A 57,671-nucleotide genomic window follows, 5' to 3' on the forward strand; every position below is an offset into this window, starting at 1 on the left:
TTAAAATGTCTCTAAAAAACATAATAACAAAAATATAGAATTTTAATTGAGATAATCTTAAAAATATATTAAAATTTTGACGATTTTAAAATTGTTAAAAAATGGAATGTATTAGAAAATGAAAATCAATAAAAAGGTGACAATTTGACATTTTAAAAGAATTGGCAGTACTTTTGCAATCCAAAAAAAAGAATAAAAATGAAGTTTAAGAATATTTTTAAAAATACAAGTAATATGACTACTGAAAATACAGAAATCGATCAAGAATTACACGAAGTGACATTAGAAAATAATGCCAATGGAGAGCAAATTGTTGTTGAGGATGAATTAAGTGTTGAAGAACAATTAACACAAGACTTAGCAAAAGAAAAAGATAAGTATTTACGATTATTTGCTGAATTTGAAAATTATAAAAGAAGAACTTCTAAAGAACGTATAGAGTTGTTTAAAACGGCTAATCAAGAAGTTTTGCTTGCAATGCTTCCTGTATTAGATGATTTCGACAGAGCTTTGGTTGAAATTAACAAATCGGATGACGAATTGTTGGCAAAGGGAGTGGAACTTATTCATGAAAAACTTAAAAGCACTTTAGTTTCTAAAGGATTAGAGCAAGTTGATGTAAAAGCTGGAGACGCTTTTGATGCTGATTTTGCTGAAGCAATCACTCAGATTCCTGCGCCAAAGATGAAGGGGAAAATTGTTGATGTTCTTGAAAAAGGATACAAATTAGGAGACAAGATTATTCGTTTTCCAAAAGTTGTAATAGGGCAGTAATAGATTCGCGATTAATCGCGTATTTATATCACGCATGGATGCGCACTGCAGTGCGTCTCAACAAAAGAAAAAATAAAAATGAAAAAAGATTTTTACGAAATATTAGGCATTTCAAAAAATGCTGATGCTGCTGAAATTAAAAAAGCATATAGAAAAAATGCTTTACAATATCATCCTGACAAAAATCCTGGAGACAAATCGGCAGAAGATAAATTCAAATTAGCTGCTGAAGCTTACGAAGTATTAAGTGATCCTCAGAAAAAGGCCAAATACGATCAATATGGGCATCAAGCTTTTGATGGTTCTGGAGGTTTTGGCGGAGGTGGTCACGGCGGTATGAATATGGATGACATTTTCAGTCAGTTTGGCGATATTTTCGGAGGCGGTTTTGGTGGTTTTGGAGGCGGTGGAGGCGGCGGAGTTCGTCGTGCTAAAGGAAGCAACCTTCGTATCAAAGTAAAATTGACATTGGAAGAAATTGCCAATGGCGTTGAGAAAAAAGTAAAAGTAAAACGTAAAGTTCAAGCACCTGGAGTTACCTATAAAACGTGTTCTACATGTAACGGTCAAGGACAAGTGATGCGCGTTACGAATACCATTTTGGGTAGAATGCAATCAGCTTCTACGTGTCCAACATGTAGTGGTTCTGGTCAAATTTTAGATAAAAAACCATCAGAAGCAGATTCACAAGGAATGATTCTTGAAGATGAAACGGTTTCTATAAAAATACCTGCGGGTGTTGTTGACGGAATGCAATTGAAAGTTTCTAATAAAGGAAACGATGCTCCGGGAAACAGTATTCCAGGAGATTTGATTGTTGCAATTGAAGAATTGGAGCATGAGTTCTTGAAACGTGAAGGAGAGAATTTGCACTACGATTTATACATCAGTTTTGCTGAAGCGGTTCTTGGAATTTCTAAAGATATCGAAGCTATAAACGGAAAAGTAAGAATCAAACTTGAAGAAGGAATTCAATCCGGTAAAATTCTAAGATTAAAAGGAAAAGGAATTCCAAGTATTAATGGCTACGGAAACGGAGATTTATTGGTACATGTAAATGTTTGGACTCCAAAAACATTGAACAAAGAACAAAAACAGTTTTTTGAAAAAAATCTTACGGACGAGAATTTTATTCCAAATCCTGAAAAATCAGACAAATCATTTTTTGAAAAAGTGAAAGACATGTTTTCATAATAAAGAGTAGCGATACAATTTTTCGATGCTTTTTAAAATATATTCCCCATCCTTGTTAAAATAAGGATGGGTTTTTTATGTAACTATTCTAAGTATTTCGGTACTAATTATTTACTTTTACACCAATTAAAAAATAAGCATGAGTAATATTCTTGAAGTGAATAAAGTTGTCAAGCAATACGGTGATTATGTGGCGCTTAACGAGGTTTCATTAATGGTTCCAAAAGGAAGTATCTACGGACTTTTAGGTCCAAATGGAGCCGGAAAAACATCACTTATCCGAATTATAAATCAAATTACATTGCCTGATAGCGGTGAAATTATTTTGGATGGTGAAAAATTGCAACCAAAACACGTTCAATATATAGGCTATTTACCCGAAGAAAGAGGATTGTATAACACGATGAAAGTGGGAGAACAATGCTTGTATTTGGCTCAAATGAAAGGGCTTTCTAAGGCTGAAGCCAAAAAACAACTCGAGTATTGGTTCGAAAGATTAGAAATTCAAGGCTGGTGGAACAAGAAAATCCAAGAGCTTTCTAAAGGAATGGCCCAAAAAATTCAGTTTGTAGTTTGCGTTTTGCATAAACCTAAACTGTTGATTTTTGATGAACCTTTTTCTGGTTTTGATCCGGTAAATGCCAATATTATCAAAGATGAAATTCTGGCATTGCGAGAAGAAGGAGCAACCATAATTTTCTCTACACACCGTATGGAAAGCGTAGAAGAATTGTGTGACCATATTGCGCTGATTCATAAATCGAATAAACTCATTGAAGGAAAACTGGACGATGTTAAAAGAAAATTTAAAACCAATAGTTTTGAAGTGGGTATTTTATCAGATAATGTAGAAGGATTGATGTATGCTATTACACAAAAATTCACTGTTGGTCCGGCTAATTTTAAATCATTGAACAACGAATTAAAACTGGAAATTCAACTAGGGAATGCCACGCCAAATGAGTTATTGAATATTCTCACACAATGCGGACAAGTAACACATTTTGTAGAAAAGATTCCAAGCGTCAATGATATTTTTATTCAAACAGTAACACAATAGACTTTCTTAGACTTCTTAGATTTCTAGAAAATCTAAAGGTTTATAATCTAACAGTCTAAAATGTCTAACCATCTAACCATCTAAAATGTCCATAGTATCATTAATTATAAAAAGGGAGTTTATAGCCAAGGTGCGCAATAAATCTTTTATTGTTATGACTTTTTTAAGTCCGTTACTGTTTGTAGCAATTGCATCATTTGTGGCGTATTTAAGTTCCATGAAAGCGGAGACAAAACGAATTGCTATTCATGACGAATCAGGTATGTTTGTAAGGGAATTTACATCGCAGAACAATAAAAATGAGGAATACAAATACCTTGATTTGTCTTTGATAGATTTAAAATTCCTCAGAGACAGTATCACAAATGAAAGCTATGAAGGATTGTTATTCATTCCAAAAGCGAGTAATGACAAGGATTTTGAGAGTAAAATCCAATTTATTTCAAACAGCAGTCCCAGTATTTCATTCATTGAAAATGTTCAGGATATAATTGCAAGTAAACTGACCAAAAATAATTTAGAAAAAGCACATTTAGATACGCTGGCAATAAAAAATGCCCAATCAAAAGTGAATATCAGCTTGACAAAATCATCTGGTGAAGAAAGTGTCAAAGGACTTAACGAAATCAAAATCGGGATTGGTGGCGCATTTGGGTATCTTATTATGATGTTTATAATCATTTACGGAAACATGGTGATGCGAAGTGTCATTGAAGAAAAAACCAGCCGAATTGTAGAAATCATAATTTCCTCAGTGAAACCATTTCAATTGATGATGGGAAAAATCATAGGAACTTCATTAGCAGGATTATTGCAATTCCTTATTTGGGCAATAATTGGACTATCATTAATGTTTGCAGCCTCCGTATTTTTTGGAGTGAATGTTGGACCAACAGCAAGAATTTCACCAGAAATGATGCAAACTGCACAGCAAGAAATGACCGGAACTGCCCAAATGTATATTAAGGAATTATGGAATTTACCCATTGCAAGTATCTTGATTGGATTTGTGATTTACTTCATTGGTGGCTATTTTCTGTACAGTTCATTTTACGCTGCAATAGGCGCCGCAGTTGATAATCAAACGGATTCTCAGCAATTTTTGTTGCCTATCATCATGCCGTTAATGTTGAGCGTTTACGTTGGATTTTTTACGGTTATCAATGATCCACATGGCACAGTTGCAGTTGTTTTTTCAATGATTCCGCTGACTTCTCCTATCGTAATGCTAATGCGAATTCCGTTTGGCGTACCTTTGTGGCAAATCGCAATATCCGTAACATTATTATTTGGAAGCTTCTTTTTTGTAGTTTGGTTTGCTGCAAAAATATACCGAATAGGAATATTAATGTATGGCAAAAAACCAACGTGGAGCGAAATGTACCGCTGGTTGAAATATTAAATAAAGCTCGGTTCAGCTTTGTTAAAACTTAATTAATTTATAGAGCTATTTCCCGCTTTCCGTTGCAATCTTTTTATTTTTAAATAAAAATAAAAAGGATTTTCACTTTAATCGGGGCTAGGGCATCAGTTTTCAGAAAACGTTGTCTGTTATTAGAAATAAAAATTTTGTGCCTTCGAGCTAAACAAAAATAAAAATATGTCAAAAATACTAATCATAGAGGACGAAGCTGCAATTCGCAGAGTACTTACAAAAATACTCTCTGAAGAAAATGACACGTATCAGGTTGAAGAAGCCGAAGATGGTGTTGCAGGTCTTGAAAAAATAAAGAATAACGATTACGACTTGGTTTTGTGTGATATCAAAATGCCAAAAATGGATGGTGTTGAGGTATTAGAAGCAGTCAAAAAAATCAAACCCGAAATTCCTATGGTAATGATTTCTGGTCATGGCGATATGGAAACGGCAATCAATACAATGCGTTTGGGAGCGTTTGATTATATTTCAAAACCACCCGATTTAAACCGATTATTGAATACGGTTCGCAATGCTTTAGACAAAAAACAACTCGTAGTTGAGAATAAAATTCTGAAGAAAAAAGTCAGCAAGAATTACGAAATGATTGGCGAAAGCGAAGCTATCAATCACATCAAAGTGATGATTGAGAAAGTAGCTCAAACTGAAGCCAGAGTGTTAATCACGGGACCTAACGGAACCGGTAAAGAATTGGTTGCTCATCAATTACACGAGAAAAGCGAACGCGCTAATTTCCCTTTAATTGAAGTAAACTGTGCTGCGATTCCATCTGAATTGATAGAAAGTGAATTATTCGGTCACGTAAAAGGAGCGTTTACTTCGGCTGTAAAAGATCGCGCAGGAAAATTTGAAGCTGCGGATAAAGGAACTATTTTTTTAGATGAAATTGGTGATATGAGTCTTTCGGCGCAAGCCAAAGTATTGCGTGCTTTACAGGAAAGTATGATCACCAGAGTGGGAGCGGACAAAGACATCAAAGTCGATGTTCGTGTGGTTGCAGCTACCAATAAAGATTTGAAAGTCGAAATTGCCGAAGGGCGTTTCCGGGAAGATTTGTACCATCGTTTGGCAGTGATTTTGATAAAAGTTCCGGCTTTGAATGAAAGACGAGATGATATCCCAATGTTGATTTCACATTTTGCAGACAAGATTGCTTCGGAGCAAGGGAATGCAGTCAAAAAATTCTCTTCAGCAGCGATTAATTTGTTGAAAGAATACGATTGGACGGGAAACATCCGTGAATTACGAAATGTAGTGGAACGTTTGATAATCCTTGGCGGAAGCGAAATTTCCGAAAATGATGTGAAGTTATTTGCGTCGAAATAAAATTAATTTAATGATTTAAAAATTTAATGATTTAAAGATTTGGTAATAGTTTTAATCTTTTAGTCTTTTAATTTTTAATCTTTCAATCATAAAAAATGAAACTAAAAAAAATAAACGAAGAGTTACAACAAGCCTTAATTGAAAACGGTTTGACTGAAGCCAATGCGATGCAAAAAGAAACATTTTCGACACTGAAAAGTGGTTCAGATTGTATTATTATTGCGCCAAAAGGAAGCGGTAAATCAACGACAATTGTGTTAAATGTAATTCAGAGATTGGCAGGCGCAACCGAAGAATCGCCAAGGGCTTTGATTATTGTTGAAGACAAAGCGAAAGTATTGGAAATGGAATCACTTTTTGAAAAATACGGAAAGAATTCTAATTTGGAAGTCTACGGTGTTCATGATAAAGGCGACATGGAATATGATAAAAATTATATTTCCAGCGGAATTGATGTGTTGATTGGGACTCCAAATAAGTTGAGTGAAATGTTTACTACGGCTGGATTTAACGTAAACCGATTGAAAATGTTTGTTTTGGATGATGCTGATCCAATCTTGAAATTGCGTCATGAGACAAAAATCATGCGTATTTCGAATAGTATTGTGAGAACCCAACGTATTATTTTTTCGGAACAATTCACGGAACGAATAGAAGTTCTTGCTGAAAAAATGTTAGAAGAACCTTATGAATTTGATTTTGATGGAGAAGATGAGGAAGAAGACGATGAAGATTTTGAAGAGGAAGAAAACTTGGAGGCTGATGCAGAAGAGGATTTTGAGGAATTAGAAGGTGATGAAGAAAACGGTACTAAATAATTAAATAAAGAGTGAAATGGGATTAATGAAAGTGTTTTCGGGAAGTGAAATTTTAGCAATGGCGTTACAAGAAAAAATTGAAGCTATTGGTGTAAATGTGGTAGTAAAAAATAATATACAATCGGCTCGATTGGGAGGATTTGGAAATTCAGATTTAGCGGTTGAATTGTTTATTCAGGAAACAGAGTTTGCAAAAGTAAACCCTGTTATTGAAGAATTCAGAATGAGTATTTAATTCATTTACAATAAAAGCAATAGAATGAAATATAAAATGTTGGTTTTGGACATGGATGATACTTTGTTGAACGACAATCATACCATTTCAAACGAAAATAAAGTGATGTTATCTAAGGCAAGAGAATTGGGTGTTCATATCGTTTTGGCTTCCGGAAGACCAACTCCAGCGATGATTGCTTACGCTAAAGAATTACAATTGGATAATTCCTATATGATATCGTATAATGGTGCTGTTATTACAGATTTGAAGGAAGATAAAATCATTTTTGAACAAACGTTAACCCAAGAACAAATCCATGAATTGTATGATTACAGTTTGAAAAGTGAGACACACATTATTACTTATGTTGATGGGAAAATTGTTAGTGAAACGGATTCTGAATATATTGAAATCGAAAAAAATATCACAGGTTTGGAACACAATAAAGTAATTAGTTTTAAAGAAGAAGTGCAATCTTCAGCTGTGAAATGTATTTTATTGGAAGAGCCAAGTTATTTAAAAGAAGTAGAGAAAGATTTGAAAGCAGCTATGCCGCATCTTAGTGTGAGCATGTCAAAACCTTTTTTTCTTGAAGTAGCGCAAAATGGAATTGATAAAGGTGCCAGTATCAAATTTTTAGCCGAAAAATTAAATATTCTTCAAAGTGAAATTATTGCTGTAGGAAATGCAGGGAATGATTTAACCATGATTGAATATGCTGGATTGGGCGTTTGGGTTGATAATGTAGATCCTGAATTGAGAGATAAAGGAGATTTTATCGTAGCGTCAAATAATAATCATGGCGTGGCCGAAGTGGTGAGACGATTTATTTTGAATTAATTTTTTTTAAACTATAATTTAAACCATTAAGAGATTAAGGTAGTTAAGGAGCAGTTCTTAATTCACTTAATCTCTTAATGGTTTTCCTTTTTTATAAGAAATCCAGTTGCATATACTTGTGTTATTTATAATAAGTAAGTTAATAGTCGATACGATTATACGCAATAGCAAAACGATTTATTATAGCCGATTTATAACTTTTACAAAAATCAATGTATACTCGTATTCTTTTCAGGACATCTGTGCGGGGATTCTTCAAACTTTTTGTCCTTTTCCCAAAACCTCGGATTTGTAAATCGTACTCATAAATAAATAACTAAACTTAATGATTTCGTGGCATACTTGTGTCTTTTTATAATAATGATGAGGTGCATTTAGTTTTTAGTTCAAATTAAGATGAAATTCTAAATTATTTTTAAAAATCAAGGTAAAAAGACCACTAAATGTGGTCTTTTTTATTGAAATGCATTTAAACGCTATTGCAAGTATTTATTTATTATATGATAATTAATAATTGTTAAAAAAAAACAAAACAAAAAGTCGATAATCAAGAATTTAGATCGATTATCGCTACTGATGCTTTTTTTTATTGGATTAATTTTGACTTAATATTAACAGTAACACTTTTTTATTAGTACAATTTTAACTTTTAAGATATGAAATGTATAGCGTATTGACATAAAATTAAATAGACCGTAATGATTTAGTTTAGTCTTTTTTTGAATTGATGTTCGATATAATACCAATAAATAATGATAATTAATTTTTTAAAAAATTGTAAAAACAATCCTTTAATCCTAAAAACATCCTATGTCAAAACCACGAAAAAAACCACCCCAACCCATCGCTAGTTTTAATTTACTATAAATACTAGCAAACAAATCAACAAAATGGTGTAATCCGAAAAACCATAATAGAGTAGGATAAAAATAATTTTAATATTATGAAAATTTTTAAATTAAAACACATTGCAGTGGTATTGATAGCAGGACTTTTAGTGTCGTGTACAGCAACAGATACTATGCCAGAAGTTGAACAAAATGCTACTATTGAAACTGATGGTTTACCTATAGAAAATGGAACGCATTATGTAATTAATGGCTCTGTTACAAACGATATTAATGCAGTGAAGATAGCTGCTAAAGATGCTTGGAATATCCATTATGATTATTCTAAAAATAAAATAGTTATTTCAACAACCCCTTCAGAATTTGAAAAGTATAAAAAAATTGATCTTGAATTTGCTTCAAGATTAAATGAAAGTACAATTGAAAAATCAAGTGCTAGAGTTGCAGCTACTGAACTTATACCTGCTTTACCGAGTCATTCTGGCAGACTTGTTTTTTACTACGAGTACGGTGTAGGAACGAATTTTGATCAAGTGTTTCACTTTGCTCGTCGTGATGTTCCTGATACAAGTGTAGCTTTTGAGTCTATGAGACACGTCAAAGGAGTACAGGTACCTGATGGTTCTTTCTCTTTTAATGTTGTACTTACTGGTATGTTTTCGTATCCAACAACTTCTACAAATACTTATCAAATACATGTTATTAATCACAGTTCAACAAGTAAAACTTTTACTGCTTACGCTGGCAAAAATTATAGCGGTGAATCAAAATCTGTAACGGTTGCCAAATATTCTGATAAGCGTCTTTATGCGGGGACTTTTAAATTTCAAAATGGTACAAACGTGGCTGATTCCTTCAAATAAACTAAATTAAAAAATATTATATTATGAAAAATATTAAATTGTTATTAGGTGTGCTATTTTTATTTGTATTCCAAGCAAGTGCTGCTACAGTAAATTATGGTAACAAAGAGCTTATTGCTCACATGTCAGTTGATGAAGATGTTATTTCTTTGTTCGAAAATTCATCAAGAACGGTTATTATAAATTATTTTGCATCGCAAGGTTCTGTAAAATTAACCGATGAACAACAAATTAAAATAAATGCACTTAAATTACAAAACGAACAATACCGATTGAATATAAATCAAAAATATCCTGCTTATGCAGGTATGAATATTGAAGAGCAACAAAAAATTATGTATACAATTGGAGCTAATGGTTTAGCAGCTGCATCAGGAGCAAGAGTAATGACTTGTACATCAGGATTTTTGTATGGGGCTGCCAAATGTACAGGTGATGTGGGATCGCTTCTTGTAAGTTCATGGAAAACACTTAAAGCTGCTGGATGTTTTGTAGCAGCAGTATCTGGCGCAGCAGTTGAAGAAATTGCAAGTGAGGGTATGGCTACTGGTATTGTAGCCGCTGAGGCAGCTCCTGTACTAGAGGGTTGTTGGAGTATGGCTGGATTTGATTTTTTAACACAACTACTTGTAACTGGAGCTTGTTATACTGGTGCGGTAGCTGCTTTGTTAGTGTGTATTTAAATTAGTATCTCTAGATAATCAAATTTTAAATTTGTGATGTAAATAATTAAATTAATAAACAGTTAAAGCCGTCTCAGTTTAGAGACGGTTTTGCGCTATTAAAATAATCGTATTTTTGTATTTTGGGTTTAAAATTACTTCAATGAGACAACTGTTTTTTTTATTGGTACTGTTCAATTTTACTGTTTTCTCACAAAACGAGTATCAAAAAAGTGAAGACAGCTTGTATTTTTTAATTAATAATGAATTTAATGATAAAGATAAAATAAATCATTATGTAGCACTTTGTAGTATTTATAAAAATAGTAATAGTACTAAGCTCAACACTTGTAATGAAAAGCTATTAGAAATTTTAAAAAAAGCTAATGCGACTAAAGAGTTTGGTCATTATTATAGTAATATAGCCGATTTGCTTAAAAAGTCAGATTATCAGCAGGCCGTTATTTATGCAGAAAAAGCAAATAAATTGTTTTATGATTATAAGGATTGGGACAATTATATTTTAAACAGTGTAGATTATGCCATTATTCTTTGTAAAAATAATTTAATAGATAAATCAGAAATACTTTTACAAAATACACTGAGTATAGCTTTAAGAAAAAAAAGCAAGCATATTGCTGTTGTTTATTATGGTTTTTGCGACTTGTACAATGGTATAAGTGATTATATCAAAGCTTTGAAATATGCAAAAAAAGCATTAGTACTAGAAAAAAACAGTCTGAATAAAGCGAAAATATATTATATCATAAGTCGTATTTATACTTCAACAAAAAATTATAAAAGAGCATTAGAATACAATGATCTGGCAATTAAAAATTTTAAAGCCAATTCTATTTATAAAATAAACAAAGCAAAAATTTTATATTGTATGCAACGTTATAATGAAGCACTTGTAATAGCGCTTGATTATGAAAAAAGCAGCGATAAAACATTCGATTTACTTAATATTTCTTTTTTATCTAATTGCTATTATAAAATGAAAAACTATTATCTAGCAAATAAATACATAGATAAAAGATTAAAATTAGGATTTAAAACGAGAATTAACGAGCTAGAATGTAAAAAGGATAAAGCTAAAATTTGCTTAGCACTTAATGATATACAAACGGCAGAAAAATATATAAATGAATCATTGAATTTTTTAAAAGAAGATGATTATTTTGAGCTAAAAATAGAAATTTATGAGATTAAAGTAGGAGTAGAAGAAAAGTTAGGAGACTTTGAAAAAGCTTTGTTTTTCAATAAAAAAATAGGTAAAATAAACCAAATAAATAATACTAATTTCAATAACAATAAACTACATCAACTGGAGATAGATCTTGATGTTACCGAAAAAGATAATAAAATAAAAAATTTACAAATTGCACAACTTAAGAAACAAGTAGAAATTAACACAAAAACGGATTACATAATTTATATTTCCATCGCCTTATTTATAGCATTAGTATTTGTGCTTGCCTATATTAAAAACTACAATACCATAAAATTAAAAAACCAAATCATAGAAGATGAAAAATCGTTAGTTAAAAAATCATTACTAGAAAAAGAAACCTTACTCAAAGAGATACACCACCGTGTCAAGAACAATATGCAACTCGTGATTAGTTTGCTTAAAATACAAGTACGAGACAGTAAGGAATTATCAATAGAAAACTTTATTGAAGTAAGCGAAAACAGGATACTTTCTATGGCCTTAATTCATGAATACTTGTATGAATCAGAAAATATAAACTATGTAAATTTTGAAGAATATGTAAACAGACTGAGCAGTTCTATTAGAGGTTCTTTTTCAAATCAAAGCAATATAAAACTAGAAACTCAAATAAATAATTCTCATTTTAATATAGAAACTGCTATTCCGCTTGGGCTAATTATAAATGAGCTTGTTATTAATGCTTTTAAACATGCATTCATAGGTAAAGACCAAGGGATAATAAAAATTATATTATTTAAAGAACAAGATTTACATCATTTAGAAATTACTGATAATGGTATAGGTATAGATGCTATTGCCGAAAACGGACAGAGTATAGGTTTAAAAATTGTTAAGTTGCTCGTTTCACAAATCAACGGCCAAATGCAAATTAAAAAGGATTCTGGTACCCAATTCACCATACAATTTAAAACTATAAAAAATACAAATGAATAATAAAATACTAATTGTAGAAGATGAGCTACTTATCGCGCTAGATATGCAAGGCACGCTAGAAAAGTTAGGATTTGAAGTAATCATCGATGTAACATCTGTAGAACAAGCGATCTTATACATAGAAGAGCACCAACCCATGCTTGTTTTGATTGATATTAATTTGAACAAAAACAAAGACGGTACTCATTTAGGACAATACTTGTTACAAAAGGATACCATGCCCTATATTTATATAACATCGTATGCAGATAAAAGTACTTTAGACCAAGTAAATGCTACTAGACCAAACGGTTATATTGTAAAACCTTTTAAGGATGATGATTTAAAAGCCACAGTTTCGGTGGTTTTAAATAATTATTATCATAAAAAAATAGATGCACTTCGCAATAACGAAAACGAAAACGATCCTGTACCACTAAGAATAAGAAAAGTTGTAGATTACATTAACAATCATTTAGACAAGAAAATTGAAATCCACGAACTGGCAACTTTAACAGAGTGGAAGATGGATCATTTTATACGGCTATTTTCAAAATATCTAAAAACAACGCCCTATCAATACATACTTTCTAGAAAAATAAATAAAGCAAAATCATTACTTGAAGATACTGTGGTTCCAATCAATGAAATTGTATTTGAGTTGGGTTTTGAAAGTAATAGTAATTTTTATCAAGCTTTTAAAAAAATTACCAATGATACACCAGAAAATTACAGAAGAAAGCAACAACTCAAGAGTACGAATTAGAACTGCAAGCTGGATATGACAAAATCGTGTGGGATTCATGTAATTTTTAAAGACGCTAAAATTGTTATTGAACTTAGACAAGAAGTAGATTAAACTCTATTGTAAAAGATTTTATCATTAATAGATATTAGTTCGTAAATTTGCATTCTCCATTTTTTGACAACGATTTCATTAATGGAGACGATCTTATGAAAAATAGAAAAAAAGTTGCCTTTTATACGCTGGGTTGTAAACTGAATTTTTCAGAAACATCAACCATTGCGAGGAATCTTCAAGACGAAGGATTTGACCGCGTTGATTTTGAAGAAGTTGCTGATATGTACGTAATTAATACGTGTTCCGTTACTGAAAATGCAGATAAGCAGTTCAAGCAAGTGGTTCGAAAAGCAATGAAATTGAATGACAAAGCCTTTGTTGCGGCCGTGGGTTGTTATGCGCAATTGAAGCCGGAAGAATTAGCAAGCGTTGATGGAGTTGATTTAGTTCTTGGTGCAACTGAAAAATTTAAATTGGCAGATTATATCAATGATTTGTCTAAAAATGATTTTGGCGAAGTACATTCGTGTGAAATTGCCGAAGCTGATTTTTATGTGGGAAGTTACTCAATAGGTGACAGAACCCGCGCGTTCTTGAAAGTACAAGATGGTTGTGATTACAAATGTACGTATTGCACAATTCCATTAGCAAGAGGAATTTCGAGAAGTGATGAACTGGAAAATGTACTGAAAAACGCTTCAGAAATTTCGAAACAAAATATCAAGGAAATTGTTCTTACTGGTGTAAATATTGGCGATTACGGAAAAGGAGAATTTGGAAATAAAAAACACGAGCATACCTTCTTAGAATTAGTTCAGGAATTAGACAAAGTAGAAGGAATCGAAAGATTACGAATTTCGTCTATTGAACCCAATTTATTGAAAAATGAAACGATAGAATTTGTATCTAAAAGTAGAACTTTTGTTCCGCATTTTCACATTCCGCTGCAATCAGGGAGCAATGTCATTCTAAAGTTGATGAAACGCCGTTACCAACGCGAAGTCTATACCGAAAGAGTAAATAAAATTCGCGAAGTGATTCCGCATGCTTGTATTGGCGTTGATGTGATTGTTGGTTTTCCTGGTGAAACAGATGAACATTTTCTGGAAACCTACCATTTCTTGAATGAAATGAATATTTCGTATTTACACGTGTTCACATATTCAGAACGAGATAACACCGAAGCCGCTGCAATGGAAGGAGTTGTTCCTTCTAATGTTCGAGCAAAACGTAGCAAAATGTTAAGAGGATTATCAGTGAAAAAACGTCGTGCTTTTTACGAAAGCCAATTGGGTAGTAATAGAACTGTTTTGTTCGAAAGTGAAAATAAAGAAGGATACATTCACGGATTTACTGAAAATTATGTGAAAGTGAAAACACCCTGGAATCCAGAATTAGTCAATACGTTGCATGATATTAATTTGACGAAAATTGATGAAGACGGAAGTGTACGAATGGATTTTATTACGGCTTTGGTGTAATTTTTTTAAACATATAAGTCATATAAGCAAAAGATTAAAAACCATTAAGGGATTAAGTTCATTAAGCTTTACGCTTAATTTTCTTAATCCCTTAATGGTTTAAAAACTTATATGACTTATAAGTTTGAAAATTTCTACGGATTCGTAGACCAAATACTACTGTTTTTGATGAAAACGCGTCGGTTTAGTTTCAGCTGTGCGATGATTAATTCGGCCATGTCTTCTGCCTGCATTACGGTTTCTGGATTGCCGTCAGTCAATTTTAATTCTTTGGCCATGTCAGTCGCAACAGTGCTTGGCGTTAATGCCGTCACGCGAATATTATGTTTACGAACTTCCTGCATCAATGATTCCGTTAATCCTAAAACAGCAAATTTTGAAGCACTGTAAGCACTCGTTAACGCATTTCCGCTTAATCCGGCTGTTGAAGAAATGTTGATGATATCACCTGTTTGTCTTTCGATCATATTTGGCAAAACAGCACGGGTTACATAATACGTTCCCATTAAGTTTACCTGAATGATGCGTTCCCAATCGGTCGGTTCTAATTCTAAGAATTTTCCAAAAGCAGCTATTCCGGCATTATTGATTAAAATATCAATGGTTCCAAATTCAGCCAGTGCTTTGTCTACGGCAGCGTTTACTGAATTGATATCAGCAACATCAGCGGTTATTGCCAGTGCTTTTACTCTCAAAGAACGCACTTTTGCCGCTACACTGTCTATCTCTTCTTGCGTACGTGCTACTAAAATTACATTTACACCTTCTTTGGCTAATGCCAAAGCGATTGCTTTTCCAATTCCTTTTCCTGCGCCGGTGATTAGGGCATTTTTATTTTTTAAATCTGTCATTTTGTATATTATTTGAGCCAATAAAGGCTTAGTTTACTGTAAAAGTAGTACGTTTTGCAGTTGAAATCTATTTTGATTTTCTATTTAATTTAAATTTAACGTTCTGTTATTTTGACTGAAATGTAAATTATTTTTTGTCTAAAGTCAATTTGTAAATATCTGTTTCCAAGATTTCTGTGTCCTTGTCTTCACAAAGTAGGAACTCGATTTTTTCTTTTGAATTGGCGTATAAAGTTAATCCTTCGAATTTATGGGTGCTGCTAATTTTTTGAGTGAAATCAATCTTCATGGTTTTCAGGTTGATGCTCCCTATAAGACTTCCTAAAACTTCGCCATCATCATACGTAGATTCGGTATCTTCGGCTGTAGCCAAAAAATAAATGCTGTTATCGACTAAAATAGCATCCGTAAAACTACTGCGCACTCCTTTTATTTTAGGGAGTTTGTAGTCGTTTGAAAGAATACTGAAATCATTGGAAAGGTTTTTTCCTTCGATGGTGAAAAGGACATTTTTATCGGAACTTCCGTTCCCGCGATTCAACAAAAACCAACTTACACCATTAAAGATGGCGCCTTCGAGGTTGAAATCTTCGGATTTTATTGCTCCAAAATTTTGCATGACTGCATACAAATCGGTGAGGTCATTTGTGGCGATTATCTTTTTATCAGTGAAATTGACTTGTATCATTCGGTTCCTTTTCTCGGTGGAACCGGAGCCAAAAACATACAAGCTGTCCCCAAAATGGGTTATGGCTTCAAAATCAGCTTTGTCTTTTTTGAGCGTGTTTTCGGTGGGGTTTTCCAATAACGGATGGCGTTTTAAATCTTTGGAACCCATGTGATATTCGTAAAGAAAACCGCTGTTGTCACCAATAATCAATAGGGAATTGTCTTTGTAAATAAGTCCTGATGCGGAACCAATGCCGATGATTTGAAATAATAATTCGAGTGTGAATTTTTCCATTGTATTTGATTTGTAAACGAGTGCCTAGCCCAGATAGTAGTGAAAATCCTTTCTAGTCCTGAACTTGTTTCAGGATTCTGAAACAAGTTCAGGACTAGAAAGATTGCAACGAATAGCTGGAAAATGCTCCTGAAATTCATCAGGATTAATCCTCATTATTTGTTATATTTGAGTTTACAAAGATAAAATATTTCTTATGAAGTCTATAAACCCCGACGATTTTAAAGTAATTGGCAAAATTGATTTGTCCAGTATTCCTACCAACCTATTTAATGGTCATAGCGATGATGAAAAGGAAGAAAAATTAGATAAAGTGCAAGTGAAATTGAGCGAAATACAGGATGTGATGTATGCGCACAATCGCTATGGCGTTTTAATTTGTCTGCAAGGAATGGATACCTCGGGCAAGGATAGTTTGATTCGGGAAGTTTTTCAGGAGTTTAATTCCCGTGGTGTTGTGGTCCACAGTTTTAAAACGCCTAATGCAAGTGAGCTCGAACACGATTATTTGTGGAGACATTATTTGGTTTTGCCTGAAAAAGGAAAGTTTACGGTTTTTAACCGATCGCATTATGAAAATGTTTTGGTCACAAGAGTGCATCCTGAATATATTATGAATGAAAATTTGCCTGGAATTGAAACTGTAGCTGATATTACGCCTCAGTTCTGGGAAAATAGGATGGAGCAAATCAATAATTTTGAGAAGCACATTACCCAAAACGGGACTATTATGATGAAATTCTATTTGCACATGAGCAAAGAGGAGCAAAGACAGCGCTTGTTACGCCGACTGGAAGAACGAGAACACAATTGGAAATTCTCGACAGGCGATTTGAAAGAAAGGGATCGTTGGGATGATTATATGCATTATTACGAGGAAGCAATTAGCAAAACAAGTTCAGAATATGCACCTTGGTATGTCATTCCTGCTGATGACAAGGAAATGGCCAGATATATTGTTGGCAAAATTATTTGGGAAGAAATGCAAAAACACACGGATATTAAAGAGCCTGAAATGGATGAGAAAGTTAGGGAGAATATCCAAATGTATAAAGACATGTTGAAGAAATAAGATTAGATTAAATTGCTATTGCATTCTGTGTTAAGCTATATTTATTCTGTAATTACTAAAAAGTTAGTACGTTAATTAATTGTTTTTTTGAATTGAAAACCAACTAAATTGTTGGTTTTTTCTTAATATTCTATTCATTCAGGGTTAAAATTCACAGTATTACTTTGCTGAAAATTTAAACAATCAATCAAAATGAAAAGAATTATTTTACCAATGTTATTTTTAGTATCATTAATCTCATGTGAGAATGATTCTAAATCTTCGAATGAAACAACGAGTGTTGTTTTAGCGAATCAATCTGCGACTCCGGTGTTATTGAAAAAGCAAACGGGCTTTGAAAACCTTGAGCTTTTTTCATTGATTGCTTCTGATGATGTTTTGGCAGGAAGTCCGAATTTTGTTTTTGGAGGTTCTGCGGATGGATCAGGATTATTGAAAAATGCTGATGGTACTTTTACTTTTTTGGTAAATCACGAAGACAATTTTGCGGTATCAAGAGTAACTTTTGACAAAACATTCAAACCTACAAAAGGAGAATATTTATTGAATTCTAATGGTGGAACTTGGAGGTTATGTGGCGCTACAATGGCTACGGTTGCTGAACACGGTTTTGGCCCATTGTATTTGACTTGTGGAGAATCTGGTGAAGAATCGCGTACTCATGCCATAAATCCTTTTGGAGATGTTGCATCTGCTTCGGTTTCAAAAGAATTACCTGCTTTAGGAAGAATAAGTGCTGAAAATGCTTTACCATTAAAAGCGTCTGCATTTGCAGGAAAAACGGTAGTTGTCATTGGAGATGATGATTCAGGAACGTATGGCGGTCAAGTGTTTATGTATGTTTCAAACACTGTTGGTGATTTAGCGAATGGTTCTTTGTACATGATGAAAAGAACGGATGATAATCAGAGAGAGAAAGATATGGTTGTCAATCAAACGTACGGTGTTTCTTTTGTAAAAATTGAGAACCATACTACAATGACAGGAGCGGCTATAAATGCCTCTGTGAATACATTGAAAGGAATCAAATTTGGAAGAGTAGAGGATTTGGATTATAAAAAAGGTACAGATGCCGGAGCAAGAGAAATCTATTTTAATGTTACAGGACAAAATACAACCGGATCCAATGCGGATGCTTCAAGAACGAAATATGGTAGAGTTTACAAATTGAATTTGGATGCAAGTAATCCTTTGGTTGGTACTCTTGAAGTAATTCTTGATGGCGATGATCGTACCGGAATTGCTGGGAAATTTCAAAATCCAGATAATATCTGTGTGACAAAAAACTACGTTTATGTTCAGGAAGATGCAAATGGATATGGTGATGAAACGCATGACGCTTACATCTATCAATACAACATGGCGACAAAACAATTGAAAGTGGTTGTTGAGTTAGACCACCGTCGTTCGGCTACTGATGCCACTAAATATAATGTAGGCGGAACAAGTAAATTTGGAGATTGGGAATACGGAGCCATGATTGATGTTTCAGAACAATTGGGGATTGATGATACCTTTTTATTAAGTGTTCAGCCTCATACTTGGAGAGGGACAAAATACAAAGGAGTAGATGGAGGAACAAATCGTCCAAATGAAGATCAGGCAAGTCAAATCGTTTTAATCAAAGGATTAGCACGATAATTAACCCAATCATATAGATACAATTATCCACGGTTTCTTATTAGGAATCGTGGTTTTTGTTTTTACAATTTTTTAAAGTTACTCGCATTTATCATGAAAAACAGTTTCATTTTATTGGTTCTAATTTTATTGGTCTCTTGCCAAAATGCTATTCCTAAGCATGAAATGGTAAATAATATATTCAAATCAGATATTCTAAAAGTAATTGATGAAGTATCTAAATTGGAAAATTTAATACAACTGAATACTTCAACAGTGCAGCTCCAGAAACAATTTCTAAAGGCACACAGCAGTTATAAACAATTGGAAACGATCAGTGAATATTATTTTCCTGCTGTCTCTAAAGCTATAAATGGTCCAGCCTTGGCAGAATTTGAAGAAAATGATGGAAAGACTTTGCCTCCCGAAGGATTTCAAGTGATTGAAGAATTTATTTTTCCAACTTATAATCCAAAGTCAAAAGCGGAGTTGTTGAAAGAAATGGGTATTTTATCGGCAAATTTAAAGCGTTTGGACAAAGTGTCACAAACAAATGAATTCACAGATTCCCACGTTTTTGATGCCATGCGTTTGGAAGTTTTTAGAATCATAACCTTGGGAATAACCGGATTTGATTCCCAAATTGCTCAAAAATCTATTCCGGAAGCAGCATCAGTATTAGAAAGCATCGAGAAATATTATAAAATCTATGCGGATAATTCAACCGACGAATCTTTTCAGAAGGTTTTAAAAACGATTAAAAAAGGTAAGGAATATTTAAAAATGAATACCGATTTTAATGCATTTGACCGCGCTTTTTTTATTCGAGAGATCGCCAATCCGTTAAGTATCGGTTTGCATAAAACGCAAGTCAGCTTGAAAATTCCTTTTATAAAAGAAACAAGAGGACTGAAAACAACTGCACAGACACTTTTTGATAAAAACGCTTTTGATGCCGAAGCTTTCTCTGCATTTCCAGATTATGAAACAACGCCTGAAAAAATAGAATTGGGGAAATTATTGTTTAATGATCCTGTTTTATCAGGAGATAATTCTCGTTCGTGTGCTTCCTGTCACCATTCAGATAAAGCATTTACGGATGGTTTGGAGAAATCAATTTCATTAGACGGTAGGTCTTTGGTAAAAAGAAATACTCCTACGCTTACTCATATTGCATTTCAGCGTACTTTCTTTTATGACTCCAGAGTCAATTATCTGGAGGACCAAGCTGTAGCGGTAATTACAAATGAAAATGAAATGCATGGTTCTTTTGCAAAATCAGTAGTTGCTTTGAAAAAAGAAGTAAGTTATGTTGCCAAGTTCGAAAAGGCATTTCCTAAAACCGAAATAGATGAATTTGGGATAAAGAACGCATTGGCATCCTATATAAGATCATTGAGTACTTATGATTCAAAGTTTGATGGATTTATGCGGGGAGAGGAAAAATTTGATTTAGATGAAATTGCAGGTTTTAATTTATATACCGGAAAAGCAAAATGTGCTACTTGTCATTTTATTCCATTAACAAACGGGACTGTACCTCCAAGTTTTATAAAATCAGAAAGTGAAGTATTAGGCGTTCCTGATAAGCATAAAAAATTAGATGCTGATTTGGGAAAATTTGAATTAACGAAAGCTGAAATTCATCGAAATTCTTTCAAAACACCTACGATAAGAAATGTAGAATTGACGGCACCTTACATGCACAATGGTGTTTTTAAAACACTGGAAGAAGTAATTGATTTTTACAATGACGGCGGTGGAAACGGATTGGGGTTTAATTTACAAAATCAAACGTTACCAGAAGACAAATTGAATCTTACAGAATTAGAAAAAAAACAGCTTATCGCCTTTATGAAAACATTGACGGATAAAAAGTACTATTGATAGTAAACAAAAAATGCGCTGAATTTCAGCGCATTTTTTTAACTAATTCAAAACAGTTTTATAGTTCAAAACCATAAGCTAAACGAACACCTACTTGTCCAACTCCTCTACCAAGAGAACCGTTACTGTTTAAACGATCAAAATGATTGTAGTGTGTATAGTTCAAAGAAATATCTATGTATTTAGTAGCATAACCTATACTTGGAGATAACAATAAAGAAGTTTTATCTCTGGTATTTTCTACATTACTTGTTGCAAATGCTGCACCAGCTTCTCCCATTACGTAAAATTGGTCATTCCATACGAAAGCTTTAAAACCTGCTTTAGCTGGGATGATACCTAAATCTTTTCCTTCTGTTTGACCAGGAAACCCATCAGCTTTGCTCACAAATAAATTAGTGTAACCTGTAGTCAACGTCAAAGAGTATCTTTTTGATAAATCATATTGTCCTCTTACATCTGCACCAAGTGATAATTTGTAAGGATCATTAACTGAATATCCTGCATTTGCACCAACACCTAAACGGAATCCTTGGTCGTAATTTGTTGCTTCATTTGTTGTTTCTTGCGCTTCTACATTGGTAGCAAACATCATTGCTATTGCTAATACAAATCCTGTTTTAATTTTTCCTGCGATTTTCATAATTGTAATATTTATTATTAATTTTTTTGTCATTTTGATTTTTAATTGGTACAAAACAACGGTGCAAATGTATAGCTCGAAATCGCTTGAAATGTTATAGAATTACTTGGTTTTGTTATAGAATTACTTCTTTTAGATGTAATGTTTTAAAAAAGGTTGTTATATATTCAATTGTATCGATACAATTCAAAGCTTCTAATTATATTTGCTCAAAAAAAGACAAAAAGTGAATTTATCTCAGTACTTCAAAGAGTTTTCTTATAATATTAAATTAGCGTATCCCGTAATTTTGGGAATGTTGGGACATACATTAATAGGAATTGTTGATAATTTCATGGTAGGTAAGTTAGGTTCTACTGAGTTGGCAGCGGTTTCGTTGGGCAACAGTTTTATATTCATAGCTTTATCATTAGGGATAGGGTTTTCTACGGCAATTACGCCATTAGTTGCTGAGGCTGATGCTGAAAAAGACGATCAAAAAATCCGCACTACTTTTCACCACGGATTGCTTTTATGTACGGTTTTAGGAGTTGCATTATTTATTCTGACAGTGCTCTCTAAACAAATTATGTATTTGATGCACCAACCCAAAGAAGTGGCTGATATGGCCGCTCCATATATTGACTGGGTGGCGTTTTCATTGATTCCAGTGATTATGTATCAGGGTTACAAACAATTTGCAGATGGTTTAGCCAAAACAAAATATTCGATGTATGCTATTTTTATGGCAAATGTCGTACATATCTTCTTTAATTATGTACTGATTTACGGAATTTGGATTTTTCCAAAATTAGGGATTCTGGGTGCTGCATTGGGAACGGTATTGTCCAGAATAATGATGGTGGTTTTTATGCATTACCTAATGAAACGAAATTCGGCTTTAAAAAAATATTTTAAGAATTTCAGTTTCAAAGAAATCCGAAAATCAATTCTGAAAAAAATCATCAATCTTGGTTTGCCTTCAGCTATGCAGATGTTGTTTGAAGTAACGTTGTTTACCGCTGCTATTTGGCTTTCAGGTTCTCTGGGGAAAAATAGTCAGGCTGCCAATCAGATTGCACTTATTCTGGCATCCTCAACTTTTATGGTAGCTATGGGATTAAGTGTTACCGCAATGATCCGAGTTAGTCACACAAAAGGAATGAACGATTATAAAAACTTGATTGTCGTGGCAAGATCTATTTTTCTTTTGGCAATTATATTAGAAACGATCTTTGCGATAATATTTGTGGCATTTCATAATTTTTTACCGCATCTATTCTTGAATATGAGCGATTCGACTCAAATGTTGGATAACGAAGAAATCATCCTAATCACTTCAAAATTGCTATTGATTGCGGCCATTTTCCAAATTTCTGATGGAATTCAAGTGGTTGTTTTGGGAGCATTACGTGGTTTGCAAGATGTGAAAATCCCTATGTATATTACCTTTGTGGCGTATTGGGTTATTGGTTTTCCTATTTCCTATTATTTAGGAAAATACACAGAACTCAAAGCTGTTGGAATTTGGATCGGACTTTTAGCGGGATTAACAGCTGCCGCTTTATTTTTGTATATTCGCTTTGCGAGATTGACAAGAAATTTGGTGATGCAAAACGAGAATAAATAAAATAATAAATTACTTAAATATTAAATTCATGGAATTACCAAAATTTTTACTAGGCGACAATACTGATTTTCCCGAAGATATTTTCATCATACACCTTGATTACCCAAGATTTATCATTAATCTTAAAGATGATGAGGTAGAATTTATGGAAGAAGCTGAAGATCTTGACGAGGCAGAATTAAATGCTGAAATGGAAGGATTAATAGTTCTTGCTAATGAGTTTTATGATAGAGAAATCAAACTTTACGAAGAGTAACTAATATTTTGTTTTACTTAACTGATATTCAAATGAAAAATGTATTTATGTATTCTATGTTTATTATAGGCACAATGTTCTTAATAGGTGGTGTTTATAATTTTTTACCTTTTGAAATTAAACCAGTTGAAAAGTTTGGAGACGCTTACAAATATGGACATGCTGTGGGTTATGTCATAGGTAAGTTTTTAAATATTGTCATTGGTGTAACAATGATTAAATATGGTTACGAAACCTATTTAGAAAGAAAGATCATAAAATAATATTTTAGTCTTTTTTAAAATACGTTTCCAATAATTTTTGAGCGGCTGCAAAGGGTGAAATTTCATCATTTTGCACCGCTTTTTTAGTTGATTCCAAAGATTTTTGAATTTCTGGATTGTTGTAAAAATTAGTTTTCAATTGTTCGTTTATGGTTTCCAACATCCAATATTGGTTTTGTTCTTTTCGTTTTTCAAAGAAATAATTATTCCCTTTTGTCAACTCTAGGAATTTTTGAATGGTTTCCCAAACATCGGATATTCCTTCATGGGTTATGGCGCTGCAGGCTGCGGTTGTGGGTGTCCAACCTGATTTTTTGGCAGGAAAAAGATGCAATGCTCTATTAAATTCCAGTTTGGCAAGATTGGCTCTTTTGATATTATCTCCATCGGCTTTGTTGATGACAATAGCATCTGCCATTTCCATGATTCCGCGTTTGATACCTTGTAATTCATCGCCGGCACCAGAAATTTTTAATAAAAGAAAAAAATCAACCATACTGTGAACGGCAGTTTCACTTTGACCTACGCCAACCGTTTCTATAATGATGGTATCAAAACCGGCTGCCTCACAAAGCGTTATGGTTTCGCGGGTTTTTCGAGCCACACCACCTAATGTTTCTCCTGAAGCGGATGGACGTATAAAAGCATTTTTATCTTTGACCAATTCTTCCATTCGGGTTTTATCACCCAAAATGCTTCCATGCGATATGGTACTACTGGGATCAACGGCAAGTACCGCTACTTTTTTTCCTAAACCAGTCAGGTATTTTCCAAAAGCTTCAATAAAGGTGCTTTTTCCAACGCCTGGAACGCCGGTAATTCCTATTCTTACAGATTTATTGGCATAAGGTAAGCAGGCATTTATTACTTCGTTGGCTTTCGCCAAATGATTGACATTCGTGCTTTCTACTAAAGTAATCGCGCGGCTCAGCGCAGTAATATTTTCGTCTAAAATTCCTTCAACGAGTTCTTTTGCCGAAGGTTGTATTTTTCTAAATTTCTGAATATGCCCAACAGCAACTGAGCTGATAATTTCAGGAGCAGAAATTCCGGGTTTTTCGTTTAAGGCGCTTGGATGGTGTTTTTTATTTGGCAAAACTATTTTTTAGAATAGTAAAAATAATAAAAACTATCTTGAATAGACAGTCATTCTCTTAAAATGTCATTTCATTTTGATGGCTCTTTTTTTGCGGAGGATATTTCACAAATTTTATTTTTTTGAAATCATTTTATTTCTCATTAGTCAATATCTTTGCGGTATTATGACCAACTTCATCCTAATCTTTGTTTTCCTATTCCTTGGAATTATTTTCCAAAATATAAAGGGGTTTCCCGTAAGTATTTATAAGTTGTTAAATAAGATTGTTATTTACATCTGTCTTCCTGCTTTGGCTTTATATTATATTCCAAAAATAAAATGGAGTACTGAATTATTGTTTCCAATTGGAGTTGCCTGGATTGGGTTTATTGTTTCCTATTTATTTTTTAGTTTTTTGGGAAGCAAATTCGGTTGGTCTAAAAAACTTATTGGTTGTTTAATTTTAACGGCAGGTTTAGGAAATACTTCCTTTTTGGGTTTCCCAATAATTGAAGCATTATATGGGGAAGAAGGTTTGAAAACGGCTATTTTAGTCGATCAACCTGGTTCTTTTGTGGTTCTTTCTACCTTAGGAATTCTAGTGGCAACTTTATATTCCAGTGGTAATCCAAATGGTTTTCAAATTGCAAAGAAGATTCTCTTTTTTCCGCCATTTATAACTTTTTTGATTGCCTGTTTGATGAATGTTTTTAATGTCGATTTCCATGAATATTTGCAGCTTTTATTCCAAAAATTGGGAAGTGGAGTAACGCCTTTGGCTTTACTTTCTGTTGGTTTGCAACTACGTTTTGAACGAAAAAGCCAGCATTGGAAATTCTTAGGACTGGGACTTTTGTATAAATTAATACTGACTCCGGCTCTCATTTACGTGTTGTATGTCGTAATTTTGCAACAGCATTCTAAAGTTATTCAAGTTGCTATAATGGAGTCGGCTATGGCGCCTATGATAACGGCTTGCATTTTAGCGTCTACACACGGTTTAAAACCCCGTCTAAGTAGTATGATGATTGGTTTTGGTATCCCATTGTCGTTTGTCACCTTGTTATTTTGGTATTTTGTGGTTCAGTATGTTTAAATTTTAAAGACCGAATCTGAACCTATAATTAGTAATATAGTTTTATTTAAAAATATGAATTCATCTCTTGATACTGTTTCTAAAACAGAAACAACTCCTATTGCGCAGCAAACTGTTTATTCCATTCTATTTTCAATCGCATTTGCCCATTTATTGAATGATTTATTGCAAGCGGTAATTCCGGCAGCATATCCTATTTTGAAGGAAAATTTTAATTTAACGTTTACACAAATCGGATTAATCACCTTGGCTTATCAATTGGCAGCTTCTATATTGCAGCCTTTGGTAGGTTTGTATACGGATAAAAGACCAAAGCCTTTTTCTCAAATTTTCGGAATGCTTTTTACTTTATCAGGAATTGTATGTTTGTCGTATGCTTCCAGTTTTGAAATGATTATTATTTCGGTAGTTTTGGTTGGAATTGGTTCTTCCATTTTTCATCCTGAAGCTTCCCGAATCTCCTTTTTGGCATCTGGCGGAAAGCGTGGTTTGGCACAATCCATTTTTCAGTTGGGAGGGAATGCCGGAACAGCAATTGGACCATTGTTGGTCGCCTTAATAGTAGTTCCAAATTCACAATATTATATCATTTGGTTTGTAGTTGTTGCCATCATCGGATTGATTGTTTTGAGTAGAATTGCACTTTGGTACCAAAACCATTTAAGTTTAAGAAGTGCAAAGAAAACGGTTATCGATTTGCCTAATTTATCCCAAAAAAAGATAGTAATCTCAGTGGGAATTTTGCTGGTTTTGATATTTTCAAAATTCTTTTACATGGCTAGTATGTCCAGTTATTTTACCTTTTATTTAATCGAAAAATTTGAACTATCGGTTCAGGAAGCGCAATTTCATTTGGTTTTATTCTTGGCTTCTTGTGCCATTGGAACGTTAATTGGCGGACCGTTAGGTGATAAATTCGGAAGAAAATATGTGATTTGGTTTTCTGTCTTGGGAGCAGCGCCTTTCACATTATTGTTGCCGTATGTTGATTTATTTTGGACAGGCGTTTTGTCGGTTGTAATTGGAATCATAATCTCCTCTGCATTTCCGGCAATCTTGGTTTATGCGCAAGAATTATTGCCTAAAAAGCTCGGAATGGTTTCTGGCCTTTTCTATGGTTTTGCCTTTGGAATGGGCGGTTTAGGTTCTGCTTTGTTGGGAAATCTTGCCGATCACACCAGCATAACGTACGTCTATTATCTTTGTGCCTATCTGCCTTTGATTGGGATTATAGCGCTGTTTTTACCCAATTTAAAGAAAAAATAGCACTTCTTTTTAGGAGCTGTTTCCTGCTTTGCACTGTATTCCCGATTTAGAAAAACTACGGCCGAAAAAGCCTTGTTTTTCTAAATCGGGAGATGCCGTTGCGATCAGGGCTAGGGCATTTGGTTTTCTCATTGCATTTTTTGGAAGTATTTCTTTCTGTTTTTCATAAACATTAGTACAATTTTAAGATTAGTTTTCTTCTTTATTGCTTTTATTTCAATACCTTACAGTGTTACTAATCAATAAATTAAATTACTATGGCAACATTACGATTAGGCGATATTGCTCCTGATTTTGAAGCAGAAACGTCACAAGGAAAAATAAAATTTCATGAATGGTTAGGAGATTCTTGGGGAGTTCTATTCTCCCATCCGGCTGATTTCACACCTGTTTGTACCACTGAGCTAGGAACAGTTGCAAATTATTATCCTGAATTTGAAAAACGAAATGTAAAAGTAATCGCATTGAGTGTTGACGGAGTAGATTCGCACATGGAATGGATCAAAGACATCAATGAAACTCAAAATACAACAGTAAACTTCCCGATAATTGCCGATGAAGACAAGCATATTGCTGAATTATATGATATGATTCATCCCAATGCGAGTGAGAGTTTCACCGTTCGTTCTGTTTTTATAATTGGACCAGACAAGAAAATAAAATTAACATTGACGTATCCAGCATCAACCGGTAGAAATTTTGATGAATTATTGCGTGTAATTGATAGTTTACAATTGACATCTAAATATAGCGTAGCAACACCTGCCAACTGGAAAGATGGGGATAAAGTGGTAATCTCGACCTCGGTTAAGGATGAAGATATTGCTGCTAAATTTCCAAAAGGCTACGAAAGAATAAAACCTTATTTAAGAATGACACCGCAGCCTAATAAATAGTAATTTTCAGTATATTTTTTAAATAGAAAAGCAGAATGAATTTATTTTTCATTCTGCTTTTCTATTTTGTAAAAAGTATATTTTTTACTTTTTATTGGTAATTAATAACCCGGAAATAATGATTCCCATGCTTATGATTTGGGTGAGCAAAATGGCCTGATTAAGAAAAAAATACGCCAGAATCCCACTGAATACAGGAATCAAATAATAAATTAAGGCAGTTTTTGACGTCCCAATTAATCGAATAGCCTCGTTCCATAAATAAAATGAAATTAAGGAAGCACAAATTCCAACGTATGTGATTACCAAGACTGTTTTAGTGTCAAAAATCACTTTTTTATAATAGATGTCTTCATATATATAAAAAGGGAACAGTAAAATTGTACCAATTACAAAAACACTGAACAAAAATACTTTTGGGCTTAGTTCATCTGGTTTTTTGCGAACTAATATGGTGTAATAAGCAAAAAAGAAGCAAGCCACTAGCATTAATAAATCCCCAATAGTAAAGTTGATATGGAGTAATACTTCTAATGAACCTTTGGAAATAAGAACTAAAACTCCTGTGATTATGGTTATAATTCCGACTATTTTTATATTGGACACTTTCTCTTTAAAAATAATTCTAGAGAGTACAACAATAAATAACGGAATCGAAATGGCGATTAACGATAAATTGACTGCACTTGTTGTTTTTCCTGCAAAGTAAATCAGCGTATTAAAAATTGTGATGCCTAATACTGCTGTAAGCGTAAGATACCGAATGTGTTTCTTTACAATTTTTAAATTTTCAATAGTGCTTTTTATAGCAAACGGAGCCAAAACGATACAAGCAACTGTCCAGCGCCAAAAAGCCAATCCAATAGGAGGGATGTGTCCTTTTATGCCACTGGCAATTACCATATTTACGGACCATAGCAAGGTAGCAAATAAGGCAAACAAAACTCCTTTAGTAGTATTGCTCATTAAACCAAATTATGAATTTTTGCGTATTGTAACAACATAATCGTCTTTGCATCTTGCATTTTACCGGATTCAATCATAGCATACGCTTCGTCAAAAGACATTTCCATCACATCTATATTTTCTTCTTCATGTGCTACGCCTCCGCCATCGCTTACTTTCATAGATTCATCGTATTCACCAACAAATAAATATAAAATTTCAGTTACAGCACCTGGAGACATATAGGTTTCCATTACCTTTTTGACTTTAGAAATTCGATATCCTGTTTCTTCTTCGGTTTCTCTAATGATGCATTGCTCCGGATTATCTTGGTCTAAAAGTCCTGCACAAACCTCAATCATCATTCCTGTTTCATTTCCGTTAAGATAGGTTGGCAAGCGAAACTGACGTGTTAAAATAACTGTTTTTTGCTTTGTATTATAAAGTAAAATGGCAGCTCCGTTTCCTCTATCATAAACTTCTCTTTTTTGGGTAATCCAAGAGTCGTCTTTTTTTTGATAGTCAAAAGTTACTTTGTTTAAAATATACCAATTGTCTGATAGCAATTCGGTTTTTTGTATTTTAATAATTGGGTTTTTCATTCGCTTGGATTGGATTTTTAACTAAAAAAAACGTCCCGATTTATCGGGACGTTTGGTAATCTTATTTTAGAATAGTTTGCTTTCTGTCTGGACCTACAGAAACTATTTTGATAGGAACTTCCACTTCTTTTTCAATGAATGCAATATATTCTTTCAACTCTGTCGGTAATTCATCATAGGTTGTCATACCAGTCAAATCTTGTTTCCATCCTTTGAAATCCTGGTATACTGGAGTTACATTTTCTGGTTCGATGTTATAAGGGAAGTGAGAAATTTTCTCTCCTTTATAATTGTATTCCGTACATACTTTTAACGTTTCAAACCCTGAAAGCACATCGCCTTTCATCATCATCAGTTGCGTTACGCCATTAACCTGAACAGCATATTTAAGTGCTACTAAGTCTAACCAGCCACAACGTCTTTGTCTTCCGGTTACAGATCCAAATTCGTTTCCTACACGTGCCATAGTTGCACCATCTTCGTCAAAAAGTTCCGTTGGGAACGGACCACTTCCTACGCGTGTCACGTAAGCTTTGAAAATTCCGTATACTTCCTTGATTTTATTTGGAGCAATCCCTAAACCGGTACAAGCACCAGCAGCAGTAGTATTTGATGAAGTTACAAATGGATACGTTCCAAAATCAACATCCAATAATGAACCTTGAGCACCTTCACATAATATTGATTTACCTGCTTTTTGAGCTTGATGTAAATATTCTTCACTATCAATAAAATCTAATTTTTTTAGTTCTTCGATAGCTTCAAAAAATTCTTTTTCTAATTCTTCTAAATTGTATTGGATAGCAACATCGTAGAATTTTATCATTGCTTCATGCTTGTCAGCCAAAGCTCTGTAACGATCTGCAAAATCTTCTAATTCAATATCACCTACACGAAGTCCGTTTCTTCCGGTTTTGTCCATATATGTTGGACCAATTCCTTTTAATGTAGAACCAATTTTTGCTTTCCCTTTAGAAGCTTCAGAAGCGGCGTCTAATAAACGGTGCGTTGGTAAAATTAAATGCGCTTTTCTTGAAATGATTAATTTGCTTTTGATGTCTAAATTAAATTTTTCAAGACCTTCGATTTCTTTTTGAAAAACTACAGGATCAATTACAACTCCATTTCCAATAATGTTTACAGCAGTTTTATGAAAAATACCGGAAGGAATAGTTCTAAGAACATGTTTTATTCCGTCAAATTCCAAAGTATGCCCTGCGTTTGGACCTCCTTGAAAACGAGCAATAATGTCATAATTTGAAGTTAAAACATCAACAATTTTTCCTTTTCCTTCATCTCCCCATTGTAATCCTAGTAATAAATCTACCGTCATTCTGAATGTTATTTGTAGTTAGTTTTTATATTTATGAACGATTTTCTTCGTCCAAGTTGTTCTTTTGTTTCTTTGTTCCATACAGATACAACGAGTGGTTGGTAATCTCTATATCGAATATTTCTTCAATTGTTTTCTTGATACTTTGAATTCTTGGATCGCAAAACTCAATTACTTCACCAGTATCCGTCATGATAATATGATCGTGTTGTTTGTCAAAGTATGATTTTTCGTAATGTGCTTGATTTTGTCCAAATTGGTGTTTGCGCACTAAAGCACAGTCCAATAATAATTCAATCGTATTGTAAAGGGTGGCCCGACTCACGCGATAGTTTTTGTTTTTCATTTTGATATAGAGGTTTTCTACATCAAAATGTTCTTCGCTATCGTAAATTTCCTGAAGGATAGCATAACGTTCAGGGGTTTTGCGATGTCCTTTTTTTTCAAGGTACATTGTAAAAACATTTTTTACAATTTCTTGGTTTTTGTTGTTGTCTGTGGAAATGAGTGTCATATGCTGGCAAAGATAATTTTTTTAGTTTAAAGTTTAAAGTTTCCGGTTTGTTTAGTTTCAAGTTTATTCCGTTTGCGTTTAAAAATCCGAAAGACGGACTTCAATAAACAATACCACTTTTCTATGTTTTATACTCTCGTGTTACCTTATCGATTCCATCAATCTTTTTGATGTTATTAATCATCTTTTTCAAAATCGTATTGTTTTGAACAATTACGGCTACCTGACCGTGAAAAATTCCTGCATCAGTACTCAAAGAAATACTCTGTATATTCACATGCATGTTATTCGAAATCACTTTTGTCAATTGGTTGGTAAGTCCAAGAACATCCATACCGGTGATGTTTATAATGGCTTTGAACTCTTCTTGCGATGAATCAATCCATTTTGCTGACATAATTCGGTATGCATAATTCGATTGCATGCCAATTGCGTTTGGACAATCTTTTTTATGCACTTTTATTCCTTCATTGATTGTTACAAATCCAAAAACGTCATCTCCGGGAATTGGGTTGCAGCAAGGCGATAATTTATAATCCAGCTTGTCGTGTTCTTTTCCAAAAACGAGCATGTCATAATTACTGCTTATGACTGGTTTGTGAATATCCTCATCCGAGGTGTTGCTTGGCGAGCGTTTCATTTTATTTTTGAAAAAATTAATGAAAGTATTGCTCTTTTGCGCAGCGTAATCCTTGAGCTGTTGGTTTTCAATAGCACCAATTCCGACTCTATAGAATAAATCCAGGCTTGTTTTTAGTTTAAAAAAGTTAACTAATTCATTAATTACTTGTTCGCTTAAAGTAATCTTTAAATGTTTTAATTTTCTGGTGAGCAGTTCTTTTCCTTCTTCTCCAATTTTCTTGGTGTTTTCGTTTAGAACGTTTTTAATTTTTGTTTTAGCTCTCGAAGTCGTCACATAATCCAGCCAGTTGATGGTTGGTTTTTGATGTTGTGAAGTAATAACTTCTATTTGATCCCCACTTTTCAATTCGAAATTCAAAGGGACTAATTTCCCATTGACACGCGTTCCTCTGGTTCGGATTCCTATTTCGGAGTGAATGCTAAACGCAAAATCCAATGAAGTGGCTCCTTTAGGCAATGATTTTATCTCTCCTTTTGGAGTAAAAACAAAAATTTCTTTAGAATATAAATTCATTTTGAAATCTTCAACAAAATCTACTGCATTTGTTTCGGAATTTTCTAAAGCTTCTTTTAGTAAATTTAACCATACATCCAGACCACTTTCTTCGGTAGCCCCGTTCTTGTATTTGTAATGTGCGGCATATCCTTTTTCGGCAATTTCATCCATACGCTCGCTTCGAACTTGTACTTCAACCCATCGTCCTTTTGGTCCCATTACTGTAATGTGCAAGGCTTCGTACCCGGTAGATTTTGGCGAAGAAATCCAATCGCGCAAACGACTTGGACTCGGTCTGTAATGATCCGTTACTATTGAATATATTTTCCAAGCAACGAATTTCTCTTCATGTGGAGTCGCTTTGTATACGATACGCAACGCAAACTTATCATACACTTCATCAAAACTTACGTTTTGTGCCTGCATTTTTCTGCGAATAGAATAAATAGATTTTGGACGTCCTTTTATAATATATTCAACTCCTTCGGCATCTAAAGAGGCTTTCAGGACATTAGAAATATCTTCGATATAAGCATCTTGCTCTTCTTTAGTTTCTTTTATTTTACTGACAATATCATTGTAAACAGCAGGTTCCGTGTATTTTAAACCTAAGTCTTCCAGTTTAGTTTTTATGTTATACAAGCCCAATCTATGCGCTAATGGGGCATAAATGTACAGGGTTTCCGATGCGATTTTGGTTTGTTTGTCTTCCTGCATCGAATCCATGGTTTGCATGTTGTGCAAACGATCGGCTAGTTTAATCAGAATTACGCGTACATCATCGTTCAACGTCAATATCATTTTACGGAAATTCTCTGCTTGCATGGAAACATTCAGATCTTTTTGTACCAATGATATTTTTGTTAATCCTTCAACGATTTGAGCCACTTTTGGATTAAACAAACGTTCGATATCCTGAACAGTAGTGGGTGTATCTTCTACAACATCGTGCAGTAAGGCAGCAGCAATGGAAGTAGCACCCAAACCTATTTCTGAAGCAACAATTTTTGCGACAGCAATGGGATGAAAAATATAGGCTTCGCCGGATTTTCGTCGTTGTTCTTTATGTGCTTCTACGGAAACGTCAAATGCTTTTCGGATGAGTTTTTTATCTTCATCACTTAACGTTTGGTAGCTAATACGAAGTAATTCTTTGTATTCTTGAGCAATTGCTTTATTTTCTTTTTCAATATCAATTTCTGTCATAACGGCATGGTTCATTTTCTAAAAATAGAAATTAGTTGGGAGATGTGCAAGTAAAAAAGGGTTTCGTGGTGCAAATAACAAATGTGACATTCAACTTGATTATTGCACTTTACTAAAATCTAAGTCCTGAAAATCATAACTAAAATCAGTTAGCTCAGAAATAGGCTTCATCGTTAATCGCACGGCTTTTCCAGAGGCATCACATTCAAAAAATAAATGGGCATCAGCATGAAAATAGGCATTGTCCCATTTTACCACATAATTAGTGTCTTTGTAGAAAAAAACTTCACCAGTAAGTTGTGGAGAACGTTTTGAAGCAAAATACAAGCGTCCTTTTTTTTCTGAAAGAACTACTTCTCCAAACCAATTATCTTTGTATGTTCCTATAAAACTTTTGAAATCAATTTTAATTTTGTCCTTTTTGTTCTTGGCTACGGTTGCCCAAACTTCGTCTGTTACTTTGTCAGCAGAGGCTTCGTTTTCTTTTAAACTCGCACTATAGTTAGTCACATAATCCTCGGATTGGATTCCTAAATAACTGTCTTTTATAGTATTGGTAATTGCTCTGAAGGCAGCTCCGGATTGCTGATTGGTCAATACAATAATTCCCAGATTCAGTTCTGGTATAAGAGTCACTTGCGTAACAATTCCTTCTAATCCGCCAGTGTGCGTTACTTGTTTGTATCCTTTTACATCACTCAGGAACCAGCCCAATCCATAACCACTGAAATGAGTATTGTAAGGAGATCTTGTGGCCGCAGGAATTATGGTTTGTAATTGCCACATTTCTGCATGCTCTTTTTTAGAAAATAATTGCTTGTTATCAGCTCCATATTGCCCGTTCTTCATTTGCATTATTGTCCATTTACTCAAATCACTTACACTGGAGTAAATGCCGGCTGCCGCATCAAAAAGTTGGTTTTGGTAACGTTTGATTACTTTTAGTTTACCGTCAATAGGAACGTGAGGTGCAATAATGTTTGTAGTGTCTTTTAAACGTAAAAAAGAAGCAGCGCTATGATTCATTTCCAAAGGTTTCATCATGCGTTCTTCTACAAAATCGCACCAGCTCAAACTGCTTGCTTCGCGAATAACTTCTCCGGCAACAATGTACAGTAAATTGTCATAATCGTATTGCGTTCTAAATGCCGAAACCGGTTTTAAATATTGTAAATTTTGAATGATATCTTGTGCTGTAAAATTACTTCCGTCAGGCCAAATCATTAAATCTCCAGCGCCAAGGCCCAATCCACTTCTGTGCGTCAATAAATCCCGAATCGTAAATTCATTCGTTACATAGTCATTATACATCTTGAAATTAGGAAGGTATTTGATGACTTTATCGTCCCATTTTACTTTTCCTTCATCCACTAACATTGCCAAAGCGGCGCTTGTAAACGCTTTACTATTAGATGCAATTCCAAAAAGCGTATTCGCATCCACTTTTTTATTAGTCAAAATAGATTTCACACCATATCCTTTAGTATGAATAATCTTTCCGTCTTTGACTATTGCCACTGCAATTCCAGGAACATTGAAAGTTTTTAAAGTTCGACCGACTAATTCATCCACCTGCGTCGAGCTGATTTGTGCGAAAGAAAGTGTGCTTGAAATTAATGCTATTACAACGAATAAATTATTTTTCATATTTTTTTGTTTTTAAATCTGCTATCAAAAATCGTTAATCTGCAATCTTAAATCTAAAACCCTCTTTGTCTTTTGGCTTCAAAAATCAAGATGGCTGCGGCAACCGAGACATTCATAGAATCGATTTCACCTTGCATTGGAATAATAATATTTTGGGTCGCTTCTTTTCTCCATTCTTCCGTCAATCCTGTGGCTTCCGTTCCTACGACTAATGCCGTTGGAGTCGTGTAATCCTGCGTGTGATAGGAAGTGGAGTTTTGTAAAGTCGCACAATAAAAATTAATGTTTCTTTCTTTCAAAAAAGCAATAATTTCTGATGTTGTTCCGGTCGCGATTTGGATGGTAAATAAACAGCCCACGCTGGAACGCACAATATTTGGATTGTATAAATCGCTTTTTGGATTGGCAATAATCACCGCATCCAGATTAGCAGCATCGGCGGTACGAAGCAAAGCGCCGATATTTCCAGGTTTTTCGGGAGCTTCGGCAACCAGAATCAAAGGGTTTTCGGATAATTTCAAATCGGATAATTGCATCGATTTAGTTTTGGCTACAGCCAAAATTCCTTCGGTGGTATCACGATACGCCAGTTTTTGATACACTTCTTTGTTGATTTCAATCAGTTCCGCATTTTTGGATAATGCTCTGGCATCCGTTTCGGAACAAATTTCAGGTAAAAACAATAGTGTTTCCATTTCGTAACCGCCTTTTATGGCAATCGAAATTTCGCGTTTTCCTTCCATTAAAAAAGTACCGGACTGTTTGCGTGCCTTCGCTTTTTCCTGCAATTGCACTAAAGATTTGATATATGGGTTTTGTATCGAAGTGATTTGTTTCAAGAGTTTCAACTATTTAATTAGTAGCAACAAAGATACATAGAGAAAATCCAGTTTTCTAATCGGATTTGAATATTTATTTGGATGCATAAGTTTCATTAATTGTAGTTGTTTCAAGCTGATTTCACGAGTATTTTCTCTATTTTTGTCAAAATCCCAATCCAAATGTTTCATTTATTAGACATCATCGGTACGATGGCTTTTGCCATGTCAGGCGCATTGACAGCTATGAGTAAAAAACTCGATCCTTTTGGGGTTTTTATCATTGCATTTGTGACTGCGGTTGGCGGCGGAACCTTACGAGACATAATGATTGGGCGAACTCCGGTAGGATGGATGCTGGATTTAAAATACGTTTATGTGATCATCATCGGGTTTGTTTTGGCAATCCTTTTTCGAAAAAAATTCGACAGATTACGAACTTCCTTATTTTTATTTGACACGATTGGCCTGGGTGTTTTTACATTGATTGGTCTTGAAAAAGGAATCAATATTGGACTTCATCCTGTAATTTGTATTGCTTTAGGAACCATGACAGCCTGTTTTGGAGGTGTTATCCGAGATATTTTGTGTACTGAAATTCCCGTTATTTTCAGAAGAGAAATTTATGCTACTATTTGTATTTTGGGCGGGATTGTATTTTTCCTGCTTCGAAAACTGAATTTAGAGAATGATATTCTGTATTTGACTACTTCAATTGTTATTATATCAGTTCGTTTAATGGCCGTGAAATTCAAATGGTATTTGCCTACTTTAGAACATAAATAAAAATTGATTACTTTCACGGAGTCTAAAATTTAACGGTGAAAAATTATTCTGTCAAACTATATCGGGAAAGTGATTATGCAAATTGGAATGCCTTTATTGGTCAGGCCAAAAATGCTACTTTTTTATTTCACCGAGATTTTATGGAATACCACAAAGATCGATTCGAGGATTTTTCGTTGGTGGTTTTTGAGGATGAAAAACTAATTGCTGTTTTGCCGGCAAATAGATTTGGAGACATCGTTTATTCGCATCAAGGTTTAACGTATGGCGGATTGGTTTATTCATCTAAATTGAATGGAGAAAAAGTAGAAGATATTTTGGATTCTATTTTGTCTTTTTTTAAAGAAAATGAGGTGCAATCGTTCTTTTTTAAATCCATTCCGCTGTTTTACACTTCAAAAGGCAATTCTGAAATGGAATTTTTCATGCTTAAAAAAGGAGCGTTTTTGGATAAAAAAGAAATGAATTTGGGTATCAATTTAGCCATGCCTTTGACAATTTCGAAAAGTAAATTAAAGCATTTCAGGAAAATTGAAGAACTCGATTTAGAAATGGTCGAAGAACAGCATTTGGAATCGTTTTGGGAATTGGTTTTGGAGCCAAGATTATTGGAGAGATACAATGCTACGCCCGTACATAATTTACAAGAAATTACTAAACTAAAGGAAAAATTTCCGAATAATATCAAACAGTTTTCAGTATATTTTGAGGACGTTATTATTGCAGGTATTACACTTTTCGAAACAGAAACAGTTGTTAAATCGCAATATGGAGCTACCACTAAAAAAGGGGAAGAATTACGCGCATTGGATTTTTTATTTATCAATTTAATAGAAAAATTCAAGAGCGAAGGAAAACTTTTTTTTGATATGGGAATCGTAAATGAGGACAACGAAAAAGGATATCATGCCGGACTTTTGAAACAAAAAGAAGAATTAGGATGCTCTGTTTACAGTCAGGATTTTTATAAAATGAACTTTATATGATACCATTTCTTGATTTAAAAAAGATAAACCAACCGTATGAAACTGCTTTTCAAGAAAAATTGAAATTAGTTTTAGATAATGGTTGGTATGTTTTAGGGAATGAAGTCAAGGAATTCGAAACCAGTTTTGCCAACTATTGCGGTACCAAATATTGTGTAGGCGTTGGAAATGGTTTTGACGCTTTAGTTTTGATTTTCAAAGGTTATATTCAGTTAGGGAAATTGCAAAAAGGCGACGAAGTTATTGTACCTGCGAACACTTATATTGCGAGTATTCTGGCTATTTTACAAGCAGATTTAATTCCTGTTTTGGTCGAGCCAAAATTGGAAACCTACAATATCAATCCCGAATCAATTGTAGAAAAAATTACTTCAAAAACCAAAGCAATTCTGGTCGTTCACCTTTATGGACAATTGGCTGAAATGGATAGGATAAATGAAATTGCTATGGCAAATAATTTACTGATTGTTGAAGATGCGGCTCAGGCTCACGGTGCAATCAGAAATCAAGAATCAGTAATCAGCAATCAAAAATCAAGCGTAGCTTACAGTTTTTATCCGGGAAAAAATTTAGGCGCATTAGGTGATGCCGGTGCGGTTACCACAAATGATTTAGAATTAGCCAAAGTGATTCAATCGCTTCGGAATTATGGTTCGGAAACCAAATATTACAATGATTATGTTGGTGTAAATTCAAGATTAGACGAACTGCAAGCGGCTTTCTTAAATGTGAAATTACCGTTTTTAGATGCTGAAAATGAAAAGCGAAGAGCAATTGCCAAACGGTATTTATCTGAAATTAAAAATGACAAAATAGCGCTCCCATTTTGGGATTTGTCAAATAATCACGTTTTTCATTTGTTTGTCATTAGAACGCAGAATAGAACGAACTTGCAAGAATATTTACAGCAAAATGGGATTCAAACGGTAATACATTATCCGGTTCCGCCGCATAATCAAAAAGCATTATCTGACTGGAATCATTTGTCGTTTCCAATTACTGAAAAAATTCATAATCAAGTACTGAGTTTGCCCATAAGTCCAGTTTTGACAGATGATGAAGTGGACTTTGTAATTAAAATAGTAAACCAATGTATATTTTAATTAAATCATTTAATCGGCCGTATTATTTAGATCGATGCCTTCAAAGCATTTATGCAAATGTATTGGATACAACTATTTCGATTAAAGTTTTAGACGACGGAACACCTTCTCGATATTTAGAAAAAATTCAATTGAAATTTCCGAAAATTGAAATATTGAAATCTGAATTTTATGATGAAAAATCCAATAGCATTAAAAATAATCAAGATTTAGAAAACACGAAAATTCCAATTGCTTTATGGTTAAATACAGCAAAAAAAGCAACCGATTATTTTTTATTATTAGAAGACGATACTTGGTTTACCAGAAAAATTAATTTGGAAGAAACACAAAAAATTTTAATTGAGGAGAATGTGTTTTCCCTAAAATTATTTTGGCTCAATAATCCAAAATTGATTCATGGAACTACAATAAAAAATAAGGGTAGTGTAACAATTTTTAATCCGAATGTTTTTACCAAAAATCCGTTTTTGTATAGGCTTATTTTTGGTATGACACGATTTAATATTAGAAAAACAATGGGGTTTTTAAAATTATATTCGAAAGATAAAGCATTACATTACTATTCAATTTATGGTGTAGCGGGCGCTATTTTTAATAAAAAGTATTTTTTGAGTTTGTGGGGTACTCACAACAATCAAGTGGATGAAAATTTGCAATTGAAAAATGCTGTTAAATTTTGGTATAGAAACCCTAAGATTCAATTTGCGCGAATGAATGAAGAATTTGTTGCAACTGGATTTTTATCTTCGGCATCAAATAAAAATTTTGATGCAGGTGAATTTGATATTTTTACTTTTAATAAAATTTTAAATGAGGCATGGTTTTCTAATAAATTGGATGTCATGGATAATTTTCCAAACGATTTCAACGTATCAAAAATCAATGCTATTTTATTCGACGAAAACAATCCAAAAGCCACAACAGAAGATTGGGAAAAATGGGTTTTTCTTTTCAAGAACCAATTCCAGAACATTGGTTGTAATATTTAAAATACAATAGGAATAGAGGCAAATCAATCACATAAAACAATTTTAAAAGCAACGGGAGTTTTTGGCTTTTCACAAGTATTGAGAATTCTTGTGGGATTGGTTAGTTCTAAATTTGTTGCTTTATTTTTAGGTACAACAGGAGTTGGAATCGTAGGGCTTTTGCAAAACACGCTCTCTATTATTACCTCTGTAACGGGATTTGGGATTAACATTAGTGGTGTGCGAATGGTAGCTTTAGCACATTCTGAAAAAGATCAAGAACAATTTTCAAAATCAATTGTAGTTCTCCAAAGATGGTCTATTGTGACTGGAATTTTAGGTGTTTTACTAACTTTTGTACTTGCAAAACCATTAAGTATTTGGACTTTTGGCTCAGTCGATTATGTAAATTGGTTTTTCATCTTATCCATCAATTTTATTTTTTCAAGTTTAGCAGTCCATAAAATGGTGATTTTGCAAGGTACTCGTTCAATGAAGGCAATTGCTGTTTCAACGGTTATTTATGCTGTTTTAGCAACGTGCGTTACTATTCCTATTTATTACTTTTTTAGAATGGATGGAATTGTTCCCGTCTTGGTTTTGACAGCTGTTTTGAATTATTTAGTCAATTGGTTTTTTTCAAGAAAGATTGAAATAATTCCTGTTCAGGTCAGTGCAAAAGAAACTATTTCGTGTGGATTAGAAATGATTCAATTGGGTTTTTTACTTTCTATTAATGTGATTTTTGGGCAAATCATGTCGTATTTGCTGAAGTTGTATTTTAATTTTCAGAATACTTCAGAGTCAATTTTAGGGTTGTATGTAGTAGCTTCTACGTTGTTAATTACTTATGTAGGAATGATTTTTAGCGCCATGTCCACTGATTTTTATCCGAGGCTGACAATCGTTCAAAAAGAAAATCCGCAAGTAAAAGAAATGGTAAATGATCAAATTGAAGTTGCATTATTATTAATTACACCATTAATTTTAGGATTTTATTTTTTAGCACCGGTTGTTATCAGACTGCTCTATTCAAAGGATTTTCTTGATGTGGTTTTAATTCTAAAATTTGCTTTATTAGCAATAATTGTTAAAGCAATTATTTGGCCGCTTGCTTTTATAATTTTAGCTAAAGGAGAAAAAAAACTTTATTTTAAACAAGAACTTTTAGGGGATGCGATGAATATTATCTTTACTATTTTGTTGTATGAATATCTAGGTTTAGTCGGAATTGGTTTAGCAATGTTATTTAATTACGCGGTTTACGGGTTCTACGTCTATAATGTGGTCAAAAATAAATTCCAATTTAATTTTCGGAAAAATACGTTAGGAATTATAGTGAAATCGACAGTTTTAGGAAGCTTGGCAGCAATAACCGTTCTTTTTATTGATTACCCAAATGCGTATTGGATTCTGTTAATTTTGTGTTTGATGTCTATTTGTTTCTCTTATATAGAATTTAATAAAAGAATTAATATCAAAGAATATGTACTAAAGTTTACAAATAAATTGAAGAAATGAGACAAGTCAATTTTCCGGCATTGACAGGGATTCGGGTTCTTGCAGCTTATATGGTTTACCTACATCATTTTAATCCTTTTAAAGCAGAGGTATTTGGTGCTAGTGTGCATTATTTCTTTGATGGTTTTCACGTCGGAGTGACTTTGTTTTTTGTGTTGAGCGGATTTTTAATTACACATCGGTATTATGACAGTGTTGATTTTGATTTCAAATCGTATTTACAAAAGCGGTTGGCTCGAATATACCCTATGTATTTTATTTTGACTTCATTGACATTTATTTTAGGGTATTATTTTTTTAAAAGTTATGGCGGTTTAGGAAGTTATTTTTTGAACATTACGTTCTTAAGAGGTTTTTTTGATGATTTGAAATTTAGTGGAATTGCTCAAGGATGGACGTTAACAGTAGAAGAATCCTTTTATTTTCTAGCGCCCTTGTTTTTTATAGGTATAAAAAAATGCAAATGGATGGTAGTTGTGGTTCCATTCTGTTTTATTTTATTGGGTGCTTTATTAGTTGAAATCTTTGAAAATTTCGCCTTTTATGGTTTTATGAATAACATGAATTTTATGTTAGGATATACTTTCTTTGGCCGGATATTTGAATTTTTTGTAGGTATAACATTAGGGCTACTTTTAAAAAAGAATTCAAATTATAACTTTAAATTTTTTACGGTTGTAGGTGTTTTGGGAATTGTATTTTCCATTTATTTTTTGTCGATTTTGGAGAATCATCCTGATTCCGAGCTGCTTTTTATTCAAAAAAGTATAGTTAATAGTGTACTATTTCCTGTTTTTGGAATAATGCCTCTTTTTTACGGACTAATTAAGGAAAAGACAATATTTTCGAAAGTATTAGGCAGTAATTTTTTTATCTTGTTAGGCAAAAGTTCTTATGTTTTTTATCTGATTCACATTGGGTTTTTTAGAACTTTTTTAAATACAATTTCTACTAATTATTTTTTCATTTTTATATCTTTAAATATAATTGCGATTGCACTTTATTTTTATGTAGAAAAGCCGTTGAATAGTTATTTTAGAAGAATTTAAATTTTTATCGAAAGTGATTAAACTAACTACAGAATCAAGATAAGCGAATAAGAAACGTTTACTTTTTTGTTTTCAATCTAACTTTTAACTCTAAAAAAATATATTTCATTAACAAACGAAAATCCCTTGTTTTATAAGCAATTGTCATTTCATAATGAATTCTTTTCAACATCGCTGTAAATTCTTCTTTTGTGCGATTTAGAATAAAAGCTTTGTTCAAAATTAAGTAAGTAGAAAAATTAAATCGACGGGTTCTTTTGTTGTTTTTCTTGGTCAGCAAAGTGTACATCGAATCAGGTAGCACTCTTTTTTGAATCAATATTTCATCAATGTAATCAAAATTATAAATTCGCGCTGCTCGAATCCAGAAGTCGTAATCTTCATAAGCCAGGTTTTCGTCGTAACCGTTTAGCGTTTCAAAAACTTCTCTTTTGACTAAAGAACTGATAGAGCAAAGATTATTGTTGCCATTTAATAAGCCAATATAAATGTCGCCTGTGGGCTGTGATTGTATTCTTTTTCGATTGGTATCGGTTTTAAAATAATCGTTGATGAAACTGCCTTCTTCACTTATTAACTCGGCATTTCCATAAATAAAACCTACATTTTTATGAGAAGTTTCTTTAAAACCTTTTAGTTGATTCGCAATACAATCTAATTTTAAAACATCATCGGCAGCTAAATCAATAATATACTCACCCTTAGCTAATTTTAAACATTTATTAAAGGTTTTGGTGTTGCCCTGATTTTTTTTATTCACTATCAACGGAATTTCAGGATGTTGTTTTAGCCAGTTTTCAATCACTTTTACCGAATTATCTGTACTAAAATCGTCTGCAATAAGGAGTTCTACATTAGCATAGGTTTGATTTAATACCGATTCCAATGCCTCTATCACAAAATTAGCATGATTATAACACAAACAAATAACGGTAACTAACGGACTGTTGCGCATGAATTTGAGATAAGAGTTTTATATTTGTTACGAAAATAATACTTCAGTAGTGGCAAAGCAAGGCAAAAGGACTAAAATAGCTCTCGTGGGATATAAATTGGCCAATGGCGGATTAGAGCGTATATTTAGCAATGTTTCAGAGTTGCTTCATCACTCGAATTGTTACGTTCACCTGATTGTTTTAGAAGATAAAATTGAATACCCGTATCACGGGACTTTAATTAATTTAGGCCATTATTCTAAATTCAAAAAATATTTCAAACTAAAACAGCATTTAAAAATAAATCAATTTGATTATATAATTGATTTTCGCTATCGAATTAATCCTTGGATGGAGCTGCTATTTATCCATTATATGTATGTAGGTTTCAAATTTATTTACACGATTCACAGCAGTAAATTAGACGTTTATCTGACACCTGTAAATTGGATTGGCCAACAAATGTTGAATAAAGCCTATAAGATTGTCGCTGTATCAAATGCATTAAACGAAAAAATAAAGGCGAAGTATCATTATGAAAAAGCTGTTGTAATTACTAATTCAATTTCTGTAAAAGCGATTGAAATGGAGTGTGTCGATTCTAAACTTTCCTTTAAATATTGTATTGCTGTTGGACGATTAGTGAAGCTGAAACAATTTGACAAACTAATTGAGACCTATAGTAAATCAAATTTGCCTAACAGAGAAATTCATTTAGTAATTTTGGGTGAAGGGGAAGAGAAAGAGCATTTGGAAAAACAAATTGAATATTTGCAGATGACCGGTTTTATTCACTTATTAGGTTTTAAAGATACTGCACTTTGTTATATTAGGGAAGCTCAATTTTTAGTGCTATCCAGCAAATATGAAGGTTTTTCGATGGTAATTTTGGAAGCGTTATCCTCTGGAATTCCTGTTATTTCTTTTGATTGTGAAACAGGACCAAGTGAATTAGTACAAAATGAATACAACGGTTTGTTAGTCGAAAACCAAAATTTTGAAGCACTTCAAGAAGCATTTGAAAGAATGGTAGATGACAGCCAACTTTATTATTTATGCAAAGAAAATGCAAAAGCATCCGTGAATTCCTTTTCTAATGAAAACAGTATTGAAAAATGGTTAAATTTATTGAATCATAATATAATTTAAAATGGATATAGAGCGAATTTTAATTCCAAAAATTGAAGACAATCGAGGAAATTTATCGGTGATTGAAAATGATGTTCTGCCTTTTGAATTTAAAAGAGTATACTATTTATATGATGTTCCAGCTGGTGCTGAGCGTGGTGGGCATTCTCATATAGAACAAAAAGAGTTTCTCATAGCTTTAAGTGGAAGCTTTGATGTGGTTTTGAATGATGGCCAAGAACAGCAAATAATAACCCTTAACAAACCTTTTGAAGGGTTGTTAATTAACCAAGGAATTTGGCGTGAACTTAATAATTTTTCTTCGGGGAGTGTTTGTTTAGTCATTGCTTCTGCCGTTTTTGATGAAGGCGATTATATCCGTAAATTTGAAGATTTTTTAGCTTTAAAAAATAATTAGCGATACACGGAAAAGTAGATTCCATTCTTGTATAATTTTTTCTTAAATCTTAGTAATGGAATTTGAATCCATCGCGGCAAATGGAATACAATCCAATTTTTTACTGTTATGTTTTTTTTGGCGATGCTTTTGTAATATTCATTTGCTTTCTTTAAGTCTCCACTAATTTTAAATTTTAATGCATAATCCATACGGTTAACATCAATAAATGCTTTAAGGCTAGGATTGTTTTTTTCGTTTTCTTGAAATTGGGAAAAATCAATCAAATTTTTATCTCTAATGTTTGTTTTTGAAAGGCTGTTGCTATCTATTGTATTATATTCTACAGTAACCAGATTTGTAATAGCAACAGGAAAAAAGAGTGCAATCTTTATCCATAAATCTAAGTCCTGTCCGCTTGAAATATTAGGGTTGAAAAGTCCTGTTTTGTTTAAAACGGACTTTGGGATTGCTAGTACGGAGGTTAATGCAATCCTGCTTATTAAGCTAGAATAAAAGAAATCAGGAACAATACCTGAAAAATTTTCAGCTATTTTTAAAAAATTGTTTGTAATATGTTTATCTTTGGACACTTTCGAAATGTATCTTGAGGCATAGAGTCCGGCTTCGGGAAATTTATAAATTAATTTATTTAAAACTTCAAGATGATTGGGAAACCACAAATCATCAGCATCTAATAAAGCAATATAAACTCCCTTTGATTGTTGTATTCCATAATTTCGTGCAACAGAAACTCCTTCGTTTTTTTTTGAGAAATATTTAATTCGGGTATCATTAAATTTTAAAACAATTTCTTCACTTTTATCTGTAGAACCATCATTTACTATAATAATTTCAAAGTTTGTAAAGGATTGCTCAAGGACGCTACCTAGAGTGGCTTCTATGAATTTTTCCTTGTTGAATAATGGAATTATTACTGAAAAGTAAATCATGTCAGTATGGTTTTTATTTGCAAATGAAGCCCACTCTAAAAACATTAAAGATAAATAGACTAGGATTTTTTCCTTTAAGATTTTTTAATAATAAGTTTTCAAAAAGTGGAAATAGTTTTGAAATTAGCAAACTTAATTTTGTTCTTTTTAAAAAATGATATAATTGAATCAGTCTTACAAATTCAATGTCAATTTTTTCTTCTTCGTATAACGAAATCAAATTTTCTAATGCCTCCTTAGTTTTATTCAGATAAATCGAATTTGTATCAATATCTCCATGTTCAACAGGATTTTCAATATGATTTATTTTAGATTTTAAAAGACTTAATTGATACGAAAGTTGGGTATCATCATGACCGTATTTCTTTCTGTCTTTATCAAATTTTACTTTGTTGAAACAGTCTTTTTTAATTAGGGTATTATTAAAAAGTAACGATTGATACGGTTTTTTCTTTCGGTTTTCGGCAGATTTGTCTTCAATAAATTTTCCGTATTTCCAACGTAGTTTTTGATTGTCGAAAGGGCATTTTTCAGGATGCAACCTACCGCCATAAACAACATCAAAATCATGAAGATTGTCAATGTTTTTTTTTATAAAATTGTCATGAATAATAATGGAGTCCCCGTCGATAAAAAGCAAATAATCAAATTTTGCTTGCTCAGCTAGGGAATTTCTGTTTTCACGATGCGCTAGATTTTTTTTTAACGAGACAAAACTACAATTTGATAATGCATTTACATTCTCATTAAATGCATTCAAACTTGATTGTGAAGCATCGTCTTGGCACAAAATTTCAAACGCTATTCCGCAATCTATACATTGCTTTTGCAGCTCCAAAACTAGCGGATAAACATTGTAATTATAAACCGGAATTAGTATCGAAAGCATTACGCGTTTCGCTGCTGAATCACTTCAAAGATTTTTGCATCTTCACATTTCAATGTTTTCGAAGGGAATTTCATTAGCAACGCATAATCGTGCGTCGCCATAATGATGGTTTTTCCGTTGGCATTGATTTTCTTTAAGACTTCCAACACTTCGGCGCTCGTTTGTGGATCTAAGTTTCCTGTAGGTTCATCCGCAAGGATTAATTCCGGATCGTTCAGCAAAGCGCGAGCGATGGCCACACGTTGTTGTTCTCCTCCAGAAAGTTGATGAGGCATTTTTTTGCCAAAATCTCTCATTCCCACTTTATTCAAAACTTCGTCAATCTTGTTTTGCATTTCTACGTTGTCTGTCCAGCCAGTTGCTTTCAGTACAAACAACATATTGTCATTTACAGTACGGTCCGGAAGCAATTTGAAATCTTGGAAAACGATACCAATCTTTCTTCTCAAAAACGGAATGTCATCTTCTTTTAAAGTGGCTAAATCAAAATCTACTATATGACCTTCTCCTTCCGTTAAAGGTAAATCAGCATATAAAGTTTTCATTAAACTGCTTTTTCCAGAGCCTGTTTTTCCAATGATGTAAAGGAATTCACCATGTTTTACCTCTAAGTTTACCTCTGTTAATATAGATTTTCCTTCTTGATAAATAGTTACATTTTTTAAAGACAGTACGGATTGTGACATAATTTGCATTTGTTTATTGGGTAAAAGTAATAAGATAACGGTTCTATTCAAAATAAATTCTGTTGTATTAGACAGAATTACAAAAATTACAAATAATATTAAAAAGTTAGGATGTTTGATTTGATTGATATTGCAATAAAGAAGGTTGAAATCTAAACTGTAAAAAAATTATTCATAATAAAAGCCAATTGTGATTCGTTATAGAGGACAGAATATAATATATTTGAATTATTAAAATAAAATCACAATGCGTAAACTTTCCTGGAGCTACTTCTTATCCATTTTTATTATAACGGCCAGTATTTCGGCACAAAAATCTACCATTTACACGCACGATTCAAAAGATTTCAATAAAGCGGTTTCTTTATTTAAAGACGCGCAATATGCTTCGGCACAGCTTATTTTTAATAAAGTAAAGGAAACTGCCGCAACTGAAGAATTGAAATCAGATTGTGCGTATTATGCCGCGAATTGTGCCATTCGAACCAATCAATCCAATGCGGATGAGTTGATGGAGCAGTTTGTTTCGGATTATCCAACGAGCGTAAAACAAAACCAAGCGTACATCGAAGTGGCACATTATCATTTTAACCAAGGGAATTATCCGCAAGCGTTGCAATGGTTTGATAAAGTAGACGAAAGCAGCTTAAGCAGAAACGATCAAGATAAATTCAATTTCCAGAAAGGCTACAGTTTTTTTAATGCCAAAAACAAAAAAGAAGCTACAGTGTATTTGAATAAAGTGGTAAACTCAGCTGAATATGGTTCGCAAGCCAAATATTATTTAGGTTTTATGGCGTATGAAGGCGACGATTACAAGCAAGCTACAAAGTATTTTGATGAAGTTTCGGGCGAAGAAAAGTACAAAGAAAAGCTTTCGTATTATCAGGCTGATATGAATTTTAAACTCGGGAATTTCCAAAAAGCAATTGATTTAGGTCAGAAAGCAATGGCTAAATCAACTCCTTTGGAAAAATCAGAACTGAATAAAATCATTGGCGAAAGCTACTTCAATTTAAAACAATATGATAAAGCAATTCCATTTTTAGTAGATTATAAAGGAAAAAAAGGGAAATGGAATAATACGGATTTTTATCAATTAGGATATGCGTATTACAAACAAAAAGACTACGAAAACGCGATTTCTCAGTTCAATAAAATCATTGGCGGGAAAGATTTTGTAGCACAAAACGCCTATTATCATTTAGGTGAAAGTTACCTGAATACCGATAAAAAGCAACAGGCTTTGAATGCGTTCAAAAATGCTTCGGAAATGGATTTTGATGAAGCCATTCAAGAAGATGCGAGCTTGAATTATGCAAAATTAAGTTATGAATTAGGGAATTCGTACCAAAGTGTACCAGCAGTTTTACAAGCTTTTTTGAAAAAATATCCAGATAATGCAAGCCGTTCTGAGGTGGAGAAATTACTGATAGATTCTTATATTTCTTCTAAAAACTACAAAGAAGCCTTAGTTTTATTGGAAAAAAACAAATCACCAGAAAATAAATTAGCGTACCAAAAAGTGCTTTTTTATAGAGGTTTGGAACTATACACGGATGGAAATTATCCTGAAGCATTAAAAATGTTTACGAAATCACTAAGCGAACAAAAAGATGCTGTTTTTACGGCTCGTGCTACTTTCTGGAAAGGCGAAACAGAATATGTTTTGAATGATTTCAAAGACGCTTTATTAAGTTTCAAGCAGTTCATTGGTGCAAACCAAGCAGCGGCAACACCGGAATTTAAAAACAGTAATTATAATATTGCATACACGTATTTCAAATTGAAAGAATACGATCAAGCAGGAGATTATTTCCAAAAACAAATTGAAAAGGCACCTAGTGATAAAGTACGTTTGAATGATTCGTATTTGCGTTTAGCAGATTGTCGTTTTGTAACTTCAAAATATGGTGCGGCAATGGAGGCCTACACGAAAGTAATCGAATCTAAAAGTGTTGATGCAGATTATGCGTATTTCCAAAAAGCTATTTCCTACGGATTTCTAGCTAAAAACGATAAGAAAATTGACGAACTAAACGCTTTTTTACAATTGTATCCAAAATCAGAATATAGAGACGATGCACTTTTTGAATTGGCAAATACATACGTAGCTGAGAATAAAAATGACCTTGCCATAAAAACATACGACCGATTGAATACAGAATTTAAAAAAGGTTCTTTCACTTCCAGAGCTATTTTGCGTCAGGGATTGGTTTATTATAACACCGATAAAGATGATCAAGCATTGTTGAAGTTTAAAAAAGTAGCGGCGGATTTTCCTAGAACTCCGGAGGCTTTAGAAGCGGTTGCGACTGCTCGATTGATTTATGTGGACAATGGCAGAGTAGATGAATATGCAACTTGGGTTCGTACATTAGATTTTGTTGCCGTAACGGATGCAGAATTGGATAATGACACCTATGAAGCTGCTGAAAAACAATTTCAACAAAATAACGCCAAGCAGGCAATAGCAGGATTTAGTGGTTATGTAAGCCAGTTTCCTCGTGGGATTCATGCTCTAAAAGCTAATTATTATCTGGCTCAATTGTATTATGCTGAAGGGTCTGAGAGCAAATCTATTCCTAATTATGAGTATGTAGTTGCACAATCCAGAAGTGAATTTACAGAACAATCTTTGTCAAGATTGGCTCAAATTTTCCTTAAAAACAAAGAAGATCAAAAAGCAATTCTAATTTTGACCCGTTTAGAAAACGAAGCTGATACTTCTCAGAACAAAACATTTGCACAATCGAATTTGATGAAATTGTATTACGATAAGAAAGATTATCCGAATTCAGGTATGTATGCCGAGAAGGTTTTGATGAATCCAAAAACAGATGATAATGTAAAAAGTGATGCACAAATTATCATTGCACGTGCAGCAATTGAAACGGGTGATGAAGCGAAAGCGAAAGTAGCCTACGCAAAATTATTGACGATTGCTAAAGGAGAATTAGCAGCCGAAGCCTTGTATTATGATGCTTATTTTAAAAATAAAGAAGGAAAATTTGAGGTGTCAAATGTTGCGGTTCAAAAATTAGCAAAGAATTATTCCAGCTATAAATATTTTGGAGCCAAAGGATTAGTGGTAATGGCCAAAAACTTTTACGGACTAAAAGATAGTTATCAGGCAACGTATATTCTAGAAAATGTAATTCAAAATTTCACTGATTTTCCGGATGTCGTTTCAGATGCACAAACAGAGTTGAACGCTATTAAAGCCGAAGAATCCAAAACTAACTCATCGATAACAAAATAAAAATCAAGGTTTGAAAGTTGGAAAACAGCTTAAATCAAGCGTAAATTTTTAAATAATCGAAAGCTAAATACAAAGAGAATGAATCTACCTTTTTATATAGTTGATGTTTTTACTGAAAAAAAATATGCAGGCAATCAATTGGCTGTTTTTTTAGAGGCTGAAGCCTTAAGTGACGAACAGATGCAAAAAATTGCCCGTGAAATCAACTTTGCGGAAAGTACTTTTATTACCAAGGTTGATGTTGAAAATAACTCGGCAACAATCAGAATTTTTACACCTGAGCACGAAATGAAGTTTGCTGGTCATCCCATTATTGGAACTTCTTGGGTTTTGATGAATAAAATATTTGTAAATCAACCGCGAAATATAACTTTAAACGTCCCAATAGGTGAAATTCCCGTTAATCAATCGGGTGATTTGGTATGGTTGCAGGCGGCTCAACCACAATTTTTGGATACTTTTTCAGCACAAGATTTTTCGAACTTCAGCAATTTAAGCAGTGCTGATTTTGATGATGCATTTCCCATTCAGGAAGTAACCACAGGAAGCGCGTTTGTAATTGTTCCTGTCAAAAATAAAAAAGTTTTAGAGAATTTGATTTTGGATAAAACTAAAATGAACGAATGGTTGCAGGCAAACTGTAAAACAAGTCATAGAGCGTTGTATTTCTTTTTTTTAGAAGATACGAAATTAAGCAGTAGAATGCTTTGTATAGAAAATAATCAACTTGTTGAAGATGTGGCAACGGGAAGTGCCAGCACTTGTTTGCAGGCTTTTCTTCTAAAATATAATGCGCCAGAAATTCAAATAATTAATCATCAGGGAGAATTTATAAACAGACCTTCTCAAATTTATTTTGACGGAAAATTAGAGAATAATCATTTTGATATAAATATTGGTGGCAAATCGCAATTCATTGCAAAAGGCGAATGGGAAGTTTAAGCATAAGGCTCGGGAGCAAGAATTAGAAATTAAGAAGTAAAAAATTAAAACATGACATTTAAACAATCAAACATACAATCATTCACAAATAAGGTAACAACGTTTTCGGCTCCTTTCCTTTCGGGGAGAGTTGGGTTGGGGATTTTATTCTTCTTTGTATTCCAATTTTCGTTTGCACAAAAGAAAGAGCAAATAGGAACCGAAACGGTTAATGTAGTAAAACCATATACGCCAAAAATTTCGGACGCGTTCAAAGTTAAAGAAATTCCGGAATTGGATGACGAAGGAAATACTAAAAAAGAAAGTATTAAATATTCTATTTTTTCTTTTCCGGTAGCATCAACATTTACCCCTTCTAAAGGAAAAGCTGAAGGTGTAGAAAAAGAAAAACAAGCACATTTGTTTAAAAATTACGCGACTTTTGGTGTTGGTAATTACGGAACCTTTATTGGAGAGTTATTCGTAAATCATGATATTAATAACACAGATTATGTTGGTGGAATGTTTCGTCATCATTCGTCTGAAGGCGGAATTCAAAATGTAGCATTAGAAAATCGGTTTTATGATACTTCGTTAGACTTAATGTATGGTTCTAATCAAAAAGACGTGTCTTGGAATTTGGATTTAGGATATCAAAACCAGATTTATAATTGGTATGGATTGCCGTCGGAATTTGGAAATACTTTATCAGCTCAGGATCAAGTGATGTTGATTAATGGAATTGATCCGCAGCAAACGTACAGAACGATATCTCTGGGCGGAAATGTAGCTTTCAGCGAAAGTATTTTGAACAAAACAAGTCTTAAATACAGCCATTTTTCAGATGCTTCAGGATCTTCAGAAAATCGATTCTATGCAAAACCAACTGTTGAATTTGACGTGATGGAAAGTGCAGTGAAAACGGATTTAACGGTAGATTATGTGGGAGGAAGTTTCGATAAAAATTATTTAAATACAAATACGGAAGCCATGAAATACGGATTTACAAACTTCGGAATCTCACCAAGTTTTGTAATGCAGGAAGACGATTGGACATTAAATATTGGTGCCGCTGTATTTTATAGCATGGACAATCAAAACAACAATAATTCATTTTATGTCTATCCAAAATTCAATGCTTCGTATAAAGTGGTTGGTGATTTGATGATTTTCTATGCGGGTGCCGAAGGAAATTTAAAACAAAATTCATATCAGGATTTTGTAGAAGAAAATCCATTTTTATCTCCAACATTGACCATAACTCCAACAGATCAGCAGTATGATATTTTTGCTGGATTAAAAGGGAAATTGACCAATAATGTGAGTTATAATGTAAAAGCTTCTTATGTGAATGAAAGAAATAAAGCCTTGTTTAGAAGCAATGATTACAATGAGAATGTAGGTAATGAAGATTATGCTTTTGGAAATTCCTTTCAAATGGTGTACGATGATATGAAAACATTAAGTTTTTATGGAGAACTTAAAGCTGATTTTTCTGAGGATGTAACTTTTGGAATCAACGGAACTTTTAGCAGTTTCACTAATGATTTTCAGCAAGAAGCATGGAATATGCCAGCAATAAAAATAAATTCAAATCTTGATTTTAATATTACAGAGAAATGGTTCGCTGGAACAAATGTGTTTTACGTAGGGGAGCGAAAAGATTTTCAGATGAATACGGCCTTTTCGGCAAATGCAGCTCCTGTATCTTTGAAATCATATTTTGATGTCAATGCAAATTTAGGCTACAAATACAGCGACCGATTGACCGCTTTTGCAAGAGCTAATAATATCACTAATAATGCCTATCAAAAATGGTTGAATTATCCAGTTCAAGGTTTTCAGGTAATTTTAGGAGCAAACTATAAATTTGATTTTTAAATCCCCACCCCAGCCCTCCCCAAAGGAGAGGGAGCCGAAACGGAAAACAATCTTCGCTTTTTTTATTATAAAAATTTGAAACACTGATAGGGTTTTGAACCCAGTCAGGCTAGTAATTCTAATTATGACTTTCAAACAAAAAATACATACCCATTATTTACAATTAGTTCAGGATCGAATCGATGTTTTCAAAGACATGATTGTAGCACTTACTGAAGATTCTAAGAACGATGCCAAAGGTTCTGCCGGCGACAAACACGAAACCGCTTTGTCGATGATGCATATTGAGCAGGAAAAACTCAATCGTAAATTGAGAGAAGTATTGGATCAAAAAACAGTTTTAGATAAAATTGACGCTACTACAATTGCTGAGACTATTATTGTTGGGAGCTTGGTAAAAGCGAACGGAATCTATTTGTATCTGAGTGTGGCGCTTCCAAAAATTAATGTAGAAGGAATTAATATTATCGCATTATCACCACAATCACCTTTGGGAAATAAACTCATGGGAAATCAAGAAGGTTTTACTTTTGAGATCAATGGTACGAAGTATTTGGTGGAGACTATTGAATAAAATCCGTTATAATCCACCCCGAAACTTCGGGAGTTGCAGCCGTCTCATCTGTGTCGCATTTTACAATTCTCAACTTCGATTCCTTTTTTATTCTCTTTTAGTTACATTTTAAATACAAATGCTGTTTTTTGGTTATTATTTATAACTAAAAATGGCATTTGTGTTTTTCAATTAGAACTATAACTCCATCTTTGCCTTATCAAAATAAACAAAACATTAAAAATATATAGTTATGTGTGGAATAGTATGTGCCTTTGATTTAAAACAAAAAGCGGAAGTTTTAAGACCGCAAGTATTAGAAATGTCTAAAATTATTCGTCATCGTGGACCGGATTGGAGTGGTATCTTTAGTAATGAAAAAGCGATTATGTCTCATGAACGTTTGGCAATTGTTGATCCTGCTTCAGGGAAACAACCTTTATTCAGTGAAGACAAACAATTGATTTTAGCGGCAAATGGTGAAATTTATAACCACAGAGAATTGCGTAAACAATTTGAAGGAAAATACAACTTTCAAACCGAAAGTGATTGTGAAGTGATTTTAGCACTTTATAAAGAAAAAGGACCTCATTTTATTGACGAAATGAACGGTATTTTTGGATTTGCCATTTATGATGTAGAAAAAGACGAGTATTTTGTTGCTCGTGATCACATGGGAATTATTCCATTATACATAGGTTGGGATGAGCATGGAACTTTTTATGTGGCTTCGGAATTGAAAGCATTAGAAGGCTATTGTACAAAAATCCAATTGTTTCCTCCAGGACATTATATGACCAGCAAAGACGGCGAATTTGTACAATGGTATAAAAGAGAATGGACAGATTACGATGCCGTAAAAGACAACGTAACCAGCATTGACGAAATTAAAGTGGCTTTAGAAGCTGCGGTTCATAGACAATTGATGAGTGATGTACCTTATGGTGTTTTGCTTTCTGGAGGATTAGATTCTTCTATTACTTCGGCTGTGGCCAAAAAATATGCGCAAAAACGCATTGAATCGGGAGATGTTGCCGATGCTTGGTATCCACAATTACATTCATTTTCTGTAGGATTAGAAGGTTCTCCAGATTTAGCAGCAGCTCAAATAGTTGCGGATCATATCGGAACCATTCACCACGAAATTAAATTCACTATCCAAGAAGGTTTGGATGCGGTTAAGGATGTGATTTACAACTTAGAAACGTATGATGTGACTACGATTAGAGCATCAACACCTATGTGGTTAATGGCGAGAGTTATCAAATCAATGGGTATCAAAATGGTATTGTCAGGTGAAGGAGCAGATGAACTTTTTGGAGGATATTTATACTTTCACAAAGCGCCAAACGCAAGAGAATTCCACGAAGAGAACGTACGTAAATTAGGTAAATTGCACATGTATGACTGTTTGCGTGCGAACAAAAGTTTAGCAGCATGGGGAATTGAAGGACGTGTTCCGTTTTTAGATAAAGAATTTATGGATGTGGCGATGCGAGTTAATCCACAAGATAAAATGATCAATGCAGAACATCCAATGGAAAAATGGGTAGTTCGTAAAGCTTTTGAAGATATGTTGCCGCCAAGCGTAGCTTGGAGACAAAAAGAGCAATTTAGTGATGGTGTAGGATACGGTTGGATTGATACATTGAAAGAAGTCGTAGCGGTTGAAATTTCGGATGAACAATTAGCAAATGCTAAATACAAGTTCCCTCTGCAAACGCCAACTTCAAAAGAGGAATATTATTACCGTTCTATTTTTCATGAGCATTTTCCAAGTGATGCCGCTGCTTTGTGTGTTCCGCAAGAAGCAAGCGTTGCCTGTAGTACAAAGATTGCATTGGAATGGGATGAGGCATTCAAGAACATGAATGACCCATCCGGAAGAGCAGTAGCTAGCGTGCATGATGATGCGTATGCAAAAGCATAAACACAATTAAGTAAAATTTTACAAATAGACAGACGCTCTCCTTTTCGAGAGCGTTTTTTTTATGGAAATAATCAGAATGGTCAAGTTAAGAATTCAAAAATTTCTTTTAATTCCGTTTGTTTAAAATAATTCGGTACAGTTTTTTTATATTAGCATAACTAAAATGTTTATTATGAGATCTATTGCTTTATTTCTTGCTTTGTTTTTGTTGGTTTCCTGTGATCAAAAAAGTAAAGTTACCGTTGATACTATTATTACCGATGCTACTATTTACTCGGTAGATAACTCTTTTGGAACGGCTTCGGCTATGGCGATCAATAAGGGAAAAATTGTCGCTATTGGTACTAATAGTGAAATTTCAAAACAATATGAATCCAAAAATACAATAGATGCGAAAGGAAAATTTATTTACCCGGGCTTGATTGACGCGCATTGCCATTTCTATAGCTATGGTTTAAGCTTGCAAGAAGCTGATTTACGCGGTACCAAAAGTATGGACGAAATAATAACTCGTTTAAAGGCTTTTCAAAAAGATAAAAATCCAACGTTTATTGTAGGTAACGGATGGGATCAAAACGACTGGAAAGTCAAAAAGTATCCTACAAAAGCTGATTTAGACGCTGCATTTCCTGATATTCCTGTAGTTTTAAACAGAGTTGACGGGCATGCAATTATCGTTAATAGTAAAGCCTTAAAATTAGCAGGAATCACGAAAGATACGAAAGCAGATGGTGGTCAGATTGAAATTGCTAATGGAGAACCAACAGGAATTTTAGTAGATAATCCGATGGAATTGGTGTTTAAAATAATTCCCAAACCAACGCGTAAAGTACAAATAGCCGCTTTATTGGATGCCGAAAAAGTGATGTTTGATTATGGATTGACAACCGTAAATGATGCAGGATTAGATCCGGATATTATTCATTTGATGGATAGTTTGCAAAAAGCAAAAGTGATGAAGCTTAATGTGTATGCAATGATTACGGCAAATCAGAAAAATATTGATTTATATCTAAAAAAAGGAATTTATAAAACGGATAATCTAAATGTTCGATCCTTTAAAATGTACGGTGATGGCGCTTTAGGTTCTCGTGGTGCTTGTATGCACAAACCGTATTCTGACAAGCCAGGCCAATATGGCGCTTTGTTGGCACCAATTTCTGGATTAAAAGATGTAGCCAAACAAATTGCGGCTTCAAAGTTTCAGTTGAATACTCATGCTATTGGGGATTCCGCAAATACAGTGATTTTGAAAATTTACGGAGATGTTTTGGCTGGAACCAAAGACAGAAGATGGAAAATTGAGCACGCACAAGTTTTGCGTGAAAAAGATTTTGATTATTTCAAATTTGGAATTATTCCTTCGGTTCAACCTACGCATGCCACATCTGATATGTATTGGGCAGAAGACAGATTGGGGAAAGAAAGACTTAAAAATGCCTATGCTTATAAAAAATTACTTCAAAAAGCAGGGATGGTGGCTTTAGGAACTGATTTTCCCGTAGAGGAAGTCAACCCCATGCTGACTTTTCATGCTGCTGTAA

The 57,671-nt window shown here is 33.5% G+C and carries 51 protein-coding genes (1 of these 51 running past the window's edge); 36 read left to right on the plus strand and 15 right to left on the minus strand.

What is annotated here, in order from left to right; genetic code table 11:
- Positions 1-198: 198 nt before the first annotated feature.
- From BC952_RS05660 to mtaB, 13 genes are all read left to right on the plus strand, one after another.
- Positions 199-774 carry a nucleotide exchange factor GrpE gene (locus BC952_RS05660; protein WP_121364604.1) on the plus strand — a complete coding sequence of 192 codons (576 nt, stop codon included), beginning with the start codon at positions 199-201 and terminating at the stop codon, positions 772-774.
- A gap of 78 nt (positions 775-852) precedes the next feature.
- Positions 853-1,968, plus strand: coding sequence for a molecular chaperone DnaJ (gene dnaJ, locus BC952_RS05665; RefSeq protein ID WP_091164593.1), 1,116 nt, complete (start codon positions 853-855; stop codon positions 1,966-1,968).
- Between the two features lie 139 nt (positions 1,969-2,107).
- The gene (locus BC952_RS05670; RefSeq protein ID WP_121364605.1) at positions 2,108-3,028 is read left to right on the plus strand and encodes an ABC transporter ATP-binding protein; all 921 of its coding nucleotides are present in this window, start codon (positions 2,108-2,110) and stop codon (positions 3,026-3,028) included.
- Between the two features lie 85 nt (positions 3,029-3,113).
- Positions 3,114-4,430, plus strand: coding sequence for an ABC transporter permease (locus tag BC952_RS05675; protein WP_121364606.1), 1,317 nt, complete (start codon positions 3,114-3,116; stop codon positions 4,428-4,430).
- Between the two features lie 198 nt (positions 4,431-4,628).
- Positions 4,629-5,792, plus strand: coding sequence for a sigma-54-dependent transcriptional regulator (locus BC952_RS05680; RefSeq protein ID WP_113665305.1), 1,164 nt, complete (start codon positions 4,629-4,631; stop codon positions 5,790-5,792).
- A gap of 95 nt (positions 5,793-5,887) precedes the next feature.
- A complete protein-coding gene (locus BC952_RS05685; protein WP_121364607.1) occupies positions 5,888-6,610 on the plus strand; it encodes a DEAD/DEAH box helicase in 723 nt (240 codons plus the stop codon).
- Between the two features lie 16 nt (positions 6,611-6,626).
- Positions 6,627-6,845: a DUF2007 domain-containing protein gene (locus BC952_RS05690; RefSeq protein WP_121364608.1), complete on the plus strand. Its 219-nt coding sequence runs from the start codon at positions 6,627-6,629 to the stop codon at positions 6,843-6,845.
- Positions 6,846-6,869: 24 nt separating this feature from the next.
- Positions 6,870-7,667 carry a Cof-type HAD-IIB family hydrolase gene (locus BC952_RS05695; RefSeq protein ID WP_121364609.1) on the plus strand — a complete coding sequence of 266 codons (798 nt, stop codon included), beginning with the start codon at positions 6,870-6,872 and terminating at the stop codon, positions 7,665-7,667.
- 943 nt (positions 7,668-8,610) lie between these two features.
- Entirely contained in the window at positions 8,611-9,378 is a 768-nt protein-coding gene (locus BC952_RS05700; protein WP_121364610.1) for a hypothetical protein, read from the plus strand.
- Positions 9,379-9,401: 23 nt separating this feature from the next.
- A complete protein-coding gene (locus BC952_RS05705; protein WP_121364611.1) occupies positions 9,402-10,061 on the plus strand; it encodes a hypothetical protein in 660 nt (219 codons plus the stop codon).
- A 142-nt stretch (positions 10,062-10,203) separates the two neighbouring features.
- Positions 10,204-12,210: a tetratricopeptide repeat-containing sensor histidine kinase gene (locus tag BC952_RS05710; RefSeq protein WP_121364612.1), complete on the plus strand. Its 2,007-nt coding sequence runs from the start codon at positions 10,204-10,206 to the stop codon at positions 12,208-12,210.
- A complete protein-coding gene (locus BC952_RS05715; protein ID WP_121364613.1) occupies positions 12,203-12,955 on the plus strand; it encodes a response regulator transcription factor in 753 nt (250 codons plus the stop codon). Before BC952_RS05710 ends, BC952_RS05715 begins: the two co-directional genes overlap by 8 nt.
- Before the next feature lie 188 nt (positions 12,956-13,143).
- Positions 13,144-14,472, plus strand: coding sequence for a tRNA (N(6)-L-threonylcarbamoyladenosine(37)-C(2))-methylthiotransferase MtaB (mtaB, locus tag BC952_RS05720; RefSeq protein WP_121364966.1), 1,329 nt, complete (start codon positions 13,144-13,146; stop codon positions 14,470-14,472).
- 134 nt (positions 14,473-14,606) lie between these two features.
- Here mtaB and BC952_RS05725 read toward each other — a convergent pair whose 3' ends face one another.
- Both BC952_RS05725 and BC952_RS05730 read right to left on the minus strand, forming a co-directional pair.
- Positions 14,607-15,323 carry a 3-ketoacyl-ACP reductase gene (locus tag BC952_RS05725; RefSeq protein WP_121364614.1) on the minus strand — a complete coding sequence of 239 codons (717 nt, stop codon included), beginning with the start codon at positions 15,321-15,323 and terminating at the stop codon, positions 14,607-14,609.
- Between the two features lie 127 nt (positions 15,324-15,450).
- Positions 15,451-16,287: a DUF6929 family protein gene (locus BC952_RS05730; RefSeq protein ID WP_121364615.1), complete on the minus strand. Its 837-nt coding sequence runs from the start codon at positions 16,285-16,287 to the stop codon at positions 15,451-15,453.
- A gap of 196 nt (positions 16,288-16,483) precedes the next feature.
- On the opposite strand from BC952_RS05730, the gene BC952_RS05735 reads away from it, so the two are divergent.
- The 3 genes from BC952_RS05735 (at position 16,484) to BC952_RS05745 (ending at position 20,866) form a co-directional block, all read left to right on the plus strand.
- Positions 16,484-17,359, plus strand: a complete 876-nt coding sequence (locus tag BC952_RS05735; protein WP_121364616.1) for a PPK2 family polyphosphate kinase — start codon at positions 16,484-16,486, stop codon at positions 17,357-17,359.
- 192 nt (positions 17,360-17,551) lie between these two features.
- Positions 17,552-19,000, plus strand: coding sequence for a PhoX family protein (locus BC952_RS05740; protein WP_121364617.1), 1,449 nt, complete (start codon positions 17,552-17,554; stop codon positions 18,998-19,000).
- A gap of 93 nt (positions 19,001-19,093) precedes the next feature.
- Positions 19,094-20,866, plus strand: a complete 1,773-nt coding sequence (locus BC952_RS05745) for a cytochrome-c peroxidase (RefSeq protein ID WP_121364618.1) — start codon at positions 19,094-19,096, stop codon at positions 20,864-20,866.
- A gap of 58 nt (positions 20,867-20,924) precedes the next feature.
- Here the strand turns inward: BC952_RS05745 and BC952_RS05750 are convergent, their stop codons facing one another.
- Positions 20,925-21,509 (minus strand): hypothetical protein, encoded by a 585-nt coding sequence (locus BC952_RS05750; RefSeq protein ID WP_121364967.1) that lies wholly within the window; start codon positions 21,507-21,509, stop codon positions 20,925-20,927.
- Between the two features lie 226 nt (positions 21,510-21,735).
- On the opposite strand from BC952_RS05750, the gene BC952_RS05755 reads away from it, so the two are divergent.
- Genes BC952_RS05755 through BC952_RS05765 form a run of 3 tightly spaced genes read left to right on the plus strand, consistent with a single transcriptional unit; the run spans position 21,736 to position 23,637 of the window.
- The gene (locus tag BC952_RS05755; RefSeq protein WP_121364968.1) at positions 21,736-23,118 is read left to right on the plus strand and encodes an MATE family efflux transporter; all 1,383 of its coding nucleotides are present in this window, start codon (positions 21,736-21,738) and stop codon (positions 23,116-23,118) included.
- A 28-nt stretch (positions 23,119-23,146) separates the two neighbouring features.
- The gene (locus BC952_RS05760; RefSeq protein ID WP_091204000.1) at positions 23,147-23,374 is read left to right on the plus strand and encodes a hypothetical protein; all 228 of its coding nucleotides are present in this window, start codon (positions 23,147-23,149) and stop codon (positions 23,372-23,374) included.
- Positions 23,375-23,406: 32 nt separating this feature from the next.
- Entirely contained in the window at positions 23,407-23,637 is a 231-nt protein-coding gene (locus tag BC952_RS05765) for a hypothetical protein (protein ID WP_121364619.1), read from the plus strand.
- Positions 23,638-23,641: 4 nt separating this feature from the next.
- Here BC952_RS05765 and meaB read toward each other — a convergent pair whose 3' ends face one another.
- Positions 23,642-24,733, minus strand: a complete 1,092-nt coding sequence (gene meaB, locus BC952_RS05770) for a methylmalonyl Co-A mutase-associated GTPase MeaB (RefSeq protein WP_425269339.1) — start codon at positions 24,731-24,733, stop codon at positions 23,642-23,644.
- A 166-nt stretch (positions 24,734-24,899) separates the two neighbouring features.
- Between meaB and BC952_RS05775 the strand changes: the two genes are divergently transcribed.
- The 3 genes from BC952_RS05775 (at position 24,900) to BC952_RS05785 (ending at position 27,973) form a co-directional block, all read left to right on the plus strand.
- Entirely contained in the window at positions 24,900-25,811 is a 912-nt protein-coding gene (locus tag BC952_RS05775) for an AEC family transporter (RefSeq protein WP_121364621.1), read from the plus strand.
- Positions 25,812-25,865: 54 nt separating this feature from the next.
- Positions 25,866-27,077: an MFS transporter gene (locus BC952_RS05780; protein WP_121364622.1), complete on the plus strand. Its 1,212-nt coding sequence runs from the start codon at positions 25,866-25,868 to the stop codon at positions 27,075-27,077.
- Between the two features lie 257 nt (positions 27,078-27,334).
- On the plus strand, positions 27,335-27,973 hold the full coding sequence (locus BC952_RS05785) for a peroxiredoxin (RefSeq protein WP_121364623.1): 639 nt from the start codon (positions 27,335-27,337) through the stop codon (positions 27,971-27,973).
- Between the two features lie 84 nt (positions 27,974-28,057).
- On the opposite strand, the gene BC952_RS05790 is transcribed toward BC952_RS05785, so the two are convergent.
- The 7 genes from BC952_RS05790 to BC952_RS05820 all read right to left on the minus strand — a co-directional run bounded on the left by BC952_RS05790 (position 28,058) and on the right by BC952_RS05820 (position 36,197).
- Positions 28,058-28,939: a DMT family transporter gene (locus tag BC952_RS05790; RefSeq protein WP_121364624.1), complete on the minus strand. Its 882-nt coding sequence runs from the start codon at positions 28,937-28,939 to the stop codon at positions 28,058-28,060.
- The gene (gene nudK / locus BC952_RS05795; protein ID WP_121364625.1) at positions 28,939-29,520 is read right to left on the minus strand and encodes a GDP-mannose pyrophosphatase NudK; all 582 of its coding nucleotides are present in this window, start codon (positions 29,518-29,520) and stop codon (positions 28,939-28,941) included. Before nudK ends, BC952_RS05790 begins: the two co-directional genes overlap by 1 nt.
- Positions 29,521-29,581: 61 nt before the next feature.
- Positions 29,582-30,853, minus strand: coding sequence for an adenylosuccinate synthase (locus BC952_RS05800; protein ID WP_121364626.1), 1,272 nt, complete (start codon positions 30,851-30,853; stop codon positions 29,582-29,584).
- Positions 30,854-30,884: 31 nt separating this feature from the next.
- Complete coding sequence (locus BC952_RS05805) at positions 30,885-31,367, minus strand: Fur family transcriptional regulator (protein WP_121364627.1); 483 nt, start codon at positions 31,365-31,367, stop codon at positions 30,885-30,887.
- A 121-nt stretch (positions 31,368-31,488) separates the two neighbouring features.
- Complete coding sequence (locus tag BC952_RS05810; protein ID WP_121364628.1) at positions 31,489-33,711, minus strand: RelA/SpoT family protein; 2,223 nt, start codon at positions 33,709-33,711, stop codon at positions 31,489-31,491.
- 99 nt (positions 33,712-33,810) lie between these two features.
- The gene (locus BC952_RS05815; RefSeq protein ID WP_121364629.1) at positions 33,811-35,358 is read right to left on the minus strand and encodes a serine hydrolase; all 1,548 of its coding nucleotides are present in this window, start codon (positions 35,356-35,358) and stop codon (positions 33,811-33,813) included.
- A gap of 53 nt (positions 35,359-35,411) precedes the next feature.
- Positions 35,412-36,197, minus strand: a complete 786-nt coding sequence (locus BC952_RS05820; RefSeq protein WP_121364969.1) for a TrmH family RNA methyltransferase — start codon at positions 36,195-36,197, stop codon at positions 35,412-35,414.
- Between the two features lie 162 nt (positions 36,198-36,359).
- Between BC952_RS05820 and BC952_RS05825 the strand changes: the two genes are divergently transcribed.
- Genes BC952_RS05825 through BC952_RS05850 form a run of 6 tightly spaced genes read left to right on the plus strand, consistent with a single transcriptional unit; the run spans position 36,360 to position 42,592 of the window.
- Complete coding sequence (locus BC952_RS05825; protein WP_113665326.1) at positions 36,360-36,962, plus strand: trimeric intracellular cation channel family protein; 603 nt, start codon at positions 36,360-36,362, stop codon at positions 36,960-36,962.
- A gap of 35 nt (positions 36,963-36,997) precedes the next feature.
- Positions 36,998-37,948, plus strand: a complete 951-nt coding sequence (locus BC952_RS05830; RefSeq protein WP_121364630.1) for a FemAB family protein — start codon at positions 36,998-37,000, stop codon at positions 37,946-37,948.
- Complete coding sequence (locus BC952_RS05835) at positions 37,945-39,051, plus strand: DegT/DnrJ/EryC1/StrS family aminotransferase (RefSeq protein WP_121364631.1); 1,107 nt, start codon at positions 37,945-37,947, stop codon at positions 39,049-39,051. The genes BC952_RS05830 and BC952_RS05835 overlap by 4 nt, the downstream gene beginning before the upstream one ends.
- On the plus strand, positions 39,039-40,043 hold the full coding sequence (locus tag BC952_RS05840; RefSeq protein WP_121364632.1) for a glycosyltransferase family 2 protein: 1,005 nt from the start codon (positions 39,039-39,041) through the stop codon (positions 40,041-40,043). Before BC952_RS05835 ends, BC952_RS05840 begins: the two co-directional genes overlap by 13 nt.
- A gap of 39 nt (positions 40,044-40,082) precedes the next feature.
- On the plus strand, positions 40,083-41,543 hold the full coding sequence (locus BC952_RS05845) for an oligosaccharide flippase family protein (protein WP_279629643.1): 1,461 nt from the start codon (positions 40,083-40,085) through the stop codon (positions 41,541-41,543).
- The gene (locus tag BC952_RS05850; RefSeq protein ID WP_121364634.1) at positions 41,540-42,592 is read left to right on the plus strand and encodes an acyltransferase family protein; all 1,053 of its coding nucleotides are present in this window, start codon (positions 41,540-41,542) and stop codon (positions 42,590-42,592) included. Before BC952_RS05845 ends, BC952_RS05850 begins: the two co-directional genes overlap by 4 nt.
- Positions 42,593-42,650: 58 nt before the next feature.
- Here BC952_RS05850 and BC952_RS05855 read toward each other — a convergent pair whose 3' ends face one another.
- A complete protein-coding gene (locus BC952_RS05855) occupies positions 42,651-43,547 on the minus strand; it encodes a glycosyltransferase (RefSeq protein ID WP_121364635.1) in 897 nt (298 codons plus the stop codon).
- Positions 43,548-43,632: 85 nt separating this feature from the next.
- Between BC952_RS05855 and BC952_RS05860 the strand changes: the two genes are divergently transcribed.
- Together BC952_RS05860 and BC952_RS05865 are read left to right on the plus strand one after the other, a co-directional pair.
- Positions 43,633-44,676 carry a glycosyltransferase gene (locus BC952_RS05860; RefSeq protein WP_147405262.1) on the plus strand — a complete coding sequence of 348 codons (1,044 nt, stop codon included), beginning with the start codon at positions 43,633-43,635 and terminating at the stop codon, positions 44,674-44,676.
- Position 44,677: 1 nt separating this feature from the next.
- The gene (locus BC952_RS05865; RefSeq protein ID WP_121364637.1) at positions 44,678-45,073 is read left to right on the plus strand and encodes a sugar 3,4-ketoisomerase; all 396 of its coding nucleotides are present in this window, start codon (positions 44,678-44,680) and stop codon (positions 45,071-45,073) included.
- Here BC952_RS05865 and BC952_RS05870 read toward each other — a convergent pair.
- From BC952_RS05870 to BC952_RS05880, 3 genes are read right to left on the minus strand one after another with little or no spacing between them, the layout of a single operon-like run.
- On the minus strand, positions 45,070-46,005 hold the full coding sequence (locus BC952_RS05870) for a glycosyltransferase family 2 protein (RefSeq protein WP_167445696.1): 936 nt from the start codon (positions 46,003-46,005) through the stop codon (positions 45,070-45,072). The two genes, BC952_RS05865 and BC952_RS05870, sit on opposite strands and share 4 nt — an antisense overlap.
- A gap of 13 nt (positions 46,006-46,018) precedes the next feature.
- The gene (locus BC952_RS05875; RefSeq protein ID WP_121364639.1) at positions 46,019-46,894 is read right to left on the minus strand and encodes a glycosyltransferase family 2 protein; all 876 of its coding nucleotides are present in this window, start codon (positions 46,892-46,894) and stop codon (positions 46,019-46,021) included.
- Positions 46,894-47,580 (minus strand): cell division ATP-binding protein FtsE, encoded by a 687-nt coding sequence (locus BC952_RS05880; RefSeq protein ID WP_091166499.1) that lies wholly within the window; start codon positions 47,578-47,580, stop codon positions 46,894-46,896. The genes BC952_RS05875 and BC952_RS05880 overlap by 1 nt, the downstream gene beginning before the upstream one ends.
- 247 nt (positions 47,581-47,827) lie before the next feature.
- Between BC952_RS05880 and BC952_RS05885 the strand changes: the two genes are divergently transcribed.
- From BC952_RS05885 to BC952_RS05910, 6 genes are all read left to right on the plus strand, one after another.
- Entirely contained in the window at positions 47,828-50,842 is a 3,015-nt protein-coding gene (locus tag BC952_RS05885; protein WP_121364640.1) for a tetratricopeptide repeat protein, read from the plus strand.
- 78 nt (positions 50,843-50,920) lie between these two features.
- Entirely contained in the window at positions 50,921-51,784 is an 864-nt protein-coding gene (locus BC952_RS05890; protein ID WP_121364641.1) for a PhzF family phenazine biosynthesis protein, read from the plus strand.
- 51 nt (positions 51,785-51,835) lie between these two features.
- Positions 51,836-53,644, plus strand: coding sequence for a TonB-dependent receptor (locus BC952_RS05895; RefSeq protein ID WP_167445698.1), 1,809 nt, complete (start codon positions 51,836-51,838; stop codon positions 53,642-53,644).
- Between the two features lie 124 nt (positions 53,645-53,768).
- Positions 53,769-54,218: a hypothetical protein gene (locus BC952_RS05900; RefSeq protein ID WP_121364642.1), complete on the plus strand. Its 450-nt coding sequence runs from the start codon at positions 53,769-53,771 to the stop codon at positions 54,216-54,218.
- Between the two features lie 232 nt (positions 54,219-54,450).
- Positions 54,451-56,127, plus strand: coding sequence for an asparagine synthase B (gene asnB, locus BC952_RS05905; RefSeq protein WP_121364643.1), 1,677 nt, complete (start codon positions 54,451-54,453; stop codon positions 56,125-56,127).
- Positions 56,128-56,299: 172 nt separating this feature from the next.
- A protein-coding gene (locus tag BC952_RS05910; protein ID WP_121364644.1) for an amidohydrolase crosses the window boundary here: on the plus strand, positions 56,300-57,671 show its 5' portion. 254 nt of this gene lie beyond the right edge of the window; only the first 1,372 of its 1,626 coding nucleotides appear in the window; its start codon is at positions 56,300-56,302; the stop codon falls past the right edge of the window.

This window comes from Flavobacterium limicola (assembly GCF_003634755.1).
Taxonomy (GTDB): Bacteria; Bacteroidota; Bacteroidia; order Flavobacteriales; family Flavobacteriaceae; genus Flavobacterium; species Flavobacterium limicola.

What these genes read in the sequence shown, in the direction of transcription:
- BC952_RS05660 (WP_121364604.1), top strand. Translation starts at nt 199, where the DNA reads ATGAAGTTTAAGAATATTTTTAAAAATACAAGTAATATGACTACTGAA.
- BC952_RS05745 (WP_121364618.1), top strand. Translation starts at nt 19,094, where the DNA reads ATGAAAAACAGTTTCATTTTATTGGTTCTAATTTTATTGGTCTCTTGC.
- BC952_RS05885 (WP_121364640.1), top strand. Translation starts at nt 47,828, where the DNA reads ATGCGTAAACTTTCCTGGAGCTACTTCTTATCCATTTTTATTATAACG.
- BC952_RS05760 (WP_091204000.1), top strand. Translation starts at nt 23,147, where the DNA reads ATGGAATTACCAAAATTTTTACTAGGCGACAATACTGATTTTCCCGAA.
- BC952_RS05875 (WP_121364639.1), bottom strand. Translation starts at nt 46,894, where the DNA reads ATGCTTTCGATACTAATTCCGGTTTATAATTACAATGTTTATCCGCTA.
- BC952_RS05670 (WP_121364605.1), top strand. Translation starts at nt 2,108, where the DNA reads ATGAGTAATATTCTTGAAGTGAATAAAGTTGTCAAGCAATACGGTGAT.
- BC952_RS05735 (WP_121364616.1), top strand. Translation starts at nt 16,484, where the DNA reads ATGAAGTCTATAAACCCCGACGATTTTAAAGTAATTGGCAAAATTGAT.
- BC952_RS05815 (WP_121364629.1), bottom strand. Translation starts at nt 35,358, where the DNA reads ATGAAAAATAATTTATTCGTTGTAATAGCATTAATTTCAAGCACACTT.
- BC952_RS05730 (WP_121364615.1), bottom strand. Translation starts at nt 16,287, where the DNA reads ATGGAAAAATTCACACTCGAATTATTATTTCAAATCATCGGCATTGGT.
- BC952_RS05705 (WP_121364611.1), top strand. Translation starts at nt 9,402, where the DNA reads ATGAAAAATATTAAATTGTTATTAGGTGTGCTATTTTTATTTGTATTC.
- BC952_RS05810 (WP_121364628.1), bottom strand. Translation starts at nt 33,711, where the DNA reads ATGACAGAAATTGATATTGAAAAAGAAAATAAAGCAATTGCTCAAGAA.
- BC952_RS05840 (WP_121364632.1), top strand. Translation starts at nt 39,039, where the DNA reads ATGTATATTTTAATTAAATCATTTAATCGGCCGTATTATTTAGATCGA.
- BC952_RS05780 (WP_121364622.1), top strand. Translation starts at nt 25,866, where the DNA reads ATGAATTCATCTCTTGATACTGTTTCTAAAACAGAAACAACTCCTATT.
- nudK (WP_121364625.1), bottom strand. Translation starts at nt 29,520, where the DNA reads ATGAAAAACCCAATTATTAAAATACAAAAAACCGAATTGCTATCAGAC.
- BC952_RS05695 (WP_121364609.1), top strand. Translation starts at nt 6,870, where the DNA reads ATGAAATATAAAATGTTGGTTTTGGACATGGATGATACTTTGTTGAAC.
- BC952_RS05870 (WP_167445696.1), bottom strand. Translation starts at nt 46,005, where the DNA reads ATGATTTACTTTTCAGTAATAATTCCATTATTCAACAAGGAAAAATTC.
- BC952_RS05785 (WP_121364623.1), top strand. Translation starts at nt 27,335, where the DNA reads ATGGCAACATTACGATTAGGCGATATTGCTCCTGATTTTGAAGCAGAA.
- BC952_RS05690 (WP_121364608.1), top strand. Translation starts at nt 6,627, where the DNA reads ATGGGATTAATGAAAGTGTTTTCGGGAAGTGAAATTTTAGCAATGGCG.
- BC952_RS05765 (WP_121364619.1), top strand. Translation starts at nt 23,407, where the DNA reads ATGAAAAATGTATTTATGTATTCTATGTTTATTATAGGCACAATGTTC.
- BC952_RS05775 (WP_121364621.1), top strand. Translation starts at nt 24,900, where the DNA reads ATGACCAACTTCATCCTAATCTTTGTTTTCCTATTCCTTGGAATTATT.
- BC952_RS05865 (WP_121364637.1), top strand. Translation starts at nt 44,678, where the DNA reads ATGGATATAGAGCGAATTTTAATTCCAAAAATTGAAGACAATCGAGGA.
- asnB (WP_121364643.1), top strand. Translation starts at nt 54,451, where the DNA reads ATGTGTGGAATAGTATGTGCCTTTGATTTAAAACAAAAAGCGGAAGTT.
- BC952_RS05895 (WP_167445698.1), top strand. Translation starts at nt 51,836, where the DNA reads ATGACATTTAAACAATCAAACATACAATCATTCACAAATAAGGTAACA.
- BC952_RS05890 (WP_121364641.1), top strand. Translation starts at nt 50,921, where the DNA reads ATGAATCTACCTTTTTATATAGTTGATGTTTTTACTGAAAAAAAATAT.
- BC952_RS05855 (WP_121364635.1), bottom strand. Translation starts at nt 43,547, where the DNA reads ATGCGCAACAGTCCGTTAGTTACCGTTATTTGTTTGTGTTATAATCAT.
- BC952_RS05715 (WP_121364613.1), top strand. Translation starts at nt 12,203, where the DNA reads ATGAATAATAAAATACTAATTGTAGAAGATGAGCTACTTATCGCGCTA.
- BC952_RS05700 (WP_121364610.1), top strand. Translation starts at nt 8,611, where the DNA reads ATGAAAATTTTTAAATTAAAACACATTGCAGTGGTATTGATAGCAGGA.
- BC952_RS05725 (WP_121364614.1), bottom strand. Translation starts at nt 15,323, where the DNA reads ATGACAGATTTAAAAAATAAAAATGCCCTAATCACCGGCGCAGGAAAA.
- BC952_RS05685 (WP_121364607.1), top strand. Translation starts at nt 5,888, where the DNA reads ATGAAACTAAAAAAAATAAACGAAGAGTTACAACAAGCCTTAATTGAA.
- BC952_RS05805 (WP_121364627.1), bottom strand. Translation starts at nt 31,367, where the DNA reads ATGACACTCATTTCCACAGACAACAACAAAAACCAAGAAATTGTAAAA.
- BC952_RS05750 (WP_121364967.1), bottom strand. Translation starts at nt 21,509, where the DNA reads ATGAAAATCGCAGGAAAAATTAAAACAGGATTTGTATTAGCAATAGCA.
- BC952_RS05710 (WP_121364612.1), top strand. Translation starts at nt 10,204, where the DNA reads ATGAGACAACTGTTTTTTTTATTGGTACTGTTCAATTTTACTGTTTTC.
- BC952_RS05675 (WP_121364606.1), top strand. Translation starts at nt 3,114, where the DNA reads ATGTCCATAGTATCATTAATTATAAAAAGGGAGTTTATAGCCAAGGTG.
- BC952_RS05740 (WP_121364617.1), top strand. Translation starts at nt 17,552, where the DNA reads ATGAAAAGAATTATTTTACCAATGTTATTTTTAGTATCATTAATCTCA.
- BC952_RS05800 (WP_121364626.1), bottom strand. Translation starts at nt 30,853, where the DNA reads ATGACGGTAGATTTATTACTAGGATTACAATGGGGAGATGAAGGAAAA.
- mtaB (WP_121364966.1), top strand. Translation starts at nt 13,144, where the DNA reads ATGAAAAATAGAAAAAAAGTTGCCTTTTATACGCTGGGTTGTAAACTG.
- BC952_RS05835 (WP_121364631.1), top strand. Translation starts at nt 37,945, where the DNA reads ATGATACCATTTCTTGATTTAAAAAAGATAAACCAACCGTATGAAACT.
- BC952_RS05680 (WP_113665305.1), top strand. Translation starts at nt 4,629, where the DNA reads ATGTCAAAAATACTAATCATAGAGGACGAAGCTGCAATTCGCAGAGTA.
- dnaJ (WP_091164593.1), top strand. Translation starts at nt 853, where the DNA reads ATGAAAAAAGATTTTTACGAAATATTAGGCATTTCAAAAAATGCTGAT.
- BC952_RS05825 (WP_113665326.1), top strand. Translation starts at nt 36,360, where the DNA reads ATGTTTCATTTATTAGACATCATCGGTACGATGGCTTTTGCCATGTCA.
- BC952_RS05900 (WP_121364642.1), top strand. Translation starts at nt 53,769, where the DNA reads ATGACTTTCAAACAAAAAATACATACCCATTATTTACAATTAGTTCAG.
- BC952_RS05790 (WP_121364624.1), bottom strand. Translation starts at nt 28,939, where the DNA reads ATGAGCAATACTACTAAAGGAGTTTTGTTTGCCTTATTTGCTACCTTG.
- BC952_RS05850 (WP_121364634.1), top strand. Translation starts at nt 41,540, where the DNA reads ATGAGACAAGTCAATTTTCCGGCATTGACAGGGATTCGGGTTCTTGCA.
- BC952_RS05880 (WP_091166499.1), bottom strand. Translation starts at nt 47,580, where the DNA reads ATGTCACAATCCGTACTGTCTTTAAAAAATGTAACTATTTATCAAGAA.